The following is a 56,011-nucleotide window of genomic DNA, read 5'->3' on the forward strand; positions in this document are numbered from 1 at the left end:
CACCAACGCGCAAGGGCCCGACCCCACCAACGGGGTCGGGCCCTTGTCAGCGCTCGGTCGCGCCGACCGGCTCGCTCAGCTCGGGCGCCTCGGCCTCGGCCAACCGCTTCCCGCGCCGGCGCAGCCACCATGTGCTGACCAGGCCGGCCAGCACGGCGAGCACCAGCCCGGCCCAGGAGATGTCCTTGAGCCAGTGCTCGGCCGCCCGGCCGACGTAGAACAGCAGGTACGTCGTGCCGAAGGCCCAGACCAGGCCGCCGGCCGCGTTCGCCACCAGGAACCGGCGGTACGGCACGTGCAGCGCGCCGGCCAGCGGGCCGGCGAGGATGCGCAGCAGCGCGACGAACCGGCCGAAGAAGACCGCCCACACACCGTGCCGGGCGAAGCTCTGCTCGGCGCGGGCCAGATGCGCCGGGCCGAGATGCTTCGGGAAACGCCGGCCCAGCCGTTCCAGCAGCGGCCGGCCGCCACGGCGGCCCACGGCGTACCCGATGGAGTCGCCGACGATCGCGCCGGTCGCCGCCGCGACGGCCACCCACTCGGGCTGGACCACCCCGGTGGCGGCGAGCAGGGCGGAGCTGACCAGCACGATCTCGCCGGGCAGCGGGACGCCCATGCTCTCGACGCCGATCACCCCGGCGACGATCAGGTAGATCACGCCGGGGGGTAGCGCGGAGAGCCAGTGCTGCACGTCGACCACGCTCCGACACTACCCGGGTGGAACTCAGCCCGTGGGGGCCAGAAACTCCAGCCGGTTGCCGTGCGGGTCGTACGTGTGGAACCGCCGCATGCCGGGGATCTCGTCGTCGCCCCAGGTCACGGCGTGGCCGGCGGCGGACAGCCGAGCGGCCAGCACGTCCAGGTCGACGCGGACCAGCGCCGGGTGGGCCTTGCGGGCGGGCACGAAATCGTCCTCCACGCCGAGGTGCAGTTCGGCGTCGTACCCGGTGAACCAGCAACCGCCGCGGGCGGCGAGGGCCGGGGGTTTGGGTTTCTCGGTGAGGCCGAGCAGACCGACGTAGAACGCGCGGGAGCGGTCCTCGGAGCCGCGCGGGCAGGCCAGCAGCACGTGGTGGATCATGGTGGCACCTCCTCGTCCCGCAGCGTGGCACGAGGTTGCGTGAATAGCAAGACGGACGTACGGTTTTGTAGATACCGACGCAGGTAAGTGTCGCCTAAGCACGGCGGCGCCCCGGTCGGTGCGACAAACTGCTCAGGACTACTCACGGTCGCTGGTGTGAAGGAGTACGACGTGGCGAGCCTCGACACCTTCGGTGCGAAGACCCAGCTACGCGTCGGAGACGCGAGCTACGAGATTTTCAGGATCGGCCAGGTTCCGGGGCACGACAGACTGCCCTACAGCCTGAAGATCCTGCTGGAGAACCTGCTGCGGACCGAGGACGGCGCGAACATCACCGCCGACCACATCCGGCAGCTCGGCGCGTGGGACCCCACCGCCGACCCGAGCGTGGAGATCCAGTTCACCCCGGCCCGGGTGCTGATGCAGGACTTCACCGGCGTGCCCTGCGTGGTCGACCTGGCCACCATGCGCGAGGCGGTCCGCGACCTCGGTGGCGACGCCACCAAGGTGAACCCGCTCGCCCCGGCCGAGCTGGTCATCGACCACTCGGTCATCGCCGACCTGTTCGGCCGCGAGGACGCGTTCGAGCGCAACGTCGAGCTGGAGTACGAGCGCAACAAGGAGCGCTACCAGTTCCTGCGCTGGGGGCAGAGCGCGTTCAACGAGTTCAAGGTCGTCCCGCCCGGCACCGGCATCGTGCACCAGGTCAACATCGAGTACCTGGCCCGAACGATCATGGAGCGCAACGGCCAGGCGTACCCGGACACCGTGGTCGGCACCGACTCGCACACCACAATGGTCAACGGCCTGGGTGTGCTGGGCTGGGGCGTCGGCGGCATCGAGGCCGAGGCCGCGATGCTCGGCCAGCCGGTCAGCATGCTGATCCCCCGCGTGGTCGGCTTCAAGCTCTCCGGTGAGATGCCGGCCGGCACCACCGCCACCGACCTGGTGCTGACCATCACCGAGATGCTGCGCAAGCACGGCGTGGTCGGCAAGTTCGTCGAGTTCTACGGCCCCGGCGTGAGCGCGGTGCCGCTGGCCAACCGCGCCACCATCGGCAACATGTCGCCGGAGTACGGCTCCACCGTGGCGATCTTCCCGATCGACGCCGAGACGGTCCGCTACCTGGAGCTGACCGGCCGCGACGCGTCCCAGGTCGCGCTGGTCGAGGCGTACGCCAAGGAGCAGGGCCTCTGGCACGACCCGGACCACGAGCCGGAGTACTCGGAGCGCCTGGAGTTGGACCTCGGCACCATCGAGCCGTCCCTGGCCGGCCCGAAGCGCCCGCAGGACCGGGTGCCGCTGGGCAACGCGAAGACGCTGTTCCGCTCGGCGCTGACCGACTACGTGGCGGCCGACGAGACCGGCGGCGACCCGGGCCGCAAGCCGGGCGTGCCGCAGCAGCAGAAGCCGTTCGGCACCGACGGCCCGGCCGACGAGGCCAGCGCCGAGTCGTTCCCGGCCAGCGACGCGCCGGCCAACGGCGTCAACGACCCGGCGGACGCGCCGCGTGACCTGGAGACCGCCGCCGTGGGCGCGGGTGGCCGGGCCACCAACCCGGTCCGGGTGACCGGCGCCGACGGCGTCGAGTACGAGTTGGACCACGGCGCGGTGGTGATCGCCGCGATCACGTCCTGCACCAACACCTCGAACCCGCAGGTGATGATCGGCGCCGCGCTGCTGGCCCGCAACGCGGTGGAGAAGGGCCTGGCCCGCAAGCCGTGGGTGAAGACCACCCTCGCGCCGGGCTCCAAGGTCGTCATGGACTACTACGACCGCGCCGGCCTCACGCCGTACCTGGAGAAGCTCGGCTTCAACCTGGTCGGCTACGGCTGCACCACCTGCATCGGCAACTCCGGCCCGCTGCCGGAGGAGGTCTCCGCCGCCGTGAACGAGGGCGACCTGGCCGTCGTCTCGGTGCTCTCCGGCAACCGCAACTTCGAGGGCCGGATCAACCCGGACGTCAAGATGAACTACCTGGCGTCCCCGCCGCTGGTGGTCGCGTACGCGCTCGCCGGCACCATGGACATCGACCTGGCCAACGAGCCGATCGGCGAGGACGCCCAGGGCAACCCGGTGTTCCTGCGGGAGATCTGGCCGAACAGCGCCGAGATCCAGGACGTCATCGCCTCGGCGATCGGCGCCACCGGCTTCAGCGCCGCGTACGCCGACGTGTTCGCCGGTGACGAGCGCTGGCAGTCGCTGCCGACCCCGACCGGTGACACGTTCTCCTGGGCGGGCGACTCCACCTACGTGCGCAAGCCCCCGTACTTCGAGGGCATGCAGCAGCAGCCGACCCCGGTGCGGGACATCGCCGACGCCCGCGTCCTCGCGAAGCTGGGCGACTCGGTGACCACCGACCACATCTCCCCGGCCGGTTCCATCAAGGCGGACTCCCCCGCCGGGAAGTACCTGGCCGAGCACGGCGTGGCCCGGCACGAGTTCAACTCGTACGGCTCCCGCCGGGGCAACCACGAGGTGATGATCCGGGGCACGTTCGCCAACATCCGGCTGCGCAACCAGCTCGTCCCCGGTGTGGAGGGCGGCTTCACGGTCAACCACCTGACCGGCGAGCAGTCCTCGATCTACGACGCCTCGATGGCGTACCAGGAGGCGGGCGTCCCGCTGGTCATCCTGGCCGGCAAGGAGTACGGCTCGGGCTCGTCGCGGGACTGGGCGGCCAAGGGCACCATGCTGCTGGGCGTGAAGGCGGTCATCGCCGAGTCGTACGAGCGGATCCACCGCTCGAACCTGATCGGCATGGGCGTCCTGCCGCTCCAGTTCCCGGTGGACACCACCGCGGAGTCGCTGGGCCTGACCGGCACCGAGACGTTCTCGATCAGCGGTGTCACCGCGCTCAACGACGGCGACACCCCGCGCACGGTGAAGGTCACCACCGACACCGGCGTGGAGTTCGACGCCGTGGTCCGCATCGACACCCCCGGTGAGGCGGACTACTACCGGCACGGCGGCATCCTCCAGTACGTGCTGCGCCGCATGATCGCCAGCTAGCACCTGGTGTGCAAGGAGGGGCCCCTTCTTAACAGACGTCTGTTAACAAGGGGCCCCTCCTTGCACGGTCACCAGGGCACCACGCCGGCGTCCTCGAAGAATCCGCCGGTCGGCCCGTCGTCGGGCAGCGTCGCCAGCCTGATCCCGATCGCCGCGCCCTGCTGCGGCGTACGCACCCCGCGGAAGCCGTTCAGGTCGGTCGCGGTGAAGCCGGGGCAGCCGGCGTTGATCAGGATGTTCGTGTCGGCGAGCGCGCGGGCGTACTGGATCGTCACCGCGTTGAGCATCGACTTCGACGGCGCGTAGGCCACGGAGAGCGGGCCCGTCTGCTCCTCCCCGGTGGAGGCGCTCTGCCGGGCGAGCGAGCCGACGCCGCTGGACATGTTGACGATCCGGGGCGCGGCCGAGCGGCGCAGCAGCGGCAGCATCGCCTCGGTGACCCGGATGACGCCGATCACGTTGACCTCGACCGCGGCCCGCACGGTCGCGACGTCCGCGCCGCCGGGCCGCTGCGGCATGCCGCCGGTGACGCCGGCGTTGTTGACCAGCACGTCGAGACCGCCGACCTGCTCGGCCAGCAGGCGGGCGGCGGCGGTCACGCTCGCGTCGTCGGTCACGTCCAGCGGTACGCCGAACGCGTCCACGCCGGCCGCGCGCAGCTTCGCCACGGCGGCCTCCCGGCGCTGCCCGTCGCGGGCGCCGACGCCCACCCGCCAGCCGAGCGCGCCCAGCCCCGCCGCGATCTCGTACCCGATTCCCTTGTTAGCGCCGGTCACCAGCGCGATCGTGCCTTCACTCATGCGATCGATCCTGGCCGGGCCGGCACCGGGCGGCCAACACCGTCTCGGTAGCGGGCGATACCCGACGGGTATCGCCCGGAGGTACGGTGGCCGGGTGGAGACCCGGGAGTTGCGCTACTTCGTCGCGGTCGCCGAGGAGCTGCACTTCGGCCGCGCCGCGCGCCGCCTCGGCATCGCCCAACCACCGCTGTCGCGGGCGATCGCGCAGCTCGAACGGCGGCTCGGGGCGACGCTGCTGGCCCGCGACAGCCGGGCCGTCACGTTGACGCCGGCCGGCGCGGTGCTGCTGCGCGAGGGCCGGGCCGCGCTGGACGCGGTGGCCGCCGCCGACCGCCGCACCCGCCGTGCCGCGTCCACCGCCGCCGGCGAGCCCGGCCTGGTGCTCGCCACCAAGGCCGGCGCGTCGAGCGAGCTGCTGCCGAAACTGCTCGACGCGTACGCCGCCGAGCCCGACGCGGTCGCCGTGGAGGTGCTGCTGTGCGGCATCGGGGAACAGGAGCGACTGCTGCGCGACGGGCGGGCCGACGTGGCGCTGCTGCACCTGCCGTTCGACTCGACGGCCGGGCTCGACACCGAGGAACTGGTGACCGAACAGCAGGTGGTGGTCCTGCCGGCCGGGCATCCGCTGGCCGGCCGGGCGCAGGTGCGGACGGCCGACGTCGCCGCGCTGCCCGACCTGCCGCTGCCGCGCTGGCCGCGCCGGGACGGCAGCTATCCGGACGGGCCGGGGCCCGAGGTCCGGGACCACGTCCAGTTGTTCCAGTTGATCGCGCTCGGCCGGACGGTGGCGGTGCTCCCCGAGTCGTGCCGGACGCTCCTGCGCCCCGACCTGGCCGCCGTGCCGGTGCCGGACGCGCCGGCGGTGACCACGGTGATCGCGTGGCCGCCGCACAGCCGCTCGCGGTCCCTGGCCGCCCTGGTCCGCACCGCCACCCGCCTCTAGCCACGCCCGCGCGGGGCTGCCCAGCCACCGCTGCGGCCACGCGCCACGCTGCTCTCCCGAGGGCGCGCCGCGCCACCCGGCCGCCTCGGCAGTCGCCGGGTGCGTCCGGAGGCAGCGCTCGGCCGGGCCCGCCGCAACTACGCCCCGGGCGTGTCGCGGCCGGCGGCATAGTTGCCCGCGAAGCGGTATACCTCTGGGTCATAATTATGACGGAGAGGTATACCGCACCAAGTTGAGTTGTTCCCTGCCACGGCGACGCTCAGTAACCAGCGACCCTGCACGAGTCAAGGGCCGCACGAGTCAAGGGGCCGCACGAGCCGAGGTCCGCGCGACCTAGGCGAGCAGGTCCTTGCGCATCTGCTGGGTGACCACCTGGTAGCCCGAGGTCCGGTAGAGCGTCGCCGCCGTCTCGTTGGCGCCGAAGACGTTGAGTTCCAGGGCCCGGGCGCCCCGCTCCCGGGCCATCCGCTCCCCCGCCGCGAGCAATGCCCGGCCCAGGCCCTGACCGCGGCGGTCGGCGACCACCTCGATGTCGTAGAGGAAGGCGCAGTGGGGGACGCCGCGCGGATGGGTCAGGCCGATCCACAGCCGGCCGATCGACGAACCGTCGGGCAGCACGCCGATCAGGAGGAGCATGCCGGGCGTGGCCAGGCCGTCCGGCAGCAGGGCGGCATTGGCCTCCCGCGCCCGGTCGAGCGCCTCCGCCTCCGTCCAGTTGCCGGCCGTCACGTGCTCCCGCGCGTACTCCACGGCCAGCTCGTCCTGCCAGCGGTCGAACTCCTCCGGGGCCATCGCGCGGACGGACACGGCCGGCTCAGTCACCGGCGGCCCGCCGACGCGCCTCACGCAGCTTCATGGCGTGCTCCAGCAGCGTGATCAGCACCTCCTTGGCCGACTCGCGCTGACGTGCGTCGCAGAGCACCACCGGCACGCCCGGGTCCAGGTCGAGCGCCGCCTGAACCTCGTCGAGCCGGAACTGCCGGGCTCCCTCGAAGCAGTTCACCGCCACCACGAACGGCGTGCCCCGCCCCTCGAAATAGTCGATCGACGGGAAGCAGTCGGCCAGCCGGCGGGTGTCGGCGAGCACCACCGCGCCGAGCGCGCCCAGCGCCAGCTCGTCCCAGACGAACCAGAACCGGTCCTGTCCGGGCGTGCCGAACAGGTAGAGCACCAGATCGTCGCTGAGCGTGATCCGACCGAAGTCCATCGCCACGGTGGTGGTCGACTTCGCCTCCACCCCGGACAGGTCGTCGATGCCGATCCCGGTCTCGGTCAGCACCTCTTCGGTACGCAGCGGCCGGGTCTCGCTGACCGCGCCGACCATTGTGGTCTTGCCGACGCCGAAACCACCGGCGATCAGGATCTTGATCGCGGTGGGCAGCGGCGCTGCTCCCGCCGGCCGCTCAGAGCGCCCGTAGTCCATTGATTACCGCCTCGAAAACATGCTCGTCGGGAAGGCCGGCGGGGGTGGCGCGCGGCTCGCGTACCTGCACCAGACTGCGGGCCGCCAGGTCTCCGAGGAGAACCCGGACGGTGCCCACCGGCAGGTCGAGATGGGCGGCGATCTCGGCCACGGAGAGGATCCGCTGACAGAGGCCGACTATCGCCACGTGCTCCGGGCCCAGCCCGGACTCGGACCCGACCTCGGTGCGGGTCGCGGTCACCAGGGAGATCAGGTCGAACGTGCCGGTCACCGGGCGGGCCCGGCCACCGGTCACCGCGTACGGGCGGACCACCGGACCCGCGTGGTCGTCGACCCACTCCTGCTCGGTGGGCTCCCCCCGGCCTGTCATCGCGCCGCGTTCTCGCCGAGGGGCTGTTCCCGGGTGGGTGATGCGACGAACCGGCCGACCCGGGTGACCAGCATGGCCATCTCGTACGCGATCAGGCCGACGTCCGCGTCCTCCGCCGCCAGCACCGCCAGGCAGGCGTTGCGGCCGGCCGCGGTGACGAACAGGAAGGAGGACTGCATCTCGATGATGGTCTGCTGCACCTGACCACCGCCGAACCGCTTGCCCGCGCCCCGGGCCAGGCTCTGGATGCCCGCCGCCATCGCCGCCAGGTGCTCGCCGTCGTCCCTGCTCAACCCGCGGGACGAGGCCATCAGCAGTCCGTCGGTGGAGAGCGCCACGGCGTGTTCCGCCTGCTTGACCCGGCCGACCAGGTCATCCAGCAGCCACGCAAGATCCGCGCTCGAAGCCGTCTTCTGCGCCACTCGTCGTCCTCTTCTCCCCGGCTGGTGTGCCGTTCTCGTCCCGGATGCGTCGGCATCGACGCCCGGTCAGGTGACCTGCTCGTTTCCGTCGGCCGGCCCGTCACCGGCCCCGTGCGCCCCGCCGAGCAGCCGCGCCGCGTCGGTGCGGCCACGTCGGGTTCCACTCTGGTAGGAGCTCATCATCCGGCGTACCTGCTCCGGCGCGCGCGCCGTGTCGTCCGCCCCGTCGTCGTCCGCCTCGGACCGTTCGTGCCGCAGCTCCGGGACGAGGCTGGCCTGGCGTACCCGGACGGGCAGCCCGGCGTCGGTCTGCGGCGCCGCCGCCTCGGCCGCGGGCGGGGCGGCGCGGTTCTCGACCACGGCCAGCTCCGCGGTCGGCCCGGCCACCGCGGGCTGCCGTTTGCGGGTACGCGCCGGCAGCCCGGACGGCGTCATCCGGGGCGCGGGCGGTGCCGGCTCGGCCTCCGGCGTACCGGTGTCGATCGGGCCGAACCCGCCGGTGGTGCCGTCCTCGCCCACCCGGACCACGACGGTCTCCTCGGCGGGCCGACCCGATCCGGCAGGCGTCACGGCGGCCGGCGACGGCACGGCGTCGTCGTCGCGGGCGTCGTCGGAGTCGCCCGGGTCACCGGCGTCCGTGCTGATCAGCTCGCGCGGGATCAGCACCACCGCGGTCGTGCCGCCGTACGCCGACTCCCGGAGCTGCACCTTCACGCCGTGCCGCTCGGTGAGCCGGCTGACCACGAACAAGCCGAGCCGGGCGGCGTCGGCGAGGTTCAGTTCGGAGCGGTCCACGATGCGCGCGTTGGCGGCGGCCAGATCTTCGCCGCTCATGCCGAGGCCGCGGTCCTCGATCTCGAGAGCGAAGCCGTTGGCGACCAGTTGGCCGCGGACCTCCACAGCGGTCTGCGGCGGCGAGAAGGAGAGGCCGTTCTCGATCAGCTCGGCCAGCAGGTGGATCACGTCACCGACGGCGCGGCCGGTCAGCGACACCGCGCCGAGCGGCCGGACGGTCACCCGGGTGTAGTCCTCGACCTCGGCGACGGCGCCGCGCACCACGTCGACCATCGGCACGCTGCGCCGCCAGGCGCGACCCGGCGTCGACCCGGAGAGCACGATCAGGTTCTCCGCGTTGCGCCGCATCCGGGTGGCCAGGTGGTCGACCCGGAACAGGTCCTCCAGCTCCTCGGCGTCGTGTTCCCGGCGTTCCATGGCGTCGAGCAGCGTGAGCTGGCGGTGCACCAGCGCCTGGGTGCGCCGGGCCAGGCTGAGGAACACGTCGCGGACGCTGCGGCGCAGCTCGGCCTGCTCGACGGCGGTGCGGACGGCGGTCTCCTGCACGGCGTTGAACGCCTTGCCGACCTGGCCGATCTCGTCGTCGCCGAACTGCAACGGCGGCGCCTCCCGGGCGACGTCCACCTCCTCGCCGTGCCCCAGCCGCTCCACCACGCTGGGCAGCCGCTCGTTGGCCAGCCGGAAGGCGGCCTCGCGCAGCCGTTCGAGCTGCCGGACCAGCGCGCGGGCCGTGGTGATCGAGACGATGACGGACGCGACGACGGCGATCAGGCCGAGACCGGCGGCGAGCACCAGTCGGACGATGACGCCGATGGCGACCGGGGTGGCCCGGGACACGATGTCCTCACCACCGGCGAGGATCACGCCACGCAGGTCGGCCATCGCCCGGTCGGCGGCGGCCCGCCAGGCCGCGGCGGTGACCGGCGGGCGGACGTCCTCGCCCTTGGCCGCGAGCACCCGGTCCTGGAGCGTGCGTAGCTGCCCGAACGCCTCCCCCTCGACCATCTGCTGGTAGCGGGATCGGTCGGTCGGGGCGAGTTCCCGGGCGGTCCGGTCCGCGAGGAACCACTGGGCGCCGACCAGCCGGGCGAACGCGGTCTGCTCGGCGACGGTCAGCCGGTTGGCCGAGACCGCGCCGGTGAGCAGCGCGTCCTGTTGGGACAGCAGCTCACGGGAGCGGTTCAGGTCGATCAGCGCCGCGGTGTCCCGGGCGATCTGGTCGTCGTCGAGACCGCCGAGCGCGTCGAAGACGGCGAAGATGCCGTCCACCGCCTCGTCGTACGCGGCCAGCGTCGCGGTCCGGTCGATGGTCTTGCGGCCCACCTCGTCGCGGACCTGGACGAGCTGGCCGAGTTCGGCCTTCAGCTCGGCCAGCCGCTGCTCCAGCTCGTCGCTGGCCGGGACCTCGGTGCGCCAGTCCTGCACCGAGGTCCACAGCGCGGTGGCCGCGCTGTCGGTGCGTCCACGCTGGGCCTGGAGCTCCTGCAACTGCCCGGGGTCGGACTCACCCAGGTAGCGCAGCGAGAGTCGACGCTCGTTCTGCAGCTCCAGCAGCAGCGGGTCGCTCGGCTCGAAGACCCGCGCGTTGAGCGCCTGCACGCCGAGCAGGTTGAACCCGTCCCGTACGGTCACCCAGGCCGCGAACGCCCAGAGCGCGGTCAGCGACGCCAGCAGCGCGATGATCTTCGTACGGAGATTCGTACTGCGGGAACCCATCACACCGTCCTGGCCCGGTCTTCGGTCGGTCCGGAATCCGATCGACTCCGGCGCACGCTAGCAGCCGTCGGGAACTCCATTCAAGCGATCCTGATCATGGTGGGTGCCGGATGCGGCGACGTCCAGCCGGCCCGCCCCGACGCGGCCAGTACCGCCGCGCGCACGATCCGCGTCGGACGGTAGAGGTCCTTGTCGTGCCAGAGTGCCGGACCGCCGTCGCATCCGTCCAGCTCGGACAGTCGGGCCCGGCCCCGGGCCAGCGCCGCGGCGATCCGGGGGTCCCCGGCGCGGCCCGCGCCGGTCAGCGCGAGCACCGCGTACGCGGTCTCCTCGGCGGTGCCCTGCCAGCGCCCCCACGATCCGTCCGCCCGCTGGGTGTCCAGCAGCCAGCCGACGCCCCGCTCGACGGCGGTCCGGGCCGCCCCGTCGGGCGCGTGGTCGGCCAGTGCGAGCAGCACCGCGTACGTCGCGTAGTACGCCGAGGCGTGCCAGCGGTCCTCCCACCGCCCGTCCGGCCCCTGCCGCTCGACGAGCCAGTCGGCGACCCGGCGGCGGGCCGCCGTCACGCCGGGCCGGGTCGCGTGCTCGCCGAGCGCGTCGAGCACGTGCGCGTTGGTGGTCAGCGAGGCGCCGTCCTCCCCCGGCCAGGTGCAGAAGTGGCGTCCGGTGTCGTACCCGGCGAGCGGGGTGACACCGAGCGGCCGGCCCAGCCGGGCCAGCACGTAGAGCACCACGGAGGTGGTGTCGGCGTCGGCCGGCAAGCCGGGCGCGGTGGCCGCGCCGGACGCGCCGACGGCGGCACCCAACTCGGCCAGCACCGGCTCCGGCACCCGCAGCGGGACGCCGGCCCGGATCAGGGCGGCGAGCGCCCAGGCCCGTTCGAAGACGGTGATCGGGCTGGCGCAGGGCACCGGCCCGGGCCGGCCGACCCCGCGCAGGTAGTCCAGGGCGGGGCCGGGCTCGGGCCGGCCGAGCCAGGCGGCCGTGGCGGCCGGGGAGGCGCCCACCGAACCGCTCGCCGAGGGGCGGACACCGGCCGCCCCGGGGGCCAGCTCGCCGGTCACCTCCAGCGCGTGCGCCAGCTTCGCCGGGACCGGCCGGCCGGTGGCAAGCAGTCCGCGTACCCGGGTCAGCCGGACCGGGTCGAGGCCGGCCGGCAGGGGCAGACGGGGCCGGTCCGCCCACCCGGCCAGCCCGGGCGGTGGGCCCGCCGGGCCGGTGAGACGCCGGTCCACGGCGGTCAGCAGCGCCGGCACGATCAGGTCGGTGGCCGGCAGGTCGGGCGGGGTGTCGCCGGGCAGCGCGGCGGCCAGGAACGCCAGGCCGCGGTGCGCGGCGGTGGTCGGCGCCGTGGCCGGCCCGGTCCGGTGCAGCTCGGTCAGCAGCGCCTCGACGGCGCTCAGCGTCGGCACCAGCGCGTAGCCGCCGGGCCCGCCCCAACCGCCGTCCGGGCGCTGGCGGTCGAGCAGCCAGGCCAGCCGGGTGTCGTGGCCGGGCAGCCAGGGTGCCAGCGCGGCCAGCCGGCCGGTCTCGTAGATCGACGGCGAGGTCTGCCCCGTCGGGTCGTCCGCGAGCGCGTCGACGAGTTCCCGAGCGGGCCCGCTCCGGGTGGCGGGCTGGGCGGTGAGGCTCACCGCACGCCCCAGAAGTCGGTGTGCCGGTAGAACCCGGTGGTGAACCCGAGCTGGCGGGACAGGAAGTCGGCCTCCCGGGGCGCCTCGTCGGCCAGTTTCGCCAGCAGCACCCGGCAGTGGTCGACCTGCTCGGCGAACCGCCGCTCGACCTCCGCCGGGTCGTCCACCAGCAGCAACGCGTTGAGGTCGCCCGACTCCGCGTCCCGGCGGTACGTGCCGAGGTCGTTGACCAGGCGCAGCGCCCGCTGCACCTCGTCGCCGACCTGGATCAGCCGGTCCAGCGCGGCGGCGTCGGCTACCGATCCGGTGTGGATCCAGTGCGCCACGTTGACCACCGTCGCGGCGAGATTGTCCGCGTTGGCCAGGTACTCGGCGAGCGTGGGCCGGCCGGTGCGCCGCCACGTCCACTCGCGGGCCATCGCGTCCAGCGTGCGTTCCATGGTGGTACGCCAGCGTCCACGCAGGGCGGCGTAGCCGGGCGCGGTGGCGACGTCGTCGCGCAGTTCGGCGAGGAACCGGCCGAGCGGGTCGGTCGTCGACGCGCCGTCCAGCACGTCCAGGCAGGTACGGGTGATGCGGTCCACCTCGGCGCGGCTGGTCGCCCGCTGGTCGACCAGCCAGTCGACGGCGAAGCCCCACAGCACCGCGCGGTTGGTGACCGCCAGCTCGGCGGCGGTGTGCCAGGGCGCGCTGAACGCCATCGCCGAGGCGATGCTGCCGAACAGCGTCGCGTCGAACGGGTCGGCGGGAAACAGGTCGGGGTGCGCGGCGGCCACCCGCCGCAGGCCACGCTGGCCGTGCGCGACGAGCGCGCAGATCCGGCCCTGTTCCGCCGCGGCGGTGATCGGATCCGGCGTCGGTCCGCCGGTCACGCCGGCTCCGCCCGGCCGGCCGCGAGCAACGTCAGCTCGACCCGCTCGCGGGGTCGCAGCGCCGCCGCCAGGCGCAACCAGGGCACGTCGGTGCGGCGCAGCCGGAAGCGGTAGCGGCTGAGCATCGTGGCGAGGATGAGCTGGGCCTCCAGATAGAACAGGTACATGCCGAGGCACTGGTGCGGGCCGCCGCCGAACGGGAAGTGGGCGTACCGGTGACGGTCGCGGACCCGCTCCGGCCGGAACCGCTCCGGGTCGAACTCGTCCGGCCGGTCCCAGAACTGCCGCATCCGCTGGGTGATCAGCGGGCTGACCGCCATGGTGGCGCCGGCCTCGATCGGCACGCCGTCGATGACGTCGTCGGCGACCGCGCGGCGCGGGATGATCCAGCCGATCGGGTAGAGCCGCAGCAGCTCGTCCAGCACCATCCTGGTGTAGGTGAGGTGGTCCAGGTGCTCCCGGCGTACCGGGCCGTCACCGACCACGTCGTCGATCTCGGCGTAGAGCCGCTCGGCGACCTCGGGGTGCTGGTGCAGGTGCGGCCAGGCCCAGGTGAGCACGTTGATGGTGGTCTCCGTGGTGGCGGCGAACATGGCCACGGTGTCGTTGCGGACCTGCCGCTCGTCGAGCTGCCGGCCGTCGTCGGTGCGGGCCCGCCAGAGGGTGGAGATGATGTCGTCGCCGGAGTCGGCGTCGTCGCGGGTCTGCCGGACGATCGGCACCAGCACGTCGTCCACCACGCGCACCGCACGACGGAACGCCCGGTCGCCCGGCATCGGCAGCGACAGCGGCGCGAACGGCACGACGATGCGGGGGATGACCGCGGTGGCGATGCGGTCCTGGGCGTCGATCACGCGCATCGCGTCCGGCACCGAGATGCGGTCGGCGAAGAGCACCTTCATGATCGCCCGGCTGACGATGCGGGCCTGCTCGACGCCGATGTCGACCGGCCGTCCGGCGCGGCACGGCTCGTCCAGCTCGTCGACGGCGTCGGAGATGGCTCCGGCCATGCCGTCGATGAGCGCCTCCACCCGCTTGGCGGTGAACATCGGCTGCAACATCCGGCGGCTGGCGGACCAGACCTGCCCCTCGCCGAGGATGCCCTCGCCGAACAGTCGCTTGACCGGGCGCCAGAACAGTCCGTCGCCGGCCCGTTCGTAGTTGTCCGCCCGGTCGCGCAGCACGTGCTGCACGTGCCGGGGGTGGGTGACCAGGTACGGGCGGAACGAGCCGAGGTTGAGCCGGACCAGTTCGCCACCGGTGCGGTTACCCACGTCGATCAGCGCGCGGGCCGGGTCCCGCAGGACGGCGGGCAGGATCTGCCGCAGCGGCACGACACGAGGCCGGCCGGTGGGCCGGGACAGGCCGGACGAATCGACCACCTGAACGCTCCCTCGGGTTGCTGAGGGTCGCTACCCCGTCTCGACCCGTGAACGTTGCTCGCGAGCATGCCATCCTGGGCGTTGAATCAAAAGACGGCAACGAGGATATTTCACTTAACAACAATCTCTTTGTCGAGAATGGAGCCCGTGGGATATGCGTCACGCCGAAAGTCTTGCGGGTAAGGCCGGGCCCCGTTCAACGCCTTCGGTATAGCTCGGAGCCCCGCTTGACACCTGCCTCGCGGGCGCGGGAACGCGGGCGCGGGCGCGTCCGCTGTGCCAAGCTTCGGGCATGGACGACAAGACCATCCTGAGCCGGATCTCCGAACTCGTCGACGAGGAGCACCGGCTGCGCGCCGGCGCGCAGCAGCACGAGGCCGGCACCGACGACGAGGCCCGCGAGCGGCTCCGGCACCTGGAGGAGTCCCTGGACCAGTGCTGGGACCTGCTCCGCCGTCGCCGGGCGGCCCGGCAGGCACACGGCGACCCGGACGCCCAGGGTGAGCGCCCGGTGCCGGAGGTCGAGCGCTACCTCCAGTGACCCGCGCTCCGGCGGCACCGCCGCCCGCAGCGGTACCGCCGAGCCGACGTCCCGGGCGGGACGGATCCCGCCCGGGACGCTCACGGTTCAGCGGATCCCCGCCTCCCGCAGCAGCACCTCGGTCAGCGCCACCGGATCGGTGTCGACGGCGGGCAGCCCCCGGGCGGTGAACCAGGCGGCCACCACGCGCACGTCGCGGGCCAGGAACTCGGCCCCCTGCGGGTTGGCCACCACGTCCACCACCTGCGGCAGGTCGATCAGGACCAGCCGGCCGGCGTGCACCAGGAGGTTGTACGGGGACAGGTCGCCGTGGGCGTACCCGGCCCGCGCCAGCACCACCAGGGCGTCGACCAACTGCTCCCACAGGTCGCGCAGCTCGTCGTCGTCCGGACGGACCTGGGCCAGCCGGGGCGCGGCCTCGCCCGCCCCGGCGTCGCCCACGAACTCCAGCATCAGCTCGGTGCCGAGCAGCTGCACCGGGTAGGGCACGGCGATCCGCCCGGAGGCGGCGCCGATCTCCCAGAGCCGGGACAGCGCGGCGAACTCGGCCGCCGCCCACTGCCCGGCGATCATCTGCCGACCGAACGCGGTGCGCCCGGCCATCGCCCGCATCTCCCGCGACCGGCGTACCCGGCGACCCTCCAGGTAGCCGGCGTCGCGGTGGAAGAGCCGGTGCTGGGCGTCCCGGTAGCGCTTGACCGCCAGCAGGCAGCCCCGGTCGGTGTCCGGCACCGCGCGGCGGACCAGGTGGACGTCCGCCTCCTTGCCGGTCTTGAGCATCCCCAGCTCGGTGTCCCGGGCGGCCAGCTCGGTCACCAGCCAGGCCGGGTGCGGCTCCGGCCCGTGGACGGCCTGGTCCCAGGAGGACCAGCGGTCCTCCACGTCGGGCTCGGCGTCCGGGTCGGCGAGGGTCGGGGCCGGCCGGCCCCGCTTCAGGAAGTCGGGTTCGTCGTCGTCGAAGCGGCTCTTGCCGCGGCCACGGCGCGGCTGCGCCGGGAAGTCGTGATCGCGCACGGGTGGGTCTGTCCTTCGGTCGAGTCTGGTGGAGGCAGGCGGAACGACCCTGCAAAGACGGCCATGACCGACCTCCTCTCCTCGACCGGGCGACCCGGTTGCGCCCTCGCGCGGGACCATGCTCGTGGGCCGGTCCCGGCGGGGCAAGCGATTTTCCCCGCTCAGCCCGCCAGCACGGCGGCCACGGCCGGGATCAGCCCGTCCTCCACCCGGGTCGGCGCGAAGCGGGGATCCGACCAGCGTCGCCCCCGGTGCAGCCAGACACTGGGCAGGCCCACCGCGGTCGCGCCGCCGATGTCCGCCTCCGGGCTGTCGCCGATCACCCACGCGCCGCGCAGCGGCAACCGGGCCCGCTGGGCGGCGAGCGCGAAGATCCGGGGGTTGGGTTTGCTGACCCCGGCCTCCTCGGAGATCACCCAGTCGGCGACGTACCGGTCCAGGCCGGTCCGGCGGATCTTGGTGTCCTGCTGGCGTTCCGCGCCGTTGGTGACCACCACCGGCACCCAGCCCGCGTCGGCGGCGATCCGCAGCGCGCAGGCCACCAGCGGATCCAGCCGCATGTGCGCCACCACGCCGTCGTGCAGCTCCTCGACCAGGTCGATCGACGGGATGCGCAGCCCGTAGCGGTCCCGGATGGCGTCGGCCACGTCCCACCGGTTGGTCAGCCCGTCCGCGTCGACGGAGACCAGCCAGTCGAGGTCGACGGGCGGCGCGCCGATGCTCTCCAGGAAGCGTGCTCCCCAGGCGCGGAACGGCCCGTCGCGGTCCAGCAGGGTGTCGTCCAGAGCGAGCAGGAGCAACGGCACCTGAGCACCCTACGGGAACGCCCTGGGCACCGGCAGGGCCGGAGGTCCGGTCGCGGTCAGGCGACGAGCGTCGCGCGGGCGGCCCCGGCGTCGGGCAGCCGGTCGAGCAGCATGGTGTGCGCCGCGCGGGTGTCCGCCAGGACCGCCGGGTCCAGCGTCGCCACCAGCACGTCCTCCCCGGTGTCCGCGCCCCGGGCCAGCACCCGGCCCTCCGGGTCGTAGACCGCCGCGCCACCGTTGAACCGCCAGGGCGCCACGCCGCCGACCGCGTTGGCGAAGACCACGAACATGGTGTTGTCCAGCGCGCGGGCCGCGTAGTAGAGGTCCCGACGGTGCGCCGAGCCGGCCAGGTAGCCGCTGGGGCAGAGGTAGCCGTGCGCGCCGTCGCCCGCCGCGGCCCGGCCGTGCTCCGGGAAACAGCCGTCGTAACAGATGCCGAGGCCGAACCGCCACGTGTCGACCACAAGCGTGGCGCCCCGCCGGCCGGCGTCGAACAGCTCGCGTTCGCCGCTCCAGAGCTGCTGCTTGTCGTACGCCGCGGTGACCGTGCCGGTCGGGTCCACCACCAGCGACGAGATGGTGCGCCGCCGGTCCGGGTGGCGGACCGCCGCGCCGATCACCACGGCGGCCCCGCCGTCCCGGGCGGCGGCGCGCAGCGGGTCCAGCCGGGCATCGTCGACATGCCCGTCCGGGTCGGCGGTCACGTCCGTCCCGGTCGGGTCCGCGCCCAGCGTCGGCGGATGGTACGCGGGCAGGAACAGCTCGGGCAGCACCACGACGCGGGCCCCTGCGGCCCGGCCGACCAGGCGGGCGGCGGCTCGCGCGTTCCCGGCGACGTCACCGGGCACCGGTTGCGCCTGCACGGCGGCGACGGTCAGCGGGGTCATCACCGGATGGTAGCCAACCCCGCCTCGCAAGCCGTACGTACGGTTTGCGTCGGCCCCCGCCACCTGCGACGATCGCACCGTGCCCAGAGTAAGTCAGGACCAGCTCGACGCGCGCCGGCAGGAGATCCTCGCCGCGGCGCGGGCTTGTTTCGCCCGGCACGGCTACGAGGGCGCCACCGTGCGGCGGCTGGAGGAGGCCACCGGTCTCTCCCGAGGCGCGATCTTCCACCACTTCCGGGACAAGGACTCACTCTTCCTCGCGGTGGCCGAGGACGACGCCGCCGCCATGGTGGAGACCGTGGCCCGCAACGGCCTGGTCCAGGTGATGCGGGACCTGCTCGCCCGCGCGGTCTCCCCGGACACCACCGGCTGGCTCGGCAGCCAGCTCGAGGTCTCCCGCCGGCTGCGGACCGACCCGGCGTTCGCCAAGCGCTGGTCCGAGCGCTCGGCGGCCATCGCCGAGGCGACCCGGGAACGGCTGCTCCGCCAGCGCGAGGCCGGCGTGCTCCGCGACGACGTGCCGATCGACGTACTGGCCCAGTTCCTGGAGCTGGCCTACGACGGGCTGGTGCTGCACCTGGCGATGGGCCGGCCGGCCGGCGACCTGACCCGCGTGCTGGACCTGGTCGAGGAGGCCGTCCGCCGGCACTGACGTCTCGGTCCGGTAACTGGCCGCCCCGTGGAGATCGACACTGGCGTACCTGCTCCACAATGAGCCGCGACCCCTCGCGACAGGAGCACAGCATGACCGTCCTCGCGGCCGACACCTGGGGCATCCCCGGCCCCGTCTTCCTGCGCTGGTATCTCGTCGCGGCCGTCGTCCTGGTCGTCGGCACGGCGGTGTACCGGTTCCGCGCGCTGGCCGGCACCCCGGTCCCGGACCACGGCTCGCTCGGCCCGCAGCAGGTCGCGTACCTCAACGGGGGCGACCAGCTCGCGGTCTGGACCGCGCTCGGCGGCCTGCGCCGGGCCGGCGCGGTGGGCGTGCATCCGGACCGGCGGCTGGCCACCGGCGGGCCGCTGCCGGCCGGGCTCACCCCGCTGGACCAGGCCGTCCACCACGCGGCCGGCCAGGGCCTGCGCGCCCGGGAGCTGCCCCGCGACGAGTGGGTCCGGCGCGCCCTCGCCGAGCTGCGCGACGGCCTGGTCCGCCGCGGCCTGGCGCTGGACCCGGAGCGGCGCCGCACGCTGCGACGCGGGTCCACCCTGCTCGGACTGCTGCTGGTGCTCGGCGTGGCGCGTGCCTTCGTCGGGCTGACCAACGGCCGGCCCGCCGGCTTCCTGCTCCTCACCCTGGTCCCGCTCATCGTCGCGTTCCTGCTGCTCAACCGCGTGCCGTGGCGCACCCGGGCGGCCACCGCCGCGCTGCGCGACCTGCGCCGCCGGCACACCGCGCTGCGTCCCGCCGCCGCGCCGGCGTACGCGACGTACGGCCCGTCGGCCACCGCCATGGCGGTGGCGCTGTTCGGCACCGCCACGCTCTGGACCATGGACCCGGGCTTCGCGGAGCAGGCCGAGATCCAGCGCCAGGCGATGGGCACGGCGGGCAGCTCCGGCAGCTCGTGCGGCGGTTCCTCCTCCTGCTCCGGCGGCTCCTCCTCGTGCAGCTCCGGCAGCTCGTGCGGCGGGGGTGGCGGCTGCGGGGGCGGCGGCGGGTGCGGCGGATGACCGGCCCGTCCGGCGTCGGCATCGGCTGGCGGCCCGAGATCGCCGGCTTCGTGGCCGACCTGCCGGGACTGCGCTTCGTCGAGGTGGTCGCGGAGGCGGTCGCGCCGGCCGGACCACTGCCCGACGGCCTGACCGAGCTGCGCGCCCGCGACGTCACCGTCGTACCCCACGGGGTGCGTCTCTCGCTCGGCGGCGCGGAACCGGTCGACCCGGCCCGGGTGGCGCACCTGGCCGCGGTGGCCACGGCGCTGGAGGCGCCGCTGGTCAGCGAACACATCGCGTTCGTGCGGGCCGGCGGCCTGGAGGCCGGCCACCTGCTGCCGCTGCCCCGCAGCCGGGAGGCGGTGGCCGCGGTGGTGGCCAACGTCCGGCGGGCGCGGGCGGAGCTGCCGGTGCCGCTGGCGCTGGAACCGATCGCCGCGCTCTTCGACTGGCCCGACGACGAGCTGGACGAGGCCGACTTCCTCACCGAGATCCTCGACGCGACCGACGCGCTGCTGCTGCTCGACGTCGCCAACGTGCACGCCAACGCGCGCAACCGGGGCGGCGACCCGACCGCGCTGCTGGACCGGCTGCCACTGGAGCGGATCGCCTACGTGCACGTGGCCGGCGGGGCCGAGGCCGGCGGCTTCTACCACGACACGCACACCGATCCGGTGCCCGCCGAGGTGCTCGACCTGGTCCGGGAGCTGTGCGCCCGGCGCCGCCCGCCAGCGCTGCTGCTGGAACGCGACGGCCACTACCCGCCCGCCGCCGAACTGCGCGGCGAGCTGGACGCGCTCGCCGCCGCGTCCGGGTACCCGGTGGTCACGTGAGCGGCGACCTGGCGGCCCGGCAGGCCGAGCTGGTGGCGACGCTGGTCGCGGGCGGGCCGCTGCCGCCCGGCTTCGCCGCCGGGCCGGTCGAGGCCGCCCGTCGGGCGCTGCTGCGCAAGCGCGCCGGCGACGTGGCCCGGCACTGGCCGCTGCTCGCCGCCGGCCTCGGCCCCGACTGGCCGGCGGTCTTCGTCGACTGGGCGGCCGGCCGCCCCACCAACGGCTCGCTGCGCGACGGCTGGGACCTGGCCCGCGAGCTGCGCGACCGGGGCACGCTGCCGCCGCTGGGCGCCGACGAGCTGGCCGGGCGCGAGGCCGCGAACCGCTACGACGGCCGCGGCACCCCCCGACGCCGCCGCCTCCCGGCGCTCGCCCGCACCGGCGGCGCCGTCGTGGTCCAGTTCGCCGGCCGGGTACGCCTGCTGCGGCCCGCCCCGCGCTGACAGGTCCTCACCCGATGCGGCAGGATCGGGCCATGGATCTCGGACTGGCCGACCGGGTGTACGTGCTGACCGGGGCCTCCGGCGGCCTCGGTCTCGCCACCGCCCGGCACCTCGTCGCGGACGGCGCCCGGGTGGTGGTCTCCGCGCGGGCCCCGGAACGGGTGGCTGCCGCCGTCGAGGCGCTCGGCGGCCCGGCGCGGGCCATCGGGCTGACCGCCGACCTGGCCGACCCCGGCACTCCGGACCGCCTCGTGGCGGCAGCCCGCGAGCACTTCGGCCGGCTCGACGGCGCGCTGGTCTCGGTCGGCGGGCCGCCCGGGGGCACCGCCGCCGCGGTCACCGACGCGCAGTGGCGGGAGTCGTTCGAAACGGTCTTCCTGGGCAGCGTCCGGCTCGCCCGCACGATGGCCGGCGCGCTCACCGACGGCGGCGCGATCGCCCTGGTGCTGTCCACCTCGGTGCGCGAGCCGCTGGCCGGGCTGGGCATCTCCAACGGCCTCCGACCGGGCCTGGCCGGGGTGGCCAAGGACCTGGCCGACGAGTACGGTCCGCGCGGCGTACGGGTGGTGAGCCTGCTGCCCGGCCGGATCATGACCGACCGCAACCGGGACCTGCTGGCCGCCTCCGGCGACGCCGACCGGGCCCGCGCCGCGGCGGAGGCGGCGATCCCGCTGGGCCGCATCGCCGAGCCCGCCGAGTTCGGCCGGGTGGCCGCGTTCCTGCTCTCCCCCGCCGCGAGCTACGTCACCGGGGTCACCGTGCCGGTCGACGGCGGTGCGCTGCGTGGCCTGTGACGGCACGTCGACGACCTCGTGGTCCGGTGCCGGCGCGGTGCCGCGCCCGCGTCCCGGGACGACACGTCGGTGAACGACCGACGCCGCCCCGCCGGCGGGCGACCCGAACCCGCTACCGGTCCCGCCGTGCCCGCCCGGCGTCACCCGCGACCCAGTCGGGAGCAGCTCGCCGCGGCGGCCGACCGGCTGCTGCCCGACGTGATCGGGCCCGGTCTGGACGTGCTCTTCGTCGGCATCAACCCGGGCCTGTGGTCGGCGGCCACCGGCTGGCACTTCGCCCGCCCGGGCAACCGGTTCTGGCCGGCGCTGCACCGTGGCGGGTTCACCCCACGCCTGTTGCACCCCGGTGAGCAGGACGAGCTGCCCGCGCTGGGGTTGGGCATCACGAACATGGTGGCCCGGGCCAGCGCCCGCGCCGACGAGCTGACCGCCGCGGAGCTGGTCGAGGGTGCGCGGGTGCTCACCGACAAGGTCGAGCGCCACCGACCGCGCTGGGTGGCGGTGGTCGGGGTGACCGCGTACCGGATCGGTTTCGCCCGGCCGAAGGCCGGCTTCGGGCCGCAACCGGAGCCGCTCGGGCCGGCGCGGCTCTGGGTGCTGCCCAACCCGAGCGGGCTGAACGCGCACTTCACCCCGGAGACGCTCGGCGCCGCGTTCGGTGAGCTGCGCGCGGCGGTCACCGGCGGATAGCGCCGTCCGGCGCCGCCGCAGCCGGGCGGGTGGGTCACCGGCGCCCGGGCGGAACGCCGAGGGCCGGCTCCGGTGCGACAGACCCTAGTTCGCCGTCGCCGGCGGCATCGTCTCCTGCGCGACGTACGTGCCCATCGGCACCGTGGTCACCACCGGCTCGGGCTGCTCCGGCTCCGCGTACGGGACCGGCGAGTCGGTGACCGCGAACTGGGTCCGGTACAGCTCGGCGTAGAGGCCGCCGACCGCCACCAGCTCGTCGTGCCGGCCGCGCTCGACGATGCGGCCCTCGTCGAGCACCAGGATCTGGTCGGCGTCGCGCACCGTGGAGAGCCGGTGCGCGATGACCAGCGCGGTGCGCCCGGTCAACGCCACCGACAGCGCCCGCTGCACCGCCGCCTCGCTCTCCGAGTCGAGGTGTGCGGTGGCCTCGTCGAGGATCACGATCGACGGGGCCTTGAGCAGCAGCCGGGCGATGGCGATGCGTTGCTTCTCGCCGCCGGAGAAGCGGTAGCCCCGCTCGCCGACCGTGGTGTCGAGCCCGTCCGGCGTCGCGCGGACCAGGTCGGCGACCTGCGCACCGGCCAGCGCCGCCCAGATCTCGTCGTCGGTGGCGTCGGGCTTGGCGTAGCGGAGGTTCTCCCGGATCGTCTCGTGGAACAGGTGCGAGTCCTGGGTGACCACGCCGATCTCGTCGCGCAGCGAGGCGAGCGTCGCGTCGCGCACGTCGACGCCGCCGACCAGCACCTGGCCGTCGCTGACGTCGTAGATCCGGGAGATCAGCATGGACAGCGTCGACTTGCCGGCACCGGACGGGCCGACCAACGCCACCATCTGCCCGGGCTCGACGGCGAACGAGACGCCCTTGAGCACCGGCTCGTTGACCGTCCGGTCCAGCGTGGCGACCTCCTCCAGCGAGGCCAGCGACACCTCCGCGGCGCTCGGGTAGCGGAAGCGCACGTCCCGGAACTCGACCCGACCGTTGCGGGGCGGCACCGGCACCGCGTCGGGCTTCTCCGCGATGGCCGGACGCAGGTCGAGCACCTCGAAGACACGGTCGAAGGAGACCAGCGCGCTCATCACGTCGACCCGGACGTTGGACAGCGCGGTGAGCGGGCCGTAGAGGCGGGTCAGCAGCAGCGCCAGCTTGACGACGGTGCCCGCGCTGACCGCGCCGGTGACCGCGAGCCAGCCGCCCACGCCGTAGGTCAACGCCTGGGCGAGCGAGGCGACCAGCAGCATCGCCACGAAGAACGTGCGCGAATACATGGCGGACTGGATGCCGATGTCGCGTACCCGCTCGGCCCGACCGGCGAACCGATCGGCCTCCACCTCGGGTGCGCCGAACAGCTTGACCAGCAGCGCGCCCGACACGCCGAACCGCTCGGTCATGGTGGCGTTCATCTTGGCGTCGAGGTCGTAGGACTCGCGGGTGATCTCGGCCAGCCGCCGGCCGACCCGGCGGGCCGGGATGATGAAGATCGGCAGCAGCACCAGCGCCAGCACGGTGATCTGCCAGGACAGCACCAGCATCGCCCCGGCGGTGAGCACGAGCTGGATGACGTTGCTGACCACCCCGGACAGCGTCGAGGTGAACGCGCGCTGGGCGCCGAGCACGTCGTTGTTGAGCCGGCTGACAAGCGCGCCGGTCTGGGTGCGGGTGAAGAACTGCAACGGCATCCGCTGGACGTGGTCGTAGACCCGGGTGCGCAGGTCGAGGATGATGCCCTCGCCGATGCGGGCCGAATACCACCGCTGGGCCAGCGAGAACAGCGCGTCGGCCACGGCCAGCGCGGCGATGATCAGGGCGAGCCGGACCACGGTGTCACGGGCGTCGGGACCGCGGCCGGCGATCGCGTCGATGACGTCACCGGCGAGCAGCGGGGTGGCCACGCCGATCACCGCGGCGACGATCACGGTGATCAGGAAGACGACGATGTCGCGCCGGTACGGCTGGGCGAACGCGACGATCCGCCGGGCGGTGCCGCGCTTGAGCCGGTGGGCGGAGACCTCGTCGCGGTTGCGCAGCGACCGGAGCATGCTCCAGCCGCCCATGCCGCCGCCGGCCATGGGGTTGGACACTCGTCACCTCCGGGTCGTCGGGCAGCACGGACCGCCGGGGTCAATTCTCCCGACGCCTGTGACAACCTCGCGAGTAACCCAGATCTTCCCCCGGGGTCCTTACCGCTATTCGCCGCGCCCGGCCAGGTCCCGGATCCGACGGGTCTGGGCCTCCCGCTCGGCGCGCTGCTGCTCGGCGTGCGAGCGCCCGGCCGCGCCGGCGAGCAGCGCCTTGATCTCCACGACGGCGTCCCGGCTGTTGGCCAGCAGCCCGGCGGCCAGGTCACGCACCGCGGCGTCCAGCTCGTCGGTGGGCACCACGAGCGTGGCCAGGCCGATCCGGTCCGCCTCGGCGGCGTCCATCCGACGGCCGGTGGCGCAGATCTCCAGGGCGCGGGAGTAGCCGACCAACTCCACCAGGCGGCGCGTGCCGGCCAGGTCGGGGACCAGCCCGAGCGTCACCTCGGCCATCGAGAGCTTCGCGTCGGCGGCGAGCACCCGCAGGTCGCAGGCGAGCGCGAGCTGGAAGCCGGCGCCGATCGCGTGGCCCTGCACGGCGGCGATCGAGACGACGTCCGGTCGGTGCAGCCAGGTGAAGCCGGCCTGGTAGGCCGCGATCCGGTCGGCGCACTCGGACTCGGAGAGCGTGGCCAGCTCGGCGAAGGAACCGGGTCCGGAGGCACCGGCGACCGCGAGGTCCAGGCCCGCGGAGAAGGCCCGGCCCTCGCCGCGTACGACGACGATCCGGACGTCACCGGGCAGGTCCCGGGAGAAGTCGCTCATGGCGCGCCACATCGCCGGGGTCTGGGCGTTGAGCACGTCGGGCCGGCACAACGTCACCGTCGCGACCGGCCCGTCGCAGTCGAGTCGAACTCCGGTCGTCTCGGTGGTCACCGGACCACCCGGAGCGCGACGCTGATGGACGACGCTGGGGGGCGGGTCACGCCTTCTTGCGGCGCCGGGCACCGCCGCGCTGCCGCAGCTGCACCCCGGACTCGGTGAGCACCCGGTGGATGAACCCGTACGAGCGGCCGGTCGAGGCCGCCAGCGCACGAATGCTCTCACCCCCGGTGTACCGCTTTACCAGGTCTTTGGCGAGCGTCTGACGCTCGGCCCCGACGATCCGGCGACCCTTCTCAGTGCTGGTGGCTGTGCCGGTGGCTGCCATGCTGATTCCTCACGTCCCAGACTGTGCGGTTCGGATACGGTCCCACCTATTAGACCGCCTCGAACGATCATGCGCCAGATATCAACTATTCGCCAACCGACACGCTACGCAATGTCAGCTTCCCGATAGAGTGATCCTCCCGGCCGTCCGATCCGTACCGACCGGGTCGTATCGTGCCCCGGGTGACCGATCTGATCGGCGTCGCGGCCGGTGCCGCCGGCGTGTTCGCCGCCACCAATCTGGACGACGTCGTCGTGCTCACCGTGCTCTTCGTGGCCTCCCGGACCGACGGCCGGCCGCGGCCCTGGCAGATCGTCGCCGGTCAGTACGCGGGCATCGGCGCGCTGGTCGCCGTCGCGGTGGTGGCCGCCGCCGGGCTGCTGGTGGTGCCCGACCCGTGGCCGGGGCTGCTCGGGCTGCTGCCGATCGCGCTCGGCGTCCGCGCGCTGCGGAACCGGGCCGGGGCCGACGACCCGCCGGTGGTGGTCGGCACCCTGTTCGGCGTCGCCGGGGTCACGGTGGCCAACGGCGCCGACAACATCGCGGTCTACGTGCCGGTCTTCCGCGCCCTCGACCCGCTCACCGGCCTGGTCTGGCTGCTGGTCTTCGCCGTGCTGGTCGCCGTGTGGTGCGCCGTCGCCGCCGCGCTCGGCGGCCACCCCCGGGTGGTGTCGCTGGTCGGCCGCGCCGGCCACTGGCTGGTGCCGGCGATCTTCATCGTCATCGGCGCGGTCATCCTGCTCACCTCCGGCGTCCTCCCCCGGCTCGCCGACCTGCTCGGTTGAACCGCGCCGCCGGCCGCCGACCCGGGGTCAGGCCAGCTCGACCAGTTCGAGCAGGTCGTCGGACCAGGCGTCCTCGTCGCCGTCGGGCAGCAGGATGGCGCGGTCCGGCTTGAGCGCGCTGACCGCCCCCGGGTCGTGGGTGACCAGCACGATCGCGCCCGGGTAGCGGGCGATCGCGTCGAGCACCTGCTCCCGGCTGACCGGGTCGAGGTTGTTCGTGGGCTCGTCCAGCAGCAGCACGTTGGCCCCGGAGCAGACCAGCGTGGCTAGCGCCAGCCGGGTCTTCTCGCCACCCGAGAGCACCCCGGCCGGCTTGTCGACGTCCTCGCCGGAGAACAGGAACGCGCCGAGGATCTTGCGCAGGTCGGTGTCGGTCTGGTCGGACGCGGCGCTGCGCATGTGCTCCAGGATCGTCCGGTCCACGTCCAGCGTCTCGTGCTCCTGGGCGTAGTAGCCGAGCCGCAGGCCGTGCCCGGGGCGCACCTCGCCGGTGTCCGGCTCCAGCAGGCCGCCGAGCATCCGCAGCAGCGTGGTCTTGCCGGCGCCGTTGAGCCCGAGGATGGCCACCCGGGAGCCCCGGTCCACCGCGACGTTCACGTCGGTGAAGATCTCCAGCGACCCGTACGACTTGGACAGGCCGGCGGCGGTCAGCGGGGTCTTGCCGCACGGCGCCGGGTTGGGGAACCGCACCTTGGCCACCTTGTCGGCGTGGCGTACCTCCTCCAGCCCGGAGATCAGTTTCTCGGCCCGGCGGGCCATGTTCTGCGCGGCCACAGTCTTGGTGGCCTTGGCCCGCATCTTGTCGGCCTGGGCCATCAGCGCGCCGGCCTTCTTCTCGGCGTTGGCCCGCTCCCGGCGACGACGCCGCTCGTCGGTCTCCCGCGCCTCCAGGTAGGCCTTCCAGCCGAGGTTGTAGGTGTCGACCACGGAGCGGGTGGCGTCCAGGAACCACACCTTGTTGACCACGGCCTCCAGCAGCGAGCCGTCGTGGGAGATCACGATCAGGCCGCCCTTGTGGTTGGCGAGGAAGCCGCGCAGCCAGGTGATGGAGTCCGCGTCGAGGTGGTTGGTGGGCTCGTCGAGCAGCAGGATGCCGCCGCCGTTCTCGCCGGCGTCCCGGAACAGGATCCGGGCCAGCTCGATGCGGCGGCGCTGACCGCCGGAGAGCGTGCCGATGGTCTGCGCCAGGGCGCGGTCGGGCAGGCCGAGGTTGGCGCAGATCCGGGCCGCCTCGGCCTCGGCCGCGTAGCCGCCCAGCGAGGCGAACTGGTCCTCCAGCGCGCCGTAGCGGCGGACCAGCCGCTCGTCGTCGGCGCCCTCGGCGAGCTTGTCCTCCAGCTCCTTCATCTGCGCCATGAGCACGTCCAGGCCGCGTGCGGAGAGGACCCGGTCCCGGCCGGTGACCTCCAGGTCGCCGGTACGCGGGTCCTGCGGCAGGTAGCCGATGGCGCTGCGCCGGTCGAGCTGCCCGGCGTACGGCTGGCCCTCCCCGGCGAGCACCTTCAGCGTGGTGGTCTTGCCGGCGCCGTTGCGGCCGACCAGACCGATCCGGTCGCCCGGCTGCACCCGCAGGGTGGTGTCGGACAGCAGGATCCGGGAACCGGCGCGCAGTTCCAGGCCGGTGGCAGTGATCATTTCGGAGTACTCGCTCTCGGGGTCCGGAAGGGCTGACTCAGGGCACGCGAAAGCGCCGGCGGGTCTCGTTCTCCCGTCGGCGCGGGGCCGTTCAGCCTTCGCAGCGCAGCACGGTTCCAGTGTACCGGGCGCGCCGTGGTCGTCCCGCCGGATTACCGCACAAGATCATCGGGTACCGAATTCGCCGTCCGGACCCGGTCCGGTACCGCAACCACCACACACGGACAGATCGGTGATCGGGGTCAACATGGAGCTGAATGAGAACGCGCGGGTCGACACCAGCCAGGTGGACGACCGGCGAGGGTCCGGCGGGGGAGGCGGGATGGGCATCCCGATCCCGACCGGCGGCGGTCGCGGCGGGATCGTGGGCATCATCATCGCCGTGCTGGTCGCCCTGGTGGGCGGCGGCTTCGGCCTCAACGCGGCCACCAACGGCGGCGACGACTCGGCGCAGGGCGACAACACCTCGCTGGAGCAGAAGTGCTCGGCGGACGACGCGTTGAAGCAGCTCGACTGCCGCAACGCGCTCTACGTCAACTCGATCCAGGCGTACTGGCGCACCGCCATGCCGGAGGTGTTCGGCGAGCAGTACAAGCCGTCCAAGACGGTCTTCTTCAGCCAGAACGTCAGCACCGGCTGCGGCGCGGCCGACTCCGGCGTCGGCCCGTTCTACTGCCCGGCCGACGACCTGGTCTACATCGACCTCACGTTCTACCGCCTGCTCGCCGACCAGCTCGGCGCCGAGGGCGAGTTCGCCCAGCCGTACGTGCTGGCCCACGAGTACGGCCACCACGTGCAGGACCTGCTCGGCACCGAGGCGCAGATGCGCCGCCAGCAGCAGCGCGACCCGCAGAGCGCCAACGCGCTCTCGGTGAAGCTCGAACTCCAGGCCGACTGCTACGCCGGCGCCTGGGCCAAGAACGCCACCGGCACCGCCGACGAGCAGGGCCAGAAGATCTTCACGAGCATCACCGACCAGGACATCCAGCAGGCGATCGACACCGCCGAGAAGATCGGCGACGACGCCATCCAGCAGCGCTCCGGCCGGCCGGTGAACCCGGACGAGTTCACCCACGGCAGCTCCGAGCAGCGCGAGCAGTGGTTCACCAAGGGCTTCTCCACCGGCGACCCGAAGGCCTGCGACACCTTCGGCGCCGGCAAGTAGACCGCACCGCCGCTCCCCCGCCGGGCCGTCGGCCGGCACGCTGGAACACCCAGCGGCGCCGGCCGACGGCCCGACGTCGTGTTACCGGCGGATCAGGCCGGCAGCGTCACCTCGGCCGGGCTGGACCGCTCGACCGTGGTGCCGTCGCCGAGCTGGCCCCCGCTGTTGTCGCCCCAGCACCACAGGCCGCCGTCGGTCCGGATGGCGCAGCTGTGGTCGGTGGTGGCGAGGCCCCCCGTCCAGGCGGTGGCGGTACCGACGCGGGTCGGCGCGGACCGGTGGGTGGTGGTGCCGTCGCCCACCTGCCCGGTCGCGTTCTTGCCCCAGCACCACAGGCTGCCGTCGGTGCGGGACGCGCACGTCGCGTCACCGCTGGCGGCGACCCGGCTCCAGGTGGCGACGGTGCCGACCTGCACCGGCGCGGTCTGGTAGTTGCCGCTCACGCCCAGCTGCCCGTACCCGTTCTCGCCCCAGCACCACAGCGTGCCGGACCGGACGCCGCAGGTGTGCGCGTACCCGGCCGTGACGCCGGTCCAGGTGGTCGCGGTGCCGACCTGCGCGGGTGTCGTCTGGGAGCCCAGCGCGCCGAGGCCGAGCTGGCCGTCCGAGCTGAGCCCCCAGCACCACAGCGTGCCGTCGGTGCGGACACCGCAGGTGTGCGCGAAGCCGGTCGAGACGCTCGCCCAGTTGGACGCGGTGCCGACCTGCAACGGGGTGGTCGCGGTGTAGGGCGAGCTGCCGACGCCCAACTGTGAGGTCCGGTTGAAGCCCCAGCACCAGAGCGTGCCGTCGGTCCGGACGCCGCAGGTGTGCGCCGGGCCGGCGTCCACCCGGGCCCAGTTGGTGGCGGTGCCGACCTGCACCGGGGTGCTGCGGCTGGTGGTGGTCCCGTCACCGAGCTGGCCCCGGAAGTTCGAGCCCCAGCACCACAGCGTGCCGTCCGGCCGCACCGCGCAGGTGTGGCCGGTGCCCGCGTCGACGCCGGTCCAGGTGGCGGTGCCGACCCGCGCCGGGGTCCCCCGGTTCGTGGTGGTCCCGTCACCGAGCTGGCCGCTGTAGTTGGAGCCCCAGCACAGCAGCGCCCCGTCGGCGCGGATCGCACACGTGTGCGCGCCGCCCGTGGTGACGCTGGTGGCCGCGGCGCCGGCCAGCGCGACGCGTTCGGCGGGGCCGGCGGATGCCGGGCCCGTGGTGAGTGCGGCGGTGAGCACGACGCTTCCGGTGCACATCGCCGCCGCCGCGGCGAGAAGCCTGGTGGCACTGCGCCACCGGGCCCGCAGCCGGCCGCCCTGATGTCCGTTCATGAAATGCCTTCTCCTGACGATGTCGGTGCGTGAACGGCGTAGGCGAAGCTGCCCTGGGGTCGCCCGGAGACCCACCACTTCGTGCACCGACTTTATGCATCGAGTCGATTCGATGCACTAGGAGCGCGCGGGATTGACCGTCTTGATGTGATCTTTCCCGTTCAACGGACCAGGATGTGGACCGCCCGGGCGGCGCTGACGGCCGCGACCAGGACGGCGTGCCGGGGCTCGGGCACGTCGAGGAGGCGACCGGCGCGCAGCGCCGCGAGCGGGGCCAGCCGCCGGTCGGCCAGCACCGTGTCCACCGCGCGCCGGTCACCGCCGCAGACCACCGCCGTGAGCGTGCCGGCAGCCGGCAACAGCAGGCGTACGGCGAGATCGGCGGCGTCGCCCAGCGCCGCCTTCGCCTGGTTGTCGCGCCGCCTGGCGAACCGCTGCTGGGACCAGCCCCCCGCGGCGGTGCGGCCCTGCACGTACCGGGTGTCGACCTTGGAGGTCACCAGCTCGGTCCCGTCGGCCACCCCGACCGCCACCGCGCCCTTGCGAGCCAGCAGCAGGCCGATCCGGCGCGGCGCGGCGGCGACACCGGCGAACGCGGTCAGGTCCGGTGTGGAGCGCGCGCCGGGCGGGGTGTGCAGCTCGGCGGTGGCGTCGTCCGGGGCGGTGAGCAGCAGCCCGAAGCCCCGAACGGTGGTGACGGGTGGGCCGTGCCGGTCGGCGAAGCCCTCGACCCAGCGGAGGACGCGGCCCGGATCGACCTCCACCCACCGGCCACCCCCGGCTGCGGGTCGGCTGCTCATGCCACGACGGTACGCGGTTCAGCCGGACAGCAGGGTGGCCGCCGCCAGGCCGGCGATCAACGCGCTGGAGACCAGCCCGGTGACCAGCCGACCGCGCGGGCCGGCCAGCACACGCCCGACCATCGACCCGCCACCGGCCACCAGCAGTTGCCAGCTCGCCGACGCCAGGAACGCGCCGGTCACGAACGACGCGGCGGCGGCGGTCGGGTCCGGGTCGGCGGCGTCCCGGCGGCCGAGCACCAGCGCGGCGAAGTAGAGCACCGTCGCCGGGTTGAGCAGCGTCAGCCCGAGCAGCGCCGCGTACGCCCGGCCCGGGGTGTGCAGGCCGCGTCCGGACGGCGTCTCGGTGACCTCCCGGGCCCGCCGGCCGGACCAGGCCCGCCACAGGCCGTGGGCGGCGATGCCGAGCAGCACCAGCGCGGCGACCACCCGCAGCGGCCCGGCCACCGGGGCCAACACGCGGGCCAGCCCGGCGCCGCCCAGCGTGGCCAGCGCGGCGTAGAGCCCGTCCGCGGTGGCCACCGCGAGCGCCGCGGCCACGCCGACCCGGAACCCGTGGCGGGCGCTCAGCCCGAGAATGAGGATCGCGATCGCGCCGACCGGCACGGCGACGCCGTAACCGGCCAACAGACCGGCGAGGAACGCCCCGGTCACGACGTCGGACGGGGACGCGAGGCGACCCGCAGCGCGGTGCGCTGTCGACGCGCGGTGGTGGCCGCACGGACAGGAACCTGCTTCGGGTACGCCTCGATCACCCGCTCATCCTTCCCCCACCCCACCACCCCCACCACCCATTTCCCACCCCACCCCCGCCCTCCACTCCCACCCCCGCCCCGCCCCCGCGCAGATTCACGGAAAGAGGGCTTATCAGCGGCGGGAAAGGGCCTCTTTCCGTGAATCTGCGGGCCGGAGAGGCGGGGGGTGGGTGGAAAGGCGAGGGCGCGGCGCCCCGGAAGGGGTGCCGCGCCCTCGCCTGGTGACCCGTGGAACGGGTCAGACGTTGAAGCCGAGTGAACGGAGCTGGTCCCGCCCCTCGTCGGTGATCTTGTCGGGGCCCCACGGCGGAAGCCACACCCAGTTGATCCGGATGTCGTTCACCAGGCCGCCACCGGGGCCGGTGGTCAACGCCTGCCGGGTCTGGTCCTCGATCACGTCGGTCAGCGGGCACGCCGCCGAGGTCAGCGTCATGTCCAGCGTGGCGACGTTCTCGTCGTCCACGTGCACGCCGTACACCAGACCCAGGTCGACCACGTTGATGCCCAGCTCGGGGTCGACGACGTCCTTCATCGCCTCCTCGATGTCGCCGACAGCGGCCTTGCCGTTGGCCGGCGTCACCGGGCTGTCGGTCGCCACCGCGCCGGTCTCCGGCGTCGTGGTGGTCTCGTCCTCGCTCATGCCGCCCCCTCGCTTCGCCCGGCACCGGCCTGGGACGCCGCCGCGCTGTATTGATGATTCGCCTTCGTCTCGGGGCCCACGCCCACCCCGGCGCGTGCCGCGGCGTCCTTGAACGCCATCCACGACAGCAGCGCGCACTTGACCCGGGCCGGGTAGCGCGCGACACCCGCGAACGCCACCCCGTCCCCGAGCACGTCCTCGTCCGGCGTGACCTGGCCCCGTCCGGACATCAACTCGACGAACGCCTCGTGCACCACCGCGACGTCGGCCGCGGCCCGACCGCGCAGCAGTTCGTGCAGGATGCTCGCCGACGCCTGGCTGATCGAGCAGCCCATCCCGTCGTAGGAGATGTCGGTGAACACCGTGCCGTCGGTCGCCACCCGTACGGTGATCTCGTCACCGCAGGTCGGGTTCACGTGGTGCGCCTCGCCGACCCGGGCCGCCGGGTCCGCCGCGTCCCGCAGCCCACGGCCGTGCGGGTGCTTGTAATGGTCCAGGATGATCTCCTGGTAGAGCGAATCAAGCTGCATCACGCGAACACCTTCCGCACCTGCTCCAGACCCGCCACCAGGGCGTCGATCTCCGCCGTGGTGGTGTAGAGGTAGAACGACGCCCGCGTCATGGCCGGCACCCCGAAGCGGGTGCACACCGGCTTGGCGCAGTGGTGGCCCACCCGCACCTGCACGCCGAGCGAGTCGAGCACCTGCCCGACGTCGTGCGGGTGCACGTCACCGAGCGCGAACGAGATCGTCCCGCCCCGGCCGACCGGCACCGACGGGCCGAAGATCCGCAGCCCGGGCACGGTGGCGAGGGCGTCCAGCGCGTACGCCGTCAGCTCCTTCTCGTGCCACCGGATCGCCCGCATCCCGACGCCGCTGAGGTAGTCCACCGCCGCGCCGAGCGCGACCGCCTCGGCGATCGGCGGCGTGCCCGCCTCGAACCGGGCCGGCGGCGCGGCGAACGTCGACCGCGCCATCGTCACCGTCTCGATCATCGAGCCGCCGCCCAGCACCGGGGGCATCGCGGCGAGCAGCTCGCCCCGGCCCCAGAGCACACCGATGCCGGTCGGGCCGCACATCTTGTGGCCGGTGAAGACGATGAAGTCCGCGTCCAGGTCGACCACGTCGATCGGCTGGTGCGGCACCGACTGGGAGCAGTCGAGCAGCAGCAACGCGCCGACCTGGCGGACCCGCTCGGTGATCCGAGCGGTGGCGTTGACGGTGCCGAGGATGTTCGACGTGTGCACCAGCGAGACGATCTTCGTGCGCTCGGTGACCAGGTCGTCCAGGCCCGACTCGTCCAGCCGGCCGCCGTCGGTCACCGGGAACCAGCGCAGCGTCGCGCCGGTGCGCTCGGCGAGGAGCTGCCACGGCACGATGTTCGAGTGGTGCTCCATCTCGGAGATCACGATCTCGTCACCCGGACCGATGCGGAACCGGGGGTCGGCGTCCGCACGCAGCGAGGCGTTGGAGAACGCGTACGCCACCAGGTTGATCGCCTCGGTGGAGTTCTTGGTGAACACCACCTCGTCGACGCTGGGCGCGTGGACGAACGCGGCGATCGTCGCCCGCGCGCCCTCGTACGCCTCGGTCGCCTCGGTGCCCAACGTGTGCACCGAACGCGACACGTTGGCGTTGTGCCTGGCGTAGTGCTCGGTGAGCACGTCGAGCACCTGACGCGGCTTGTGCGAGGTGTTGGCGCTGTCCAGGTAGACCAGTGGGTGGCCGTTGACCTCCCGGTCCAGGATCGGAAAGTCGGCCCGCACCGCCGCCACGTCGAAGCGCGGCACGTCGTCGTACTGCGGCATGCCCGCCGGGATCGCGATCGAGGAGGTCATGGCGAGACTCAGGCCCGCGCCGCGCCGGCTCCGGCGACGTACCGCTCGTAGCCCTCTTCCTCGAGCTTGTCGGCCAGCTCCCGACCGCCCTGCTCGACGATCCGGCCGGCGACGAAGACGTGCACGAAGTCCGGCTTGATGTAGCGCAGGATCCGGGTGTAGTGGGTGATCAGCAGCATCCCGGTGTCGCCGGTGTCGCGGACCCGGTTGACGCCCTCGCTGACCACGCGCAGCGCGTCCACGTCAAGGCCGGAGTCGGTCTCGTCGAGGATGGCGATCTTCGGCTTGAGGAGTTCGAGCTGCACGATCTCGTGCCGCTTCTTCTCCCCGCCGGAGAAGCCCTCGTTGACGTTGCGCTGGGCGAACGCCGGGTCCATCTGGAGCTTCTCCATGGCGCCGCGCAGCTCGCCGGCCCAGGTGCGCAGCTTCGGCGCCTCGCCGTCGATGGCGGTCTTGGCGGTACGCAGGAAGTTGGCCACCGACACGCCGGGGACCTCGACCGGGTACTGCATGGCCAGGAAGAGGCCGGCGCGGGCCCGCTCGTCGACGGTCATGGCGAGCACGTCCTCGCCGTCGAGCGTCACCTCGCCGCCGGTGATCTCGTACTTCGGGTGGCCGGCGATCGAGTAGGCCAGCGTCGACTTGCCGGAGCCGTTCGGGCCCATGATCGCGTGCGTCTCACCGGAGCGCACGGTCAGGTCGACCCCGTGCAGGATCGGCTTGAGCTCACCCTCGGGCAGCTTGACCGACACCTTCAGGTCGCGGATCTCCAGGGTGCTCATTATCGCGTCACTCCATTGCTCGGCGTCATGCTGACGTAGATCTCGCCGTCGCGGACCTCGACGGGGTAGACGGGTACGGGTTCGGTCGCGGGCAGCCCGGTGGGCTCACCGGTACGCAGGTCGAAACGGGATCCGTGCAGCCAGCATTCCAGCGTGCAACCGGACACCTCGCCCTCGGAGAGCGCCACGGCGGCGTGCGAGCACTCGTCGCGTACGGCGTAGAACGCGTCGTCCTCGCCGTGCACGACCGCGATCTGCACACCGTCCACGTCGGCGCTGATCACCGCGCCCTTCGGCACGTCCTCGGTGGAACAGATCCTGATCATCAGGAGCCGGCCTTCGTGAGGCGGGCCTCGATCGCGTCGCCGAGCCGCTCGCGCAGGTCCTCGACCGGGATCTTGTTGATCAGCTCGGCGAAGAAGCCGCGCACCACCAGACGCCGCGCCTCGGACTCCGGGATGCCGCGGGCCATCAGGTAGAACAGCTGCTCGTCGTCGAACCGGCCGGTCGCGCTGGCGTGCCCGGCACCGGCGATCTCGCCGGTCTCGATCTCCAGGTTGGGCACCGAGTCGGCCCGGGCGCCGTCGCTGAGCAGCAGGTTCCGGTTGATCTCGTACGTGTCGGTGCCGGTCGCCTCGGCCCGGATCAGCACATCGCCGACCCAGACGGTGTGCGCGTCGTCGCCCTGGAGCGCGCCCCGGTAGCCGACGTTGCTGCGGCAGTCCGGCACGGTGTGGTCAACGAGCTGCCGGTGCTCCAGGTGCTGGCCGGAGTCGGCGAAGTAGAGGCCGTACAGCTCGGCCTCGCCGCCGCGCTGGGTGTACTCCACGGTGGTGTGCTGGCGGACCAGGTCACCGCCGAGGCTCACCTGCACGTGCACGACCTGGGCGTTTCGGCCCAGCCGGATCTTCAGGTGCTGCGCCTGGACCGCGTCGTCGGCCCACTCGGCGAGCGTGACGAGCGTCAGCTTCGCCCCGTCCGCCACCGCCACCTCGACGTTGTCGGCGAGCGTGGCGGAGCCGACGTGCTCCAGCACCACCGTCACCTCGGCGAAGCGACCCACCTCGACGAACGTGTGCCCGAACGCGAGCGCCCCGGCGTCCTCGCCGACCACCCGCAGGCGCACCGGCGCGTCCACCACGGCGTCCCGGGCGACGGCCACCAGCAGGGCGTCCTCGGCCGCGCCGTAGGCCAGCGCGCTGACCCGGTCGAACGGCGTGAGCACGCTGCCCACCCGCGGGTCGTCCCGGCCGATCCGGTCGACAGCGACGCCCTCGGGCAGGTCGCCGTGCTCGTGCCGGACCGTGCCGCGCGCCGCTCCGGAGCCGTCACCCGCCAGGCCGCGGAGGCGCTTGAGCGGGGTGAAGCGCCACTCCTCCTCCAGGCCGGTCAGGGCCGGGAAGTCGGCGACGTCGTACGAGCGGAGCGCCTGCGACTTGGTCGTGGGCGGCGCGGAAGCCTGGGTAGTCATCTCTTCCTTGGTCTGTTCAGCGACGGCGGTGTCAGTGGAACCGGAGACGGGCCGGGCACGAGGCCCGGCCCGACGCGGGCGGCGTCAGCCGACCGCGCCCTCCATCTGCAGCTCGATCAGGCGGTTCAGCTCCAGCGCGTACTCCATCGGAAGCTCCTTGGCGATCGGCTCGATGAAACCGCGCACGATCATCGCCATCGCCTCGTCCTCGCTCAGACCGCGGCTCATCAGGTAGAAGAGCTGGTCGTCGCTGACCTTGGAGACGGTCGCCTCGTGCCCCATCGACACGTCGTCCTCGCGGATGTCGACGTACGGGTAGGTGTCGGAGCGGGAGATGGTGTCGACAAGCAACGCGTCGCACTTGACCGTGCTACGGCTGCTGTGCGAGCCCTCCAGCACCTGCACCAGGCCGCGGTAGGAGGTGCGGCCACCACCCCGGGCGATCGACTTCGACACGATGGTCGAGGAGGTGTGCGGCGCGGCGTGCACCATCTTGGCGCCGGCGTCCTGGTGCTGACCCTCACCGGCCATGGCCACCGAGAGCACCTCACCCTTGGCGTGCTCGCCGGTCATGTAGACCGCCGGGTACTTCATGGTGACCTTGGAGCCGATGTTGCCGTCGACCCACTCCATGGTCGCGCCCTCGTGGCACACCGCGCGCTTGGTGACCAGGTTGTAGACGTTGTTCGACCAGTTCTGGATGGTGGTGTAGCGGCACCGCGCGTTCTTCTTGACCACGATCTCCACGACCGCGCTGTGCAGCGAGTCGGAGGAGTAGAGCGGCGCGGTGCAGCCCTCGACGTAGTGCACGTACGCGCCCTCGTCGACGATGATCAGCGTCCGCTCGAACTGGCCCATGTTCTCCGTGTTGATCCGGAAGTAGGCCTGCAGCGGGATCTCCACGTGCACGCCCTTCGGCACGTAGATGAACGAGCCACCGGACCAGACGGAGGTGTTCAACGCGGCGAACTTGTTGTCGCCGACCGGGATCACCGTGCCGAAGTACTCCTTGAAGACGTCCTCGTGCTCGCGCAGCGCGGTGTCGGTGTCGAGGAAGACGACGCCCTGCTCCTCGAGGTCCTCACGGATCTTGTGGTAGACGACCTCGGACTCGTACTGCGCCGCGACGCCGGCGACCAGCCGCTGCTTCTCCGCCTCCGGGATGCCCAGCCGGTCGTAGGTGTTCTTGATGTCCTCCGGCAGGTCCTCCCAGCTGGTGGCCTGCTTCTCGGTGGACCGGACGAAGTACTTGATGTTGTCGAAGTCGATCCCGGTGAGGTCCGCGCCCCAGGCCGGCATCGGCTTGCGGCCGAACAGCCGCAGGCCCTTCAGCCGCAGGTCGAGCATCCAGGCCGGCTCGTTCTTCTTGGCCGAGATGTCCCGCACCACCGCCTCGTTCAGACCACGCTGGGCGGCGGCCCCGGCGACGTCCGGGTCGGCCCACCCGTACTCGTAACGACCGAGGGCGGCGAGCTGCTCCTCCTGGGTCAGGGGCTGGACGATCTGCTCGGTCATCTATCTGTCCTCACAGTGGAGACGGTGGAACCGGACTGGGCGGGAATGTGCGTGGTGCACACGCCGTCGCCGTGCGCGATGGTGGCCAGGCGCTGCACGTGGGTGCCGACCAGGCGGGAGATCACCGCGGTCTCGGCCTCGCACAGCTGGGGGAACTCGGCGGCCACGTGCGCCACCGGGCAGTGGTGCTGGCAGAGCTGGCCGCCGGAGGCGATCGTGGACGCGTTGGCAGCGTAACCCTCGGCGGTCAGCGCCCCGGCGAGCGCCTCGGCCCGTGCGATCGGGGCGTCACCGGCGTCCTCCATGGCGGCCCGGCAGCGGTTCTCCAGCGCGGCGACCTGGTCGGCCGCGAACTCCGCGACCGCCTCGGCGCCACCGGTGCGGGCGATCCACCGCAGCGCGGCGGTGGCCATGTTGTCGTAGTGGTGGGTGCCGCACCGCACCCTGGCCGCCTCGGTCAGCGCGAAGACCTTGGCCGGCCGGCCCCGCCCCCGGCTGCCGCGCACGGCCTGCTCCCGGGCGAGCACGTCCCCGTCGGCGAGCATCGCGTCGAGGTGGCGGCGGATCGCGGCCGGGCTGAGGCCGAGCGCCGAACCGAGCTGCGCGGCGGTGGTCGCGCCCCGCTCCAGCAGGAGCTGGGTGACCCGGTCCCGGGTCGACAGGTCGGCAGCGGCCGGCGCGCCGACGACCGTACCGGTCACCGACCCCTCGGACAGCGCTGCCGCGTTTTTCACAACAGCAACGTTACGTAATTCGGCCGGGGCCCGCAAACCCGGGGTCCGGTGATCCCGACCACCGCACTGGCGGAGTCGCCCGATCGTGGTCCACTACGGTGCGTAGGATTCGCTCCGTGAAGCGTTCCGTCCGGTTCCCGGTCTCCCCCACGCTGCTGCGTCGGCTCGCGTACACCTCGATCATCGCGAACGTGGCGATCGTGGTCACCGGCGGGGCGGTCCGGCTCACCGCGTCCGGCCTCGGCTGCCCCACCTGGCCCCGGTGCACCGACGAGTCCTACACCACCACGTCCGAGATGGGCGTGCACGGGGTGATCGAGTTCGGCAACCGGCTGTTGACGTTCGCGGTGGGGATCATCGCGCTCGCCGTGGTGCTGGCCGTGCTGGCCCAGCGCCCGCGCCGCCGGGGGCTGCTGCCGCTGGCCGTGGGCGTGCTGTTCGGCATCCCGGCCCAGGCGGTGCTCGGCGGGATCACCGTGCTCACCAACCTCAACCCGTGGGTGGTCGGGCTGCACTTCCTCGCCTCGATGGTGGTGATCGCCGCCGCGTACGCGCTCTGGCGGCGCACCGTGGAGCCGGACGGGCCGGTGACGCCGACCGTGCCGGCGCCGCTGCGTACCCTCGCCCTGATCACGGTCGTGGTCGGCGCGGCCGTGCTGGTGGTCGGCACCTGGGTGACCGGCAGCGGACCGCACGCCGGCGACCACGGCGCGGCCCGCAACGGGCTCGACCCGGAGGCGATCTCGCAGGTGCACGCGGACGGCGTCTTCCTGCTGATCGGCCTCTCGGTGGCGCTGCTGTTCGCGTTCCGGGCGGTGGGCGCGGCGCGGGCCGCGCGGGCCGCCGGGGTGTTGCTCGCGGTCGAGCTGGGCCAGGGCCTGATCGGCTTCGTCCAGTACTTCACCCACCTGCCGGCGGTCCTGGTCGCCGCGCACATGCTCGGCTCCTGCCTGGTGCTGCTGGCCACGCTGGGCGTGCTCTGGGCCACCCGGGAACGGCTCCCGGCCGCCCCGGAGGCACCGGCGACGCCCGCCGCCGAGCCGGTGGGCGTCGCCGCCTGAGGCCGGACCGGGCGTTACCGCCCGGCGGGAGCGGGAATGCGGTCCGGACGACGGACCGTACGCCCGAGGGGAGCCGCCGGTGTCGCGCAAGGGCCTTGCCACGTCCACCCCGCAGCGGCTGACGCCGGTGGCCGGCGCGCCGCTGTGGTGCGACGCCCGCGAGCACGGCCTCACCGGGGACGGGGTCACCAACGACCAGCCGGCCCTGGCCGCGCTGGTGGACCGCCTCGGCGCCGGCTACGACGCCGACGGCCGGGCCCGGGTCATCCACTGCCCGCCCGGCCTCTACTCGATCCGCGACGCCGGCACGGTCTGGCGCAGCGGGGTGTCCCTGATCGGCGCCGGATCGGCGGCGACCCGGTTCCTGCTCAGCAACGAGGGCAACCGCGCCGCCCCGGTGCCGCTCGCCTACTGGACGACCGTGCAGCACGGCGCGGACCGGGACCGGCACATCGCCGACTGCACGTTCGCCGACTTCGAGATCGACGGCTCGGGCGTGGGCCTGGCCGAGTACGACTACCTGGCCAAGGGCCTGGGCCTGCAGTACGTGGTGCGGGGCGTGTTCCGCAACCTCTACATCCACCACACCGGCGCCACCGGTCTCGGCTGCGACTTCCTCCAGGACAGCCTGATCGACGGCGTGGTGGTGGTGGGCTGCGGCCGGCTGGACAACGGCCAGCAGATGGGCGGCGCCGGGATCGGGGTCGGCATCGGCGGCTGGGGGGCCGTGGAGCGCCTCACCATCGCCAACTGCACCACGGTCGGCAACGGCACCAACGGGATCTTCCTGGAACTCCAGAAGGACTACTGGGACCCGCCGCGCGGCATCCGCATCATCGGCTGCCACAGCCAGGCCAACCGGTTCGGCATCTCGGACTGGGGCGCGGACGGACTGATCGTCTCCGGCTGCACCATGACCAACAACCTGGAGGCCGGCTTCGACGTCTCGGCGAACGGCACCGCCGGGGTCGCCGGGCGCGGCGGCCTGCTCACCGGCAACGTGATCGACTGCAACGTCGGCGACGGCATCAGCATGGGCAACACCCCCGGCCCGTACGCGGTGCAGGGCAACCGGATCAGCAACAACGGCGGGTACGGCTACCACGAGCACGACCTCGGCCACGGTTACCGGGGGGCGGCGGCGGACGTGGTGATCCAGGACAACGACATCCGGGAGAACGCGCTGGACGGCATCCGGATCGACCGGCCGATGCTGGACGCGTCGATCGTCGGCAACCGCATCCGGGACAACGGGCAGCGGTCCGCGCCCGCCCACCGGGGCTCGGGCGACGCGGTCCGCTACGGCCCGCGCGAGGTCACCGACGCCCACGCGGACTGGCCGCCCGGCGGGCACCGCGGGAAGGTCGTCCGGGTCGGCACCCGGGCCGCGGTGGTCGCCGACAACACCGCCGACCGGCTCTCCCTGGCCGAGGTGCGCCCGGACGGCGCCACCGGCTGGAACGAGGCCACCCCGGCGCCGGGGTCCGCGTACGAGCTGCCCGCCGGGCCGCCGGCCTGCGCCGGGATCACCGTCGCCGCCCCGTTCGACTCGGCCACCGTGCGCGACAACCGGATCTGGCACCGGGACGCCGACACCCAGGCGTACGGGCTGTGGATCACCGAGGCGGGTAGCTGCGTGTCGTGCGCGGTCGAGGACAACGACCTGGCCGGCACGGTGGCCGCGGTGCGGCTGGACACCCCGCCGATCGGCGGACGCTGGGACCGCAACCACACCGACCGCGACTGACGTGCCCGCACACCCGGCCCGTGGCGGCGGCGCGGTCAGCGGCGGCGGCCCAGGTGGGACATGACCGCGTCGGCGAGCCGGTCGGGCGCGCCCTCGGCGTACCCGACGAACAGGCTCGGCTCGGTCAGCTCCAGCTCGACCAGCACGGGCGCGCCGTCCGGGCCGGGAATCAGGTCGACCCGGGCGTAGAGCAGCCGGTCGGCGCCGCCCGGGACGGCGGCCAGCACCTGCTCCGCGACGGCCCGCTGCGTCGGCGTCGCGGCGCGGGCGTCGATCCGCTCCTCCTTGTAGAGCGCGGCCTCACCCCGGTCCGGGCCGGTCAGCATCGGGCCCTTGCGGATCGCGTGGCTGAACGCCAGGCCGTCGCGGCCGGCCAGGAAGAGCAGCGCGGTCTCCCCGGCGGTGTCCACCGCGTCGAGGTACGGCTGGACCATGGTGAACCGCCCGGCGGCACCGAGCCGCCGCACGTGCGCCGACGCCAGCTCGCGGTGCTCCGGGTCGGCCAGGTCGTAGCGGCCGGTGTCCTGACTGCCGGCGCTGACCGCCGGCTTGAGCACGAACTCGCCGTCGGCGGGCGCCGGCCAGCTCTCCCCCGGCGCGAGCCAGGTGGTCGGCACGGTGGGCACTCCGGCGGCGGAGAGCTCGGCCAGGTAACGCTTGTCGGTGTTCCAGGCGACCACGTCGGCCGGGTTGAGCAGGGTCGGCACGCCGCGTGCCCAGGCGACGAACTCGTCGCGGCGCAGCGCGTAGTCCCAGGGGGAGCGGAGCAGCACCAGGTCGTACCGGGACCAGTCCACGGCCGGGTCGTCCCAGACCGCGCCGTCGACGGCGACGCCGCGTGCGGCGAGCGGGCCGAGCGCGAGCCGGTCGTCCGGGTCGAGATCGGGCAGGGCGGCGCAGGTGACGAAAGCGACCCGGGGTTCCCCCCGGGTCGACTGGTGGTGGTCGGTCATGCGGTTATGTGTGTCAACGGGCCATCGTGCGTCGGGCCATCGACCGCCAGAGGTCGTTGCTCGGACGCATCTGGTCCATCAGCTCACGCTCCCAGGCGTTCTCGACATCGACCCCGGCCTCCGCGCAGGCCTGCCGCGCGACGTCCGTGCCGTCGGCGAACTGGTCGGCCCACACCCCGTCGGAACCCACGAGGACGATCCGTGCGCCGCGCTTGCCGACGTACTCGATGACCGCCTTCGCGCCGCCGTGTCCGGCGGCGAACGACTTGATGCCCGCGACCAGGCCCTTGGAGGCCTGCTCGGTGGTCTGCTCAGTCGTCAGCGTCGTATCGGAACCATCTGCCATGACGCGAAGCCTATGCAGACTTCCACCCGGATGTGCGAGAACCATGAACTGAATGTGATGCCAATTACCCGCGCGTTTAAGAAGATGCACAGGAAATTTGTCGGTATTCACCCGCCTATTAACGGACAGAATGACCGCCGGGGATCGTCACGGTCTGTCCAGGTTGCTCCCCTCCGGGGGCACGCGGGAAGACATTCTGATGAACCCGTCCCACGGCGGAACACCGCAATCTCGCGGACGGGCGAGCCCTGGCCCAGGGGCGGGGCCGGCTCAGATCAGCGCGTCCAGGGCGACGGCGGCGAAGAGGATCGTGAGGTACGTGGTGGACCAGTGGAACAGCCGCATCGGCTTGACCGCCTCGCCGCGCGCCGCCCGCCGGCACAGCTTGTGCGCCTCGACCACGAAGATCCCGCCGACCACCAACGCGGTCACGCCGTAGATCGGGCTCATCCCCAGCGGCCAGACCGCCAGCGACGACAGCAGCGTCAGCCAGGAGAACGCGATGATCTCCACATTGACCCGCCGGACCGACGCCACCACCGGCAGCATCGGGATGCCGGCCCGCGCATAGTCGTCCTTGTACTTGATGGCCAGCGCGTAGAAGTGCGGCATCTGCCAGAAGAAGACCACCGCGAACAGGCCCCACGCGGCCGGCGACAGCGAACCGGTGACCGCGGCCCAGCCGATCAGCACCGGCGCGGCCCCGCAGACGCCGCCCCAGAACGTGTTGGCGGCCGTGGTGCGCTTCAGCCACAGCGTGTAGACCAGGTCGTAGTAGGCGATCGCGGCGAGCGTCAGACCGGCCGCCAGCCAGTTGGTGGTCGCCGCCATCAGCGCCACCGACACCGCCGCCAGCACCAGCCCGAAGACCAACGCGTTGCGCGGCGACACGGTGTGCGCGGGCAGCGGCCGGCGCTTGGTGCGCCGCATCAACTGGTCGATGTCGCGGTCGATGTAGCAGTTGAGGACGCTGGCCGCGCCGGCGGCGAGCGAGCCGCCGATCAGCACCACGGCCACCAGCCACAGCGACGGCAGGCCACCGTCCGCGAGCATCATCGCCGGCACGGTGGTCACCAGCAGCAACTCGACGATCCGCGGCTTGGTCAGCGCCACGTACGCGGCCACCACGCCGCGCACGTCCCGCCGGTCGGTCGCCGACGCCTCCGTCACCGAGCCCACCGGCGACTTCCCGGCAGGGTTGCTGACGGGGCGCTCGGTGATCATGCTCACGGATTGCCACCTTCCGGCTTCGGCAAGGGAGATCGATCGGCCCGGACCCGAGCCCGGGTCCACACACCGCCCCACACACTACGCGTCGTCGTTTTGGCTGCCCCGCAGACCCGGCAACGGTGCGGGCCGTCACACCCGGGGTTGAACGACCGGGCCGGCCGCGCCCGTAGTGAAGACCATGCCGAGATCCCCGGGCGGACGTTTAGCGCCGCTCGATAGGGTCATCAGTGAGGGTTCCGCCCATCTGCCGAGGAGCACAACCATCGTGGCTGCGAAACGACCCGAGCTTCCCGCTCTCAACTGGTCCGACCTCGACCGCAGGGCCGTCGACACGGTCCGCGTGCTGGCCATGGACGCCGTGGAGAAATCCGGCAACGGCCACCCGGGCACGGCGATGAGCCTCGCCCCGGCGGCGTACCTGCTCTTCAACCGCGTCATGCGCCACAACCCGGCCGACCCGAACTGGCCCGGCCGCGACCGGTTCGTCCTGTCCGCCGGGCACTCCAGCCTGACGCTCTACATCCAGCTCTTCCTCTCCGGCTACCCGCTGGCCCTGGACGACCTCAAGGCGCTGCGCCAGTGGGGCTCGCTCACCCCGGGCCACCCGGAGCACGGCCACACCCCGGGCGTGGAGACCACCACCGGGCCGCTGGGCCAGGGGCTCGGCAACGCGGTGGGCTTCGCCATGGCGGCCCGCCGCGAGCGGGGCCTGTTCGACCCCGAGCCGGACCGCGCCGACTCGCCGTTCCGGCACGACATCTGGTGCATCGCCTCCGACGGCGACATCGAGGAGGGCATCACCCACGAGGTGAGCGCGCTCGCCGGCCACCAGCAGCTCGGCAACCTCTGCGTGATCTACGACGACAACGAGATCTCGATCGAGGACGACACCCGGATCGCCAAGAGCGAGGACGTGGCGGCCCGCTACGAGGCGTACGGCTGGCACGTGCAGACCGTCGACTGGCGCACCGGCGACGCCGACCAGGGCGACTACCACGAGGACGTGGAGGCGCTCTACCAGGCGCTGCTGGCCGCCAAGGCGGAGACCGGCAAGCCCTCGTTCATCGCGCTGCGCACCATCATCGGCTGGCCCGCGCCGAACAAGCAGAACACCGGCAAGATCCACGGCTCGGCGCTCGGCGCCGACGAGGTCAAGGCCACCAAGGAGATCCTCGGCTTCGACCCGCAGCAGACCTTCCAGGTCGACGAGGAGGTGCTCAAGCACGCCCGCCAGGTGCTGGAGCGCGGCGCCGAGGCGCAGGCCGAGTGGGACACCCGGTTCGACGCCTGGGCGCAGGCGAACCCGGAGCGCAGGGCGCTGTGGGAGCGGATGGCCACCCGTACGCTGCCGACCGGCTGGACCGACGCGCTGCCGACCTTCCCGGCGGACGCCAAGGGCGTCGCCACCCGGGCCGCCTCCGGCAAGGTCCTGGAGGCGCTCGCCCCGGTGCTGCCGGAGCTGTGGGGCGGCTCGGCCGACCTGGCCGAGAGCAACAACACCACCATGAAGGGCGAGCCGTCGTTCGTCCCGGCCGGGCACGCCACCAAGGACTTCCCGGGCGACGAGTACGGCCGCACGCTGCACTTCGGCATCCGTGAGCACGGCATGGGCTCGATCCTCAACGGCATCGCGCTGCACGGCGGCACCCGCCCCTACGGCGGCACGTTCCTGGTGTTCAGCGACTACATGCGCCCGTCGGTGCGGCTCGCCGCGCTGATGAAGCTGCCGGTGACCTACGTCTGGACGCACGACTCGATCGGCCTCGGCGAGGACGGCCCGACGCACCAGCCGATCGAGCACCTGTCCGCGCTGCGGGCCATCCCCGGCCTGGACGTGGTCCGCCCGGCCGACGCCAACGAGACCGCGTGGGCGTGGCGGCAGGCGCTGGAGCACACCGACCGGCCGACCGCGCTGGCGCTGAGCCGGCAGGCGCTGCCGACGATCGACCGCGCCGAGTTCGGCCCCGCCGAGGGCACCGCCAAGGGCGGGTACGTGCTGGCCGAGGCGTCCAACGGCAAGCCGCAGGTGATCCTCGTCGGCACCGGCTCGGAGGTGCAGCTCTGCCTCACCGCCCGGGAGCGGCTGGAGGCCGACGGCACCCCGACCCGGGTGGTGTCCATGCCGTGCCAGGAATGGTTCTTCGCGCAGGACGAGGCGTACCGGGAGTCGGTGCTGCCGCGCGGGGTAAAGGCACGGGTGAGCGTGGAGGCGGGCATCGCGATGTCCTGGCGGGCGATCGTCGGGGACAGCGGCGAGTGCGTGAGCATCGAGCACTACGGCGCCAGCGCGCCCCACACCGTGCTCTTCGAGCAGTTCGGGTTCACCCCCGACCGGATCGTGGCCGCCGCGCACGCGGCGCTCACCCGGGTGGGCGACATCACCGGTTTCACGACCGGCAACTGAGGGGAGCGTGGACGGCATGACGGACAGGCTGAGCGAGCTCCAGAACGCCGGGGTGGCGATCTGGCTCGACGATCTTTCCCGGGTACGACTGAGCTCCGGCGGGCTGGACAAGCTCCGCCGGGAGAGCCACGTGGCCGGCGTGACCACCAACCCGACGATCTTCGCCAAGGCGCTGAGCGACGCCGACGAGTACGACTGGCAGCTCCGTGACCTCGCCACCCGCGACGTGGACGTCGAGGAGGCGGTCCGCATGCTCACCACGTACGACGTGCGGTGGGCCTGCGACGTGATGCGCCCGTCGTACGACGCGAGCGCCGGCGTGGACGGCCGGGTCTCGATCGAGGTGGACCCGCGCTCGGCGCACGACGCGGACAAGACCGCGGCCGAGGCCAAGGCGCTGTGGTGGCTGGTCGACCGGCCGAACCTCTTCATCAAGATCCCGGCGACCGAGGAGGGCCTGCCGGCGATCACGAAGACGCTGGCGGAGGGGATCAGCGTGAACGTCACGCTGATCTTCGGGCTGGACCGCTACTCGCAGGTCATGGACGCGTTCCTGGCCGGCCTGGAGCAGGCGCAGGCGAACGGGCACGACCTGTCGAAGATCGGCTCGGTCGCCTCGTTCTTCGTCTCCCGGGTCGACAGCGAGGTCGACAAGCGGCTGGAGAAGATCGGCTCCGACCAGGCCAAGTCGCTGCGCGGCAAGGCCGCGGTGGCCAACGCCCGGCTGGCGTACGAGCGGTACGGCGAGGTGTTCTCCTCCGCGCGTTGGCAGAAGCTGGCCGACGCGGGCGCCCACCCGCAGCGCCCGCTGTGGGCCTCCACCTCGACGAAGAACCCGGACTACCGGGACGTCATCTACGTCGAGGAGCTGATCGCCCCCGGCACGGTCAACACCATGCCGGAGCCGGTCGTCCACGCCTACGCCGACCACGGCGAGACCCAGGCGGACACGATCACCGGCGCGTACGACGACGCGCGGCAGGTCTTCGCCGACCTGGAGTCCGCCGGCGTGGACCTGGCCGACGTGATCGCCACGCTGGAGAAGGAGGGCGTGGAGAAGTTCGAGGCGAGCTGGCTGGAGCTGCTGGAGGGCGTCAAGAAGTCCCTCGCCGAGGCGGCCAAGGGCACCGGCAGCCCGCACCGGGCCGCCGAGGGCAACGCGCGCAACGCCCAGCAGGCCGGCGGTAACGCGTGACAGACGGCGCCCGACGCGTCCCGGGGCCCGGCCCCGGGACGCGTCCCGCCGTCCCGGGGAACGGGTGAGGTGATCAGGTGGACGACCTGCTCGCCAGGCCGGCGGAGGCCGCCGCCGGCCTGGCCGTGCACGGCGCGGACGGGGTGGACCCGTCCGCCCGCGCCGCGCTGGTCGCCCGCGACGTCCCCGCGCGGCTGGCCGCCCAGGACCCGACCCTCTGGGGGGCCGGGGCCGAGGCGGCGGCCCGCACCCGGCTGGGCTGGCTGGACACCCACTGCCGCAGCCGGGAACTGCTCCCCCAGCTCGCCGAGCTGACCGCCGAACTGGGCGACCTGGACCACGTGGTGCTCGCCGGTCCCGGCGGCGTGACGTCGGCCGCCGGAGTGATCGCCGACTGCCTGGGTCGGCCGCTGACCGTGCTCGACACGGCCGATCCGGGGCCGGTCCGGGCGGCGCTGGCCGACCGGCCGGCGCGTACCGTGCTGGTGCTCGCCGGCCGGGACCTGGACCGGACCACCGACGCCCACCTGCGGGCGTTCCGGCAGTCCTGGCACGACGCCGGGCCGGAGGCGGCCCGGCACCTGGTGGTGGTCACCCCGCCCGGGTCGGCGCTGGAGGCGCTCGCCGACGAGCTGGGCGCGGTGCTGATCCCGGCCGACCCGCAGGTGGCTGGGCCCTGGTCCGCGCTCGCCGCGTTCGGCCTGGTCCCGGCCGCGCTCGCCGGCGCGCCGGTGACCGAGTTGCTGGACGAGGCGGCGGCGCTGGCCGGCGCGCTCGACCGGGAACGGGACAATCCCGGTCTCGCGCTCGGCGCGGCGCTGGCCGGGGCGGCGGAGCACGGTCGGGCCACCGTGGCGCTGGTGCCCGACGGCACCGGCCTCGACGGGTTGCGCCACTGGGCCGGCGCGCTGCTCGCCGCCGCGACCGGCGGGCGGTTGCTGCCGGTCCCGGCGGAGGCCCCGGACGCGCCCGGCGTCGGGGGTCCGGGCGTGCTCACGATCGGCCTGGGCGGCGCGCTCGGCGCGGGCGTGGGGCCCGGGGTGGCCGCCGACGTGGCGGTCAACGGGCCGCTCGGCGCCCAGTTCCTCACCTGGGAGTACGCTGCCGCGACCGCCGCGGTGGCGCTGCGGGTCGACCCGTTCGCGGAGCCGGTGGGCGTCGACGACGACGTGCCCGCGCCGGCGGACGGACCGCCGTCGTCGGTCGACGGCGCGGTCGAGGTGTACGCCCCGGCCGGCGCCCCCGGCGACCTGGCCGGCGCGCTGCGCTGGCTGGCCGACGGGCTGGCCCCCGACGAGCACCTCGCGGTGACCGCGTACCTCGACCGGCGGGTCGACGGGGCGGTGGCCGGGCTACGCCCGCTGCTGGCCCGCGTCACCGGGCGGCCGGTGACCTTCGGGTGGGGCCCCCGCCATCCGGACCACCCCGACGGGCGCGCCCGGCACCTCCAGATCACCGGTGACCGCACCGGTGATCTGGAGGTGCCGGGTCGCCCGTACACCTTCGCGGAACTCCAGGCGGCCCAGGCCGCCGGCGACCGGCGGGCCCTGACCGGCCGGGAGCGACCGGTGCTGCGACTACACCTGACCGAGCGGGCGGCCGGCGTCGCCCAGCTGCTGGATACGGCCGGACGGACACGTACGTGACGATCAATGACCTGGAATCAGTGGACCGAGATGCAGGAGGAGGTGGCCCGGTGAACCCGCTGCGCGACCCCCAGGACCGGCGGCTGCCGCGGATCCCCGAGCCGTGCGCCCTGGTGATCTTCGGGGTCACCGGGGACCTGGCCCGCAAGAAGTTGTTGCCGGCGGTCTACGACCTGGCGAACCGGGGGCTCCTGCCGCCCGGTTTCGTGGTGCTGGGCTTCGCGAGGCGCGACTGGGGCGACGGCGACTTCGAGTCGCTGGCCCACGACGCGGCCAAGAAGCACGCCCGCACCCCGTGGCGCGAGGAGGTCTGGGCCCGGCTGGTCGGCAACATCAAGTTCGTCGGCGGCTCGTTCGACGACGACGCCGCGTTCGACCACCTCGCCACCACGCTCGACGAGCTGCGCGACACGCACGGCATCCACGGCAACGCCGCGTTCTACTTCTCCATCCCGCCGGCCGCCTTCCCGGTGGTGCTCAAGCAGCTCGCCCGCACCGGCATGGCCGACAACGAGAAGTCCGGCGGCTGGCGGCGGGTGGTGGTGGAGAAGCCGTTCGGCAACGACCTGCCCTCGGCCAAGGCGCTCAACGACCTGGTCGACGACGTCTTCACCCGGCAGGACGTCTTCCGGATCGACCACTACCTGGGCAAGGAGACGGTCCAGAACATCCTGGCGCTGCGGTTCGCCAACAACCTGTTCGAGCCGCTGTGGAACTCCAAGTACGTCGACTCGGTGCAGATCACCATGGCCGAGGACGTCGGCATCGGCACCCGGGCCGCGTTCTACGACTCGGTCGGCACCGCCCGCGACGTGCTCCAGAACCACCTGCTCCAACTGCTCGCCCTGGTCGCCATGGAGGAGCCGACCAGCTTCGACGCCGACGAGATCCGGGCCGAGAAGCTGAAGGTGCTCAAGGCCATCGCCGTGCCCCGGGACGTCGCCCGGGACACCGTGCGCGGGCAGTACCTGCCCGGCTGGGTGGGCGGCGAGCGCGCCAAGGGCTACCTGGAGGAGGAGGACGTCCCGGAGGACTCCACCACCGAGACGTACGTGGCGGTGAAGCTGGCCATCCAGAACCGGCGTTGGGCCGGCGTGCCGTTCTACATCCGCGCCGGCAAGCGGCTGCCCCGGCGGGTCACCGAGGTGGCCATCATGTTCAAGAAGGCGCCGCACCTGCCGTTCAACCCGGCCGACATGGAGTCCCTCGGCGCCAACCAGCTCGTTATCCGGGTGCAGCCGGACGAGGGCGTGGTGCTGAAGTTCGGCTCCAAGGTCCCGGGCACCACCATGGAGGTCCGCGACATCGCGATGGACTTCCAGTACGGCGAGGCGTTCACCGAGTCCAGCCCCGAGGCGTACGAGCGGCTGGTGCTGGACGTGCTCATCGGCGACCGGACGCTGTTCCCGGACGCCGCCGAGGTGGAGCAGAGCTGGCAGGTGGTGGACCCGCTGGAGCACGCCTGGGAGGGCACCACGCCGGAGCCGTACCGGGCCGGCGAGTGGGGTCCCCGGGCCGCCGACGAGATGCTGGCCGCCGAGGGAAGAGCTTGGAGAAGAGCATGATCGGACTGTGGGACACCACCGGCAACGAGGTGGTCAAGGCGCTGGCCGCCGAGCGGCGCAGCGCGGGCGGGGTGGCCAGCGGCATGGCGCTCACGCTCATCGTCGTGGTGGACGAGAAGCGGGTCCGGGAGGCCGAGGCGGCGGCCACCATCGCCGCCGCCGCGCACCCCTGCCGGCTGCTCGTGGTGGTCCGCTCCGACATCGAGCGGGACCGCAACCGGCTGGACGCGGAGATCGTGGTGGGCGGCCGGCTCGGCCCCTGCGAGGCGGTGGTGACCCGGATGTACGGCCGGCTCGCGCTGCACGCCGAGTCCGTGGTGATGCCGCTGCTGGTGCCGGACGTGCCGGTGGTGACCTGGTGGCACGGCGAGCCGCCGGAGGAGATCGCCACCGACTTCCTCGGTGTGGTGGCCGACCGGCGGATCACCGACTCGGCGCAGGCCGCCGACCCGATCGCCGCGCTGCGGCAGCGGGCCCGCGACTACGCGCCGGGCGACACCGACCTGGCCTGGACCCGGATCACCCCGTGGCGCACGCTTGTCGCCGGCGCGTTCGACACCACCCAGGCCCGGGTCACCGAGGCGACGGTGGTGGCACCGCGCACCGACCCGACCGCGGCGCTGATGCGGGGCTGGCTGACCGCACGCCTCGGCATCGAGCCGGCCTGGGAGCACTCCGACGAGTACCCGCGCATGCGTGAGGTGCAGCTGCGCTGCGCCAACGGCGACGAGCTGACGCTCACCCGGGACGACAGCGTGGCCCGGTTCCGGCGTACCGGGCAGGAGGACCGGACGCTGCCGTTGGTCCGTCGGCCGCTCGGCGACGAGCTGGCCGAGGAGTTGCGCCGGCTCGACGCCGACCAGGTGTACGCCGAGGCGCTCGGCGCGACCGCCGGGCTGACCGGGCTGGACCAGCGGGCGGCCCAGCGGGTGCACGTGTGGAAGGATCCGGCGACCGCCCAGCGGGCCGAGGCGGGCGTGACCGCGCACGCGGGCGCGACCGCGAACGAGTGACCGCCCGGACCGGGCGACCGGACACACAGAGACACGAGGGCACGACGGATGACTGAGGCGAGTGTCGCCGTACACGCCGACCCCGACCTGCTGGCGCAGGCGGTGGCGGCCCGGCTGGTGGTGAAGCTGCTCGACGCGCAGGCCGAGCGCGGTCAGGCGTCGGTGGTGCTGACCGGCGGGCGGATCGCCGCGGCGGTGTACCGGGCGGTCGGCCAGCTCCCCGCGCGGGACGCCGTGGACTGGTCGCGGGTCGACGTCTGGTGGGGTGACGAGCGGTTCCTGCCGGCCGGCGACCCGGAACGCAACGAGACCCAGGCCCGGGCGGCGCTGCTGGACGCGGTGCCGCTGGACCCGGCCCGGGTGCACCCGATGCCGGCGTCAGACGGTCCGGCCGGCAACGACCCGGAGGCCGCCGCCGCCGGGTACGCGCGTGAGCTGGCCGCCGCCGCCCGGCCGGGGCACGCCACGCTGCCCCACTTCGACGTGCTGATGCTCGGCGTCGGTGAGGACGGGCATGTGGCGTCCGTGTTCCCGGAGCACCCGGTGCACCACGACAGCCGCCCGGTCAGCGCGGTACGCGGCAGCCCGAAGCCGCCGCCGGTACGGACCACGCTGACGCTGCCGACGATCAACACGGCCGAGGAGGTGTGGCTGATCGCCGCCGGGACGGACAAGGCCCGGGCGGTCGGCATGGCGCTGGCCGGGGCCGGGTCGGTGCAACTGCCGGCGGCCGGCGTGCACGGCGTCTCCCGCACTCTCTGGCTGCTCGACCGCGCCGCCGCGGCCCACGTCCCGCCCCGCGCCCGCAGCCTCCGCTGAGGTGTGAGGAGGGGCCCTTCTTAACGTTTCCGGTAGAGAAGGGGCCCCTTCTTGACGCCTCGCGTCAGGCGCGGCCTCGGCGGTGGCGCAGGGCGGCCAGGGCCTCGGCCAGCAACGCCTCCCCCTCCTCGGGGGTACGCCGCTCCTGCACGTACGCCAGGTGGGTCTTGTACGGCTCGGCGCGGGTGCGGCCCGGCGGGTTGCCCGGGTCGGGGCCGGCGGGCTCGCCGCAGCGGGGGCAGTCCCACGACGCCGGGGTCTCCGCCTCGGCGGCGATCAGGAACTCGACCCGGTGCTCGTGGCGGCACCAGTAGACGACCGGCCGGCGCGGCGCCGGCTCGGCCCGCTGGTCGAAACGCTCAGGGGCGGACCCGATCCGGGTGCCGCGGATGACGTTGTTGCTGGGCACGTTGCGCGCTCCCTGTCGTCGAAGGGGCCGCCGCCGGAAGGGGTCGGCGGCGGGCGACGGGCGGCGGAACAAAACTGCGCGCGGTCCGTGACGGACCGCGCGCAGATTGTACGCGTAGACGCGCTCGCTCAGGTGCCGCTGGCCATCTGGAGGCGCAGCCAGAGGCCGAGCCCGACGATGCACGCGAACCAGACGATCCCCACCAGAACGGTGTAGCGGTCGAGGTTCTTCTCGGCCACGGAGGAACCGGCCAGGCTGGAGCTGACGCCGCCGCCGAACATGCTCGACAAGCCGCCGCCCTTACCGCGGTGCAGGAGGATCAGCAGGGTGAGCAGCACGCTGGTGATGACCAGCAAGGTGATCATCGTGTAGGCGAACCAGATCGGCATGGCGGGGGTCAGTCCTCTCGTTGCGATCACTGCCCGGGCCTGTCGGGCACTGCGGCACCGACCGGTGGACGGGCAGCGTCAAGGATAGCGAGCGATCAGCGGGCCGTGTGCTCCGGGAACCGACAGATCCGCGCGAACTCCTCCGCGTCGAGGCTGGCGCCCCCGACCAGAGCCCCGTCCACGTCCGGCTGGACCATGATCGCGGCGACGTTCGACGACTTGACCGACCCGCCGTAGAGGATCCGGACCTGCTGGGCGGTGGTCTCGTCGTAGGTCGCCACGAGCCGCTTGCGCACCTCGCCACAGACCTCCTGCGCGTCCTCCGGCGTCGCCGTCTTGCCGGTGCCGATCGCCCAGACCGGCTCGTACGCGACGACGACCTTGGTGACCTGCTCGGCGGTGAGGCCCTTCAGCGCGCCGTCGAGCTGGTCGCAGCAGTGCGCCACCTGTCCCGACTGCTCGCGGACCGCCAGGCCCTCACCGATGCAGAGGATCGGCGTGAGACCGTTCGCCAGCGCCGCCGCCACCTTCGCGTTGACAAGCGCGTCGTCCTCGCCGTGGTACTGCCGCCGCTCGGAGTGGCCGACCACCACGTACCCGCAGCCCAGCTTCGACAGCATCGGCCCGGCGATGTCACCGGTGTACGCCCCGGACGGGAACGGCGACAGGTCCTGCGCGCCGTAGCCGATCAGCAGCTTGTCGCCGTCCACCGCGGTCTGCACCGTGCGCAGGTCGGTGAAGGGCGGCAGCACCACGCACTCGACGTCGGTGAGCTGCTTCTCGGTCAGGCTCGCGGCCAGCTTCTGCACCAGCAGGTTCGCCTCGAGGTGGTTGAGGTTCATCTTCCAGTTGCCGGCCATCAGCGGCCGGCGGGTGGTGCTCGCCATTCAGTTCTCCAGAGCCGCGATGCCGGGGAGGGTCTTGCCCTCCAGGTATTCCAGGGAGGCGCCGCCACCGGTGGAGATGTGCCCGAACGAGGACTCGTCCAGACCCAGGGCGCGCACCGCCGCGGCGGAGTCACCGCCGCCCACCACGCTGAACGCGTCCGTCTTGGTGATCGCCTCGGCCACCCCGCGGGTGCCGTTGGCGAACGCCGCCATCTCGAACACGCCCATCGGGCCGTTCCAGAAGATCGTCTTCGCCTGGGACAGCGCGGCGGCGAAGCCGGCCACCGTCTCCGGGCCGATGTCCAGCCCCAGCCGGTGGCTGGGGATGCCGTCGGCCGGCACGGTGTCGTGCGCGGCGTCCGGGGCGAAGGCGTCCGCGGCCACCACGTCGACCGGGAGCATGATCTTGCCGTCGGAGCGCTCCAGGAGGTTCCGGCAGGTCTCCACCATCTCCTCCTCCAGCAGCGAGGAGCCCACCTCGTGGCCCTGGGCCTTGAGGAAGGTGAAGCACATCCCGCCGCCGATGAGCAGCCGGTCGACGGTGGGCAGCAGCGCCTCGATCACGGCCAGCTTGTCGGAGACCTTCGAGCCGCCCAGCACCACCACGTACGGCCGCTCGGGCGCGCCGGTCAGCTTGCTGAGCACCTCCACCTCGCGCAGCACCAGACGGCCGGCCACGTGCGGCAGCCGGGCCGGCACGTCGTGCACGCTGGCGTGCTTGCGGTGCACCGCGCCGAACGCGTCGTCGACGTACGCGTCACCGAGCGCCGCGAGCTGGTCGGCGAACGCGCCCCGCTCGGCCTCGTCCTTGCTGGTCTCGCCCTTGTTGAACCGCAGGTTCTCCAGCAGCGCGACCTGACCGTCGGCCAGGTCGGCCACGGTCGACTGTGCCGAGTCGCCGACGGTGTCCTCGGCGAAGTGGACCGGGGCGCCGAGCAGCTCACCGAGCCGCCCGGCGACCGGGCGGAGGCTGAACTGCGGGTCCGGCGCGCCCTTCGGACGGCCCAGGTGCGAGCAGACGACCACCTTCGCACCGGCCTGCACCAACGCGCTCAGCGTCGGCAGCACGGCCCGGATCCGGCCGTCGTCCGTGATGTCACCGGTCTGCTTGTCGAGCGGGACATTCAGGTCGGCGCGCACCAGCACGCGCCGACCCGACACCCCCTCGGCGAGCAGGTCGTCGAGGTTACGAATCGTCACAGCGAGGAACCCACCAGCTTGACCAGGTCGACGAGGCGGTTGGAGTAGCCCCACTCGTTGTCGTACCAGCCGACGACCTTGACCTGGTTGCCGATCACCTTGGTCAGCGGCGCGTCGAAGATGCACGACGCCGGGTCGGTGACGATGTCGGCGGAGACGATCGGGTCCTCGTTGTAGACCAGGACGCCCTTGAGCGGGCCCTCCGCGGCGGCCTTGATCGCGGCGTTGACCTCGTCCACGGTGGTCTCCCGGCCGACCTCGACGGTCAGGTCGGTGGCCGAACCGGTCGGGATCGGCACCCGCAGCGCGTAACCGTCGAGCTTGCCCTTCAACTCCGGCAGCACCAGGCCGATGGCCTTCGCGGCGCCGGTCGAGGTCGGCACGATGTTG

General features: G+C 73.2%; 55 protein-coding genes and 1 pseudogene (1 of these 56 cut by a window edge). 19 read left to right on the top strand and 37 right to left on the bottom strand.

Going from position 1 to position 56,011, the window contains the following annotated elements:
* Window positions 1–46: 46 nt before the first annotated feature.
* Window positions 47–700, bottom strand: a complete 654-nt coding sequence (locus tag ACZ6O5_RS30340) for a DedA family protein (protein WP_465981658.1) — start codon at window positions 698–700, stop codon at window positions 47–49.
* A gap of 24 nt (window positions 701–724) precedes the next feature.
* Window positions 725–1,081: a VOC family protein gene (locus tag ACZ6O5_RS30345; protein ID WP_465981660.1), complete on the bottom strand. Its 357-nt coding sequence runs from the start codon at window positions 1,079–1,081 to the stop codon at window positions 725–727.
* 156 nt (window positions 1,082–1,237) lie between these two features.
* Between ACZ6O5_RS30345 and ACZ6O5_RS30350 the strand changes: the two genes are divergently transcribed.
* A complete protein-coding gene (locus ACZ6O5_RS30350) occupies window positions 1,238–4,093 on the top strand; it encodes an aconitate hydratase (RefSeq protein WP_465981662.1) in 2,856 nt (951 codons plus the stop codon).
* Between the two features lie 68 nt (window positions 4,094–4,161).
* On the opposite strand, the gene ACZ6O5_RS30355 is transcribed toward ACZ6O5_RS30350, so the two are convergent.
* Complete coding sequence (locus ACZ6O5_RS30355) at window positions 4,162–4,893, bottom strand: SDR family oxidoreductase (RefSeq protein WP_465981664.1); 732 nt, start codon at window positions 4,891–4,893, stop codon at window positions 4,162–4,164.
* A gap of 94 nt (window positions 4,894–4,987) precedes the next feature.
* Between ACZ6O5_RS30355 and ACZ6O5_RS30360 the strand changes: the two genes are divergently transcribed.
* The gene (locus tag ACZ6O5_RS30360) at window positions 4,988–5,836 is read left to right on the top strand and encodes a LysR family transcriptional regulator (protein WP_465981666.1); all 849 of its coding nucleotides are present in this window, start codon (window positions 4,988–4,990) and stop codon (window positions 5,834–5,836) included.
* 333 nt (window positions 5,837–6,169) lie between these two features.
* Here the strand turns inward: ACZ6O5_RS30360 and ACZ6O5_RS30365 are convergent, their stop codons facing one another.
* The 8 genes from ACZ6O5_RS30365 to ACZ6O5_RS30400 form a co-directional block, all read right to left on the bottom strand.
* Complete coding sequence (locus ACZ6O5_RS30365; protein WP_465981668.1) at window positions 6,170–6,643, bottom strand: GNAT family N-acetyltransferase; 474 nt, start codon at window positions 6,641–6,643, stop codon at window positions 6,170–6,172.
* Window positions 6,644–6,650: 7 nt separating this feature from the next.
* Window positions 6,651–7,259: a GTP-binding protein gene (locus tag ACZ6O5_RS30370; protein WP_107162530.1), complete on the bottom strand. Its 609-nt coding sequence runs from the start codon at window positions 7,257–7,259 to the stop codon at window positions 6,651–6,653.
* Window positions 7,240–7,629: a DUF742 domain-containing protein gene (locus tag ACZ6O5_RS30375; RefSeq protein ID WP_281938657.1), complete on the bottom strand. Its 390-nt coding sequence runs from the start codon at window positions 7,627–7,629 to the stop codon at window positions 7,240–7,242. Before ACZ6O5_RS30375 ends, ACZ6O5_RS30370 begins: the two co-directional genes overlap by 20 nt.
* On the bottom strand, window positions 7,626–8,051 hold the full coding sequence (locus tag ACZ6O5_RS30380) for a roadblock/LC7 domain-containing protein (protein WP_281938655.1): 426 nt from the start codon (window positions 8,049–8,051) through the stop codon (window positions 7,626–7,628). The genes ACZ6O5_RS30375 and ACZ6O5_RS30380 overlap by 4 nt, the downstream gene beginning before the upstream one ends.
* A 66-nt stretch (window positions 8,052–8,117) precedes the next feature.
* Complete coding sequence (locus ACZ6O5_RS30385; protein ID WP_465981670.1) at window positions 8,118–10,562, bottom strand: sensor histidine kinase; 2,445 nt, start codon at window positions 10,560–10,562, stop codon at window positions 8,118–8,120.
* Between the two features lie 80 nt (window positions 10,563–10,642).
* A complete protein-coding gene (locus ACZ6O5_RS30390) occupies window positions 10,643–12,196 on the bottom strand; it encodes a serine/threonine-protein kinase (RefSeq protein ID WP_465981672.1) in 1,554 nt (517 codons plus the stop codon).
* Window positions 12,193–13,068, bottom strand: coding sequence for a terpene synthase family protein (locus tag ACZ6O5_RS30395; RefSeq protein ID WP_465981674.1), 876 nt, complete (start codon window positions 13,066–13,068; stop codon window positions 12,193–12,195). Before ACZ6O5_RS30395 ends, ACZ6O5_RS30390 begins: the two co-directional genes overlap by 4 nt.
* Window positions 13,065–14,402: a cytochrome P450 gene (locus ACZ6O5_RS30400; protein WP_465981732.1), complete on the bottom strand. Its 1,338-nt coding sequence runs from the start codon at window positions 14,400–14,402 to the stop codon at window positions 13,065–13,067. The genes ACZ6O5_RS30395 and ACZ6O5_RS30400 overlap by 4 nt, the downstream gene beginning before the upstream one ends.
* A gap of 340 nt (window positions 14,403–14,742) precedes the next feature.
* Between ACZ6O5_RS30400 and ACZ6O5_RS30405 the strand changes: the two genes are divergently transcribed.
* The gene (locus tag ACZ6O5_RS30405) at window positions 14,743–14,991 is read left to right on the top strand and encodes a DUF2630 family protein (protein WP_107162524.1); all 249 of its coding nucleotides are present in this window, start codon (window positions 14,743–14,745) and stop codon (window positions 14,989–14,991) included.
* 87 nt (window positions 14,992–15,078) lie between these two features.
* Here the strand turns inward: ACZ6O5_RS30405 and ACZ6O5_RS30410 are convergent, their stop codons facing one another.
* The 3 genes from ACZ6O5_RS30410 to ACZ6O5_RS30420 form a co-directional block, all read right to left on the bottom strand.
* The gene (locus ACZ6O5_RS30410; protein ID WP_465981676.1) at window positions 15,079–16,005 is read right to left on the bottom strand and encodes a serine protein kinase RIO; all 927 of its coding nucleotides are present in this window, start codon (window positions 16,003–16,005) and stop codon (window positions 15,079–15,081) included.
* 161 nt (window positions 16,006–16,166) lie between these two features.
* Window positions 16,167–16,811 (bottom strand): HAD family hydrolase, encoded by a 645-nt coding sequence (locus tag ACZ6O5_RS30415; protein ID WP_281938646.1) that lies wholly within the window; start codon window positions 16,809–16,811, stop codon window positions 16,167–16,169.
* A gap of 56 nt (window positions 16,812–16,867) precedes the next feature.
* Window positions 16,868–17,698, bottom strand: a complete 831-nt coding sequence (locus tag ACZ6O5_RS30420) for a carbon-nitrogen hydrolase family protein (RefSeq protein ID WP_465981678.1) — start codon at window positions 17,696–17,698, stop codon at window positions 16,868–16,870.
* Between the two features lie 79 nt (window positions 17,699–17,777).
* Between ACZ6O5_RS30420 and ACZ6O5_RS30425 the strand changes: the two genes are divergently transcribed.
* From ACZ6O5_RS30425 to mug, 6 genes are all read left to right on the top strand, one after another.
* Window positions 17,778–18,350: a TetR/AcrR family transcriptional regulator gene (locus tag ACZ6O5_RS30425; protein WP_107162520.1), complete on the top strand. Its 573-nt coding sequence runs from the start codon at window positions 17,778–17,780 to the stop codon at window positions 18,348–18,350.
* Window positions 18,351–18,442: 92 nt separating this feature from the next.
* Window positions 18,443–19,366 carry a TIGR04222 domain-containing membrane protein gene (locus tag ACZ6O5_RS30430; protein ID WP_465981680.1) on the top strand — a complete coding sequence of 308 codons (924 nt, stop codon included), beginning with the start codon at window positions 18,443–18,445 and terminating at the stop codon, window positions 19,364–19,366.
* Entirely contained in the window at window positions 19,363–20,181 is an 819-nt protein-coding gene (locus tag ACZ6O5_RS30435) for a multinuclear nonheme iron-dependent oxidase (protein WP_396771755.1), read from the top strand. Before ACZ6O5_RS30430 ends, ACZ6O5_RS30435 begins: the two co-directional genes overlap by 4 nt.
* Window positions 20,178–20,624, top strand: coding sequence for an SCO6045 C-terminal-like domain-containing protein (locus ACZ6O5_RS30440; RefSeq protein WP_465981682.1), 447 nt, complete (start codon window positions 20,178–20,180; stop codon window positions 20,622–20,624). Before ACZ6O5_RS30435 ends, ACZ6O5_RS30440 begins: the two co-directional genes overlap by 4 nt.
* A 32-nt stretch (window positions 20,625–20,656) precedes the next feature.
* Complete coding sequence (locus ACZ6O5_RS30445; RefSeq protein ID WP_465981684.1) at window positions 20,657–21,418, top strand: SDR family oxidoreductase; 762 nt, start codon at window positions 20,657–20,659, stop codon at window positions 21,416–21,418.
* 126 nt (window positions 21,419–21,544) lie between these two features.
* Window positions 21,545–22,108, top strand: coding sequence for a G/U mismatch-specific DNA glycosylase (gene mug, locus ACZ6O5_RS30450; RefSeq protein ID WP_465981686.1), 564 nt, complete (start codon window positions 21,545–21,547; stop codon window positions 22,106–22,108).
* A gap of 84 nt (window positions 22,109–22,192) precedes the next feature.
* Here the strand turns inward: mug and ACZ6O5_RS30455 are convergent, their stop codons facing one another.
* The 3 genes from ACZ6O5_RS30455 to ACZ6O5_RS30465 form a co-directional block, all read right to left on the bottom strand.
* On the bottom strand, window positions 22,193–24,175 hold the full coding sequence (locus ACZ6O5_RS30455) for an ABC transporter ATP-binding protein (protein WP_465981734.1): 1,983 nt from the start codon (window positions 24,173–24,175) through the stop codon (window positions 22,193–22,195).
* Window positions 24,176–24,292: 117 nt separating this feature from the next.
* Window positions 24,293–25,060 carry an enoyl-CoA hydratase/isomerase family protein gene (locus ACZ6O5_RS30460; protein ID WP_465981688.1) on the bottom strand — a complete coding sequence of 256 codons (768 nt, stop codon included), beginning with the start codon at window positions 25,058–25,060 and terminating at the stop codon, window positions 24,293–24,295.
* 46 nt (window positions 25,061–25,106) lie between these two features.
* A complete protein-coding gene (locus ACZ6O5_RS30465; protein ID WP_007072022.1) occupies window positions 25,107–25,334 on the bottom strand; it encodes a helix-turn-helix domain-containing protein in 228 nt (75 codons plus the stop codon).
* Between the two features lie 182 nt (window positions 25,335–25,516).
* On the opposite strand from ACZ6O5_RS30465, the gene ACZ6O5_RS30470 reads away from it, so the two are divergent.
* Complete coding sequence (locus ACZ6O5_RS30470) at window positions 25,517–26,119, top strand: cadmium resistance transporter (RefSeq protein WP_465981690.1); 603 nt, start codon at window positions 25,517–25,519, stop codon at window positions 26,117–26,119.
* 27 nt (window positions 26,120–26,146) lie between these two features.
* Here the strand turns inward: ACZ6O5_RS30470 and ACZ6O5_RS30475 are convergent, their stop codons facing one another.
* On the bottom strand, window positions 26,147–27,754 hold the full coding sequence (locus tag ACZ6O5_RS30475) for an ABC-F family ATP-binding cassette domain-containing protein (RefSeq protein ID WP_465981692.1): 1,608 nt from the start codon (window positions 27,752–27,754) through the stop codon (window positions 26,147–26,149).
* Between the two features lie 247 nt (window positions 27,755–28,001).
* Between ACZ6O5_RS30475 and ypfJ the strand changes: the two genes are divergently transcribed.
* Window positions 28,002–28,919: a KPN_02809 family neutral zinc metallopeptidase gene (gene ypfJ / locus ACZ6O5_RS30480; RefSeq protein ID WP_465981694.1), complete on the top strand. Its 918-nt coding sequence runs from the start codon at window positions 28,002–28,004 to the stop codon at window positions 28,917–28,919.
* 92 nt (window positions 28,920–29,011) lie between these two features.
* Here ypfJ and ACZ6O5_RS30485 read toward each other — a convergent pair whose 3' ends face one another.
* The 11 genes and pseudogenes from ACZ6O5_RS30485 to ACZ6O5_RS30535 form a co-directional block, all read right to left on the bottom strand.
* Entirely contained in the window at window positions 29,012–30,223 is a 1,212-nt protein-coding gene (locus tag ACZ6O5_RS30485; protein WP_465981696.1) for an RCC1 domain-containing protein, read from the bottom strand.
* A 161-nt stretch (window positions 30,224–30,384) separates the two neighbouring features.
* The gene (locus tag ACZ6O5_RS30490; RefSeq protein WP_465981698.1) at window positions 30,385–31,023 is read right to left on the bottom strand and encodes an acVLRF1 family peptidyl-tRNA hydrolase; all 639 of its coding nucleotides are present in this window, start codon (window positions 31,021–31,023) and stop codon (window positions 30,385–30,387) included.
* An 18-nt stretch (window positions 31,024–31,041) separates the two neighbouring features.
* Entirely contained in the window at window positions 31,042–31,677 is a 636-nt protein-coding gene (locus tag ACZ6O5_RS30495; RefSeq protein WP_465981700.1) for a LysE/ArgO family amino acid transporter, read from the bottom strand.
* Between the two features lie 339 nt (window positions 31,678–32,016).
* Window positions 32,017–32,418, bottom strand: coding sequence for a metal-sulfur cluster assembly factor (locus ACZ6O5_RS30500; protein WP_281936323.1), 402 nt, complete (start codon window positions 32,416–32,418; stop codon window positions 32,017–32,019).
* A gap of 71 nt (window positions 32,419–32,489) precedes the next feature.
* Window positions 32,490–32,948: pseudogene (sufU, locus tag ACZ6O5_RS30505) on the bottom strand (Fe-S cluster assembly sulfur transfer protein SufU); the annotation flags it as partial.
* A complete protein-coding gene (locus ACZ6O5_RS30510) occupies window positions 32,948–34,255 on the bottom strand; it encodes a cysteine desulfurase (protein ID WP_465981702.1) in 1,308 nt (435 codons plus the stop codon). The pseudogene sufU and the gene ACZ6O5_RS30510, both read right to left, overlap by 1 nt.
* Window positions 34,256–34,263: 8 nt before the next feature.
* A complete protein-coding gene (gene sufC / locus ACZ6O5_RS30515; RefSeq protein WP_107162481.1) occupies window positions 34,264–35,037 on the bottom strand; it encodes a Fe-S cluster assembly ATPase SufC in 774 nt (257 codons plus the stop codon).
* The gene (locus ACZ6O5_RS30520; RefSeq protein WP_281936329.1) at window positions 35,037–35,363 is read right to left on the bottom strand and encodes a non-heme iron oxygenase ferredoxin subunit; all 327 of its coding nucleotides are present in this window, start codon (window positions 35,361–35,363) and stop codon (window positions 35,037–35,039) included. The genes sufC and ACZ6O5_RS30520 overlap by 1 nt, the downstream gene beginning before the upstream one ends.
* Window positions 35,363–36,508 (bottom strand): Fe-S cluster assembly protein SufD, encoded by a 1,146-nt coding sequence (sufD, locus tag ACZ6O5_RS30525; RefSeq protein WP_465981704.1) that lies wholly within the window; start codon window positions 36,506–36,508, stop codon window positions 35,363–35,365. The genes ACZ6O5_RS30520 and sufD overlap by 1 nt, the downstream gene beginning before the upstream one ends.
* A gap of 84 nt (window positions 36,509–36,592) precedes the next feature.
* Complete coding sequence (gene sufB, locus ACZ6O5_RS30530) at window positions 36,593–38,023, bottom strand: Fe-S cluster assembly protein SufB (RefSeq protein ID WP_107162484.1); 1,431 nt, start codon at window positions 38,021–38,023, stop codon at window positions 36,593–36,595.
* Window positions 38,020–38,757 carry a helix-turn-helix transcriptional regulator gene (locus ACZ6O5_RS30535; RefSeq protein ID WP_431937156.1) on the bottom strand — a complete coding sequence of 246 codons (738 nt, stop codon included), beginning with the start codon at window positions 38,755–38,757 and terminating at the stop codon, window positions 38,020–38,022. Before ACZ6O5_RS30535 ends, sufB begins: the two co-directional genes overlap by 4 nt.
* 98 nt (window positions 38,758–38,855) lie before the next feature.
* Between ACZ6O5_RS30535 and ACZ6O5_RS30540 the strand changes: the two genes are divergently transcribed.
* Window positions 38,856–39,818, top strand: coding sequence for a COX15/CtaA family protein (locus ACZ6O5_RS30540; protein ID WP_465981706.1), 963 nt, complete (start codon window positions 38,856–38,858; stop codon window positions 39,816–39,818).
* Between the two features lie 79 nt (window positions 39,819–39,897).
* The gene (locus ACZ6O5_RS30545) at window positions 39,898–41,565 is read left to right on the top strand and encodes a right-handed parallel beta-helix repeat-containing protein (protein WP_465981708.1); all 1,668 of its coding nucleotides are present in this window, start codon (window positions 39,898–39,900) and stop codon (window positions 41,563–41,565) included.
* A gap of 35 nt (window positions 41,566–41,600) precedes the next feature.
* On the opposite strand, the gene ACZ6O5_RS30550 is transcribed toward ACZ6O5_RS30545, so the two are convergent.
* The 3 genes from ACZ6O5_RS30550 to ACZ6O5_RS30560 all read right to left on the bottom strand — a co-directional run bounded on the left by ACZ6O5_RS30550 (window position 41,601) and on the right by ACZ6O5_RS30560 (window position 44,094).
* Complete coding sequence (locus ACZ6O5_RS30550; RefSeq protein WP_465981710.1) at window positions 41,601–42,518, bottom strand: ATP-grasp domain-containing protein; 918 nt, start codon at window positions 42,516–42,518, stop codon at window positions 41,601–41,603.
* A 13-nt stretch (window positions 42,519–42,531) separates the two neighbouring features.
* Window positions 42,532–42,864, bottom strand: a complete 333-nt coding sequence (locus tag ACZ6O5_RS30555) for a hypothetical protein (protein WP_465981712.1) — start codon at window positions 42,862–42,864, stop codon at window positions 42,532–42,534.
* 270 nt (window positions 42,865–43,134) lie between these two features.
* Window positions 43,135–44,094: a heme o synthase gene (locus tag ACZ6O5_RS30560; protein ID WP_465981714.1), complete on the bottom strand. Its 960-nt coding sequence runs from the start codon at window positions 44,092–44,094 to the stop codon at window positions 43,135–43,137.
* 265 nt (window positions 44,095–44,359) lie between these two features.
* Here ACZ6O5_RS30560 and tkt point away from each other — a divergent pair, with 265 nt between their 5' ends.
* The 6 genes from tkt (at window position 44,360) to pgl (ending at window position 52,736) form a co-directional block, all read left to right on the top strand.
* Window positions 44,360–46,498 carry a transketolase gene (gene tkt / locus ACZ6O5_RS30565; protein WP_465981716.1) on the top strand — a complete coding sequence of 713 codons (2,139 nt, stop codon included), beginning with the start codon at window positions 44,360–44,362 and terminating at the stop codon, window positions 46,496–46,498.
* Window positions 46,499–46,514: 16 nt separating this feature from the next.
* Complete coding sequence (gene tal, locus ACZ6O5_RS30570) at window positions 46,515–47,693, top strand: transaldolase (RefSeq protein WP_465981718.1); 1,179 nt, start codon at window positions 46,515–46,517, stop codon at window positions 47,691–47,693.
* 77 nt (window positions 47,694–47,770) lie between these two features.
* Window positions 47,771–49,339 carry a glucose-6-phosphate isomerase gene (locus ACZ6O5_RS30575; protein ID WP_465981720.1) on the top strand — a complete coding sequence of 523 codons (1,569 nt, stop codon included), beginning with the start codon at window positions 47,771–47,773 and terminating at the stop codon, window positions 49,337–49,339.
* 50 nt (window positions 49,340–49,389) lie between these two features.
* Complete coding sequence (gene zwf, locus ACZ6O5_RS30580; protein ID WP_396771707.1) at window positions 49,390–50,904, top strand: glucose-6-phosphate dehydrogenase; 1,515 nt, start codon at window positions 49,390–49,392, stop codon at window positions 50,902–50,904.
* Window positions 50,901–51,917: a glucose-6-phosphate dehydrogenase assembly protein OpcA gene (locus ACZ6O5_RS30585; protein ID WP_465981722.1), complete on the top strand. Its 1,017-nt coding sequence runs from the start codon at window positions 50,901–50,903 to the stop codon at window positions 51,915–51,917. Before zwf ends, ACZ6O5_RS30585 begins: the two co-directional genes overlap by 4 nt.
* A gap of 48 nt (window positions 51,918–51,965) precedes the next feature.
* On the top strand, window positions 51,966–52,736 hold the full coding sequence (pgl, locus tag ACZ6O5_RS30590; RefSeq protein ID WP_465981724.1) for a 6-phosphogluconolactonase: 771 nt from the start codon (window positions 51,966–51,968) through the stop codon (window positions 52,734–52,736).
* Window positions 52,737–52,800: 64 nt separating this feature from the next.
* On the opposite strand, the gene ACZ6O5_RS30595 is transcribed toward pgl, so the two are convergent.
* The 5 genes from ACZ6O5_RS30595 to gap all read right to left on the bottom strand — a co-directional run.
* Window positions 52,801–53,145, bottom strand: a complete 345-nt coding sequence (locus ACZ6O5_RS30595; protein WP_281936352.1) for an RNA polymerase-binding protein RbpA — start codon at window positions 53,143–53,145, stop codon at window positions 52,801–52,803.
* Window positions 53,146–53,273: 128 nt separating this feature from the next.
* The gene (gene secG / locus ACZ6O5_RS30600; protein WP_091420428.1) at window positions 53,274–53,534 is read right to left on the bottom strand and encodes a preprotein translocase subunit SecG; all 261 of its coding nucleotides are present in this window, start codon (window positions 53,532–53,534) and stop codon (window positions 53,274–53,276) included.
* A gap of 95 nt (window positions 53,535–53,629) precedes the next feature.
* Window positions 53,630–54,421, bottom strand: a complete 792-nt coding sequence (gene tpiA, locus ACZ6O5_RS30605; RefSeq protein ID WP_465981726.1) for a triose-phosphate isomerase — start codon at window positions 54,419–54,421, stop codon at window positions 53,630–53,632.
* Entirely contained in the window at window positions 54,422–55,621 is a 1,200-nt protein-coding gene (locus ACZ6O5_RS30610) for a phosphoglycerate kinase (RefSeq protein ID WP_465981728.1), read from the bottom strand.
* Window positions 55,618–56,011, bottom strand: partial view of a type I glyceraldehyde-3-phosphate dehydrogenase gene (gap, locus tag ACZ6O5_RS30615; protein ID WP_107162499.1) — the 3' end only. It continues 611 nt past the right edge of the window; 394 of the gene's 1,005 nt are visible here — the last part of the coding sequence; its start codon lies off the right edge, out of view — the gene reads right to left on this strand; its stop codon occupies window positions 55,618–55,620. Before gap ends, ACZ6O5_RS30610 begins: the two co-directional genes overlap by 4 nt.

The sequence above is a fragment of the Micromonospora sp. NPDC049201 genome (genome assembly GCF_055586805.1).

Coding starts and splice junctions, on each gene's coding strand:
- ACZ6O5_RS30345 (WP_465981660.1), bottom strand. CDS start 1,081: ATGATCCACCACGTGCTGCTGGCCTGCCCGCGCGGCTCCGAGGACCGC.
- ACZ6O5_RS30355 (WP_465981664.1), bottom strand. CDS start 4,893: ATGAGTGAAGGCACGATCGCGCTGGTGACCGGCGCTAACAAGGGAATC.
- ACZ6O5_RS30370 (WP_107162530.1), bottom strand. CDS start 7,259: ATGGACTACGGGCGCTCTGAGCGGCCGGCGGGAGCAGCGCCGCTGCCC.
- ACZ6O5_RS30375 (WP_281938657.1), bottom strand. CDS start 7,629: ATGACAGGCCGGGGGGAGCCCACCGAGCAGGAGTGGGTCGACGACCAC.
- ACZ6O5_RS30385 (WP_465981670.1), bottom strand. CDS start 10,562: ATGGGTTCCCGCAGTACGAATCTCCGTACGAAGATCATCGCGCTGCTG.
- ACZ6O5_RS30405 (WP_107162524.1), top strand. CDS start 14,743: ATGGACGACAAGACCATCCTGAGCCGGATCTCCGAACTCGTCGACGAG.
- ACZ6O5_RS30420 (WP_465981678.1), bottom strand. CDS start 17,698: ATGACCCCGCTGACCGTCGCCGCCGTGCAGGCGCAACCGGTGCCCGGT.
- ACZ6O5_RS30430 (WP_465981680.1), top strand. CDS start 18,443: ATGACCGTCCTCGCGGCCGACACCTGGGGCATCCCCGGCCCCGTCTTC.
- ACZ6O5_RS30435 (WP_396771755.1), top strand. CDS start 19,363: ATGACCGGCCCGTCCGGCGTCGGCATCGGCTGGCGGCCCGAGATCGCC.
- ACZ6O5_RS30445 (WP_465981684.1), top strand. CDS start 20,657: ATGGATCTCGGACTGGCCGACCGGGTGTACGTGCTGACCGGGGCCTCC.
- ACZ6O5_RS30455 (WP_465981734.1), bottom strand. CDS start 24,175: ATGGCCGGCGGCGGCATGGGCGGCTGGAGCATGCTCCGGTCGCTGCGC.
- ACZ6O5_RS30465 (WP_007072022.1), bottom strand. CDS start 25,334: ATGGCAGCCACCGGCACAGCCACCAGCACTGAGAAGGGTCGCCGGATC.
- ACZ6O5_RS30475 (WP_465981692.1), bottom strand. CDS start 27,754: ATGATCACTGCCACCGGCCTGGAACTGCGCGCCGGTTCCCGGATCCTG.
- ypfJ (WP_465981694.1), top strand. CDS start 28,002: ATGGAGCTGAATGAGAACGCGCGGGTCGACACCAGCCAGGTGGACGAC.
- ACZ6O5_RS30485 (WP_465981696.1), bottom strand. CDS start 30,223: ATGAACGGACATCAGGGCGGCCGGCTGCGGGCCCGGTGGCGCAGTGCC.
- ACZ6O5_RS30490 (WP_465981698.1), bottom strand. CDS start 31,023: ATGAGCAGCCGACCCGCAGCCGGGGGTGGCCGGTGGGTGGAGGTCGAT.
- ACZ6O5_RS30500 (WP_281936323.1), bottom strand. CDS start 32,418: ATGAGCGAGGACGAGACCACCACGACGCCGGAGACCGGCGCGGTGGCG.
- ACZ6O5_RS30510 (WP_465981702.1), bottom strand. CDS start 34,255: ATGACCTCCTCGATCGCGATCCCGGCGGGCATGCCGCAGTACGACGAC.
- sufC (WP_107162481.1), bottom strand. CDS start 35,037: ATGAGCACCCTGGAGATCCGCGACCTGAAGGTGTCGGTCAAGCTGCCC.
- ACZ6O5_RS30520 (WP_281936329.1), bottom strand. CDS start 35,363: ATGATCAGGATCTGTTCCACCGAGGACGTGCCGAAGGGCGCGGTGATC.
- sufD (WP_465981704.1), bottom strand. CDS start 36,508: ATGACTACCCAGGCTTCCGCGCCGCCCACGACCAAGTCGCAGGCGCTC.
- sufB (WP_107162484.1), bottom strand. CDS start 38,023: ATGACCGAGCAGATCGTCCAGCCCCTGACCCAGGAGGAGCAGCTCGCC.
- ACZ6O5_RS30550 (WP_465981710.1), bottom strand. CDS start 42,518: ATGACCGACCACCACCAGTCGACCCGGGGGGAACCCCGGGTCGCTTTC.
- ACZ6O5_RS30555 (WP_465981712.1), bottom strand. CDS start 42,864: ATGGCAGATGGTTCCGATACGACGCTGACGACTGAGCAGACCACCGAG.
- tal (WP_465981718.1), top strand. CDS start 46,515: ATGACGGACAGGCTGAGCGAGCTCCAGAACGCCGGGGTGGCGATCTGG.
- ACZ6O5_RS30585 (WP_465981722.1), top strand. CDS start 50,901: ATGATCGGACTGTGGGACACCACCGGCAACGAGGTGGTCAAGGCGCTG.
- pgl (WP_465981724.1), top strand. CDS start 51,966: ATGACTGAGGCGAGTGTCGCCGTACACGCCGACCCCGACCTGCTGGCG.
- secG (WP_091420428.1), bottom strand. CDS start 53,534: ATGCCGATCTGGTTCGCCTACACGATGATCACCTTGCTGGTCATCACC.
- tpiA (WP_465981726.1), bottom strand. CDS start 54,421: ATGGCGAGCACCACCCGCCGGCCGCTGATGGCCGGCAACTGGAAGATG.